This window comes from Rhodobacter capsulatus, assembly GCF_003254295.1.
GTDB lineage: Bacteria > Pseudomonadota > Alphaproteobacteria > Rhodobacterales > Rhodobacteraceae > Rhodobacter > Rhodobacter capsulatus.
This window is the reverse complement of record NZ_QKZO01000009.1, coordinates 103,703-160,712: the sequence shown is the minus strand read 5'-3', so window position 1 is coordinate 160,712 and position 57,010 is coordinate 103,703. Positions and strand designations below refer to the sequence as shown.

The 57,010-nt window shown below is 65.6% G+C and carries 53 protein-coding genes and 1 tRNA gene (2 of these 54 cut by a window edge); 27 read left to right on the top strand and 27 right to left on the bottom strand.

What is annotated here, in order from left to right:
* The 10 genes from LY44_RS13965 to LY44_RS13920 form a co-directional block, all read right to left on the bottom strand.
* Positions 1–31 carry the start of a glycosyltransferase gene (locus LY44_RS13965; protein ID WP_055209136.1) on the bottom strand. Its footprint begins 794 nt before the window's first position, so only the first 31 of its 825 coding nucleotides appear in the window; its start codon is at positions 29–31; the stop codon falls past the left edge of the window.
* A gap of 113 nt (positions 32–144) precedes the next feature.
* A complete protein-coding gene (gene rpoC / locus LY44_RS13960) occupies positions 145–4,383 on the bottom strand; it encodes a DNA-directed RNA polymerase subunit beta' (RefSeq protein ID WP_055209135.1) in 4,239 nt (1,412 codons plus the stop codon).
* A gap of 50 nt (positions 4,384–4,433) precedes the next feature.
* On the bottom strand, positions 4,434–8,573 hold the full coding sequence (gene rpoB / locus LY44_RS13955; protein WP_055209134.1) for a DNA-directed RNA polymerase subunit beta: 4,140 nt from the start codon (positions 8,571–8,573) through the stop codon (positions 4,434–4,436).
* Positions 8,574–8,808: 235 nt separating this feature from the next.
* Positions 8,809–9,183, bottom strand: coding sequence for a 50S ribosomal protein L7/L12 (gene rplL, locus LY44_RS13950; protein WP_055209133.1), 375 nt, complete (start codon positions 9,181–9,183; stop codon positions 8,809–8,811).
* 68 nt (positions 9,184–9,251) lie between these two features.
* A complete protein-coding gene (gene rplJ / locus LY44_RS13945; protein ID WP_013066036.1) occupies positions 9,252–9,767 on the bottom strand; it encodes a 50S ribosomal protein L10 in 516 nt (171 codons plus the stop codon).
* 222 nt (positions 9,768–9,989) lie between these two features.
* On the bottom strand, positions 9,990–10,688 hold the full coding sequence (rplA, locus tag LY44_RS13940) for a 50S ribosomal protein L1 (protein ID WP_055209132.1): 699 nt from the start codon (positions 10,686–10,688) through the stop codon (positions 9,990–9,992).
* A 3-nt stretch (positions 10,689–10,691) separates the two neighbouring features.
* The gene (gene rplK, locus LY44_RS13935) at positions 10,692–11,144 is read right to left on the bottom strand and encodes a 50S ribosomal protein L11 (RefSeq protein ID WP_055209131.1); all 453 of its coding nucleotides are present in this window, start codon (positions 11,142–11,144) and stop codon (positions 10,692–10,694) included.
* 81 nt (positions 11,145–11,225) lie between these two features.
* Complete coding sequence (gene nusG / locus LY44_RS13930; protein WP_055209130.1) at positions 11,226–11,765, bottom strand: transcription termination/antitermination protein NusG; 540 nt, start codon at positions 11,763–11,765, stop codon at positions 11,226–11,228.
* Between the two features lie 173 nt (positions 11,766–11,938).
* Entirely contained in the window at positions 11,939–12,121 is a 183-nt protein-coding gene (secE, locus tag LY44_RS13925; RefSeq protein WP_081024549.1) for a preprotein translocase subunit SecE, read from the bottom strand.
* A 131-nt stretch (positions 12,122–12,252) separates the two neighbouring features.
* A tRNA-Trp gene (locus LY44_RS13920) sits at positions 12,253–12,328 on the bottom strand.
* A 274-nt stretch (positions 12,329–12,602) separates the two neighbouring features.
* Between LY44_RS13920 and pnp the strand changes: the two genes are divergently transcribed.
* The gene (pnp, locus tag LY44_RS13915; protein WP_055209128.1) at positions 12,603–14,756 is read left to right on the top strand and encodes a polyribonucleotide nucleotidyltransferase; all 2,154 of its coding nucleotides are present in this window, start codon (positions 12,603–12,605) and stop codon (positions 14,754–14,756) included.
* Between the two features lie 71 nt (positions 14,757–14,827).
* Here the strand turns inward: pnp and LY44_RS13910 are convergent, their stop codons facing one another.
* On the bottom strand, positions 14,828–15,046 hold the full coding sequence (locus LY44_RS13910) for a hypothetical protein (protein WP_055209127.1): 219 nt from the start codon (positions 15,044–15,046) through the stop codon (positions 14,828–14,830).
* Between the two features lie 227 nt (positions 15,047–15,273).
* On the opposite strand from LY44_RS13910, the gene LY44_RS13905 reads away from it, so the two are divergent.
* Positions 15,274–16,710 carry an aldehyde dehydrogenase family protein gene (locus tag LY44_RS13905; protein ID WP_055209126.1) on the top strand — a complete coding sequence of 479 codons (1,437 nt, stop codon included), beginning with the start codon at positions 15,274–15,276 and terminating at the stop codon, positions 16,708–16,710.
* Between the two features lie 155 nt (positions 16,711–16,865).
* Here the strand turns inward: LY44_RS13905 and rpsO are convergent, their stop codons facing one another.
* From rpsO to rbfA, 6 genes are all read right to left on the bottom strand, one after another.
* Complete coding sequence (gene rpsO / locus LY44_RS13900) at positions 16,866–17,135, bottom strand: 30S ribosomal protein S15 (RefSeq protein WP_013066028.1); 270 nt, start codon at positions 17,133–17,135, stop codon at positions 16,866–16,868.
* A gap of 132 nt (positions 17,136–17,267) precedes the next feature.
* Positions 17,268–18,347, bottom strand: coding sequence for a calcium-binding protein (locus LY44_RS13895; RefSeq protein WP_055209125.1), 1,080 nt, complete (start codon positions 18,345–18,347; stop codon positions 17,268–17,270).
* Positions 18,348–18,475: 128 nt separating this feature from the next.
* Positions 18,476–18,994: a DUF1643 domain-containing protein gene (locus LY44_RS13890; protein ID WP_055209124.1), complete on the bottom strand. Its 519-nt coding sequence runs from the start codon at positions 18,992–18,994 to the stop codon at positions 18,476–18,478.
* Complete coding sequence (truB, locus tag LY44_RS13885; protein ID WP_055209123.1) at positions 18,991–19,902, bottom strand: tRNA pseudouridine(55) synthase TruB; 912 nt, start codon at positions 19,900–19,902, stop codon at positions 18,991–18,993. Before truB ends, LY44_RS13890 begins: the two co-directional genes overlap by 4 nt.
* A 50-nt stretch (positions 19,903–19,952) precedes the next feature.
* Complete coding sequence (locus LY44_RS13880) at positions 19,953–20,696, bottom strand: phosphodiester glycosidase family protein (protein WP_111396039.1); 744 nt, start codon at positions 20,694–20,696, stop codon at positions 19,953–19,955.
* Positions 20,686–21,120, bottom strand: coding sequence for a 30S ribosome-binding factor RbfA (gene rbfA / locus LY44_RS13875; RefSeq protein WP_055209122.1), 435 nt, complete (start codon positions 21,118–21,120; stop codon positions 20,686–20,688). The genes LY44_RS13880 and rbfA overlap by 11 nt, the downstream gene beginning before the upstream one ends.
* 106 nt (positions 21,121–21,226) lie before the next feature.
* Here rbfA and dapB point away from each other — a divergent pair, with 106 nt between their 5' ends.
* Entirely contained in the window at positions 21,227–22,036 is an 810-nt protein-coding gene (gene dapB, locus LY44_RS13870) for a 4-hydroxy-tetrahydrodipicolinate reductase (protein WP_055209121.1), read from the top strand.
* A gap of 92 nt (positions 22,037–22,128) precedes the next feature.
* Here the strand turns inward: dapB and LY44_RS13865 are convergent, their stop codons facing one another.
* Positions 22,129–22,308 carry a DUF1674 domain-containing protein gene (locus LY44_RS13865; RefSeq protein ID WP_055209120.1) on the bottom strand — a complete coding sequence of 60 codons (180 nt, stop codon included), beginning with the start codon at positions 22,306–22,308 and terminating at the stop codon, positions 22,129–22,131.
* A 78-nt stretch (positions 22,309–22,386) separates the two neighbouring features.
* Here LY44_RS13865 and LY44_RS13860 point away from each other — a divergent pair, with 78 nt between their 5' ends.
* The 10 genes from LY44_RS13860 to LY44_RS13815 all read left to right on the top strand — a co-directional run bounded on the left by LY44_RS13860 (position 22,387) and on the right by LY44_RS13815 (position 34,479).
* A complete protein-coding gene (locus LY44_RS13860) occupies positions 22,387–23,652 on the top strand; it encodes an RsmB/NOP family class I SAM-dependent RNA methyltransferase (RefSeq protein WP_055209119.1) in 1,266 nt (421 codons plus the stop codon).
* Positions 23,653–23,746: 94 nt separating this feature from the next.
* Entirely contained in the window at positions 23,747–25,507 is a 1,761-nt protein-coding gene (locus LY44_RS13855; RefSeq protein WP_055209118.1) for a heparinase II/III family protein, read from the top strand.
* Between the two features lie 39 nt (positions 25,508–25,546).
* Positions 25,547–27,133 (top strand): bifunctional phosphoribosylaminoimidazolecarboxamide formyltransferase/IMP cyclohydrolase, encoded by a 1,587-nt coding sequence (gene purH / locus LY44_RS13850; protein ID WP_055209117.1) that lies wholly within the window; start codon positions 25,547–25,549, stop codon positions 27,131–27,133.
* A gap of 6 nt (positions 27,134–27,139) precedes the next feature.
* Positions 27,140–27,616 (top strand): signal peptidase II, encoded by a 477-nt coding sequence (gene lspA, locus LY44_RS13845; protein WP_055209116.1) that lies wholly within the window; start codon positions 27,140–27,142, stop codon positions 27,614–27,616.
* A 66-nt stretch (positions 27,617–27,682) separates the two neighbouring features.
* Positions 27,683–28,237, top strand: coding sequence for a DUF3035 domain-containing protein (locus tag LY44_RS13840; RefSeq protein WP_055209115.1), 555 nt, complete (start codon positions 27,683–27,685; stop codon positions 28,235–28,237).
* Positions 28,238–28,327: 90 nt separating this feature from the next.
* Complete coding sequence (locus LY44_RS13835) at positions 28,328–29,713, top strand: M16 family metallopeptidase (RefSeq protein WP_055209114.1); 1,386 nt, start codon at positions 28,328–28,330, stop codon at positions 29,711–29,713.
* On the top strand, positions 29,710–31,014 hold the full coding sequence (locus tag LY44_RS13830; protein WP_055209113.1) for a M16 family metallopeptidase: 1,305 nt from the start codon (positions 29,710–29,712) through the stop codon (positions 31,012–31,014). The genes LY44_RS13835 and LY44_RS13830 overlap by 4 nt, the downstream gene beginning before the upstream one ends.
* A gap of 60 nt (positions 31,015–31,074) precedes the next feature.
* On the top strand, positions 31,075–32,928 hold the full coding sequence (mutL, locus tag LY44_RS13825; protein ID WP_111396036.1) for a DNA mismatch repair endonuclease MutL: 1,854 nt from the start codon (positions 31,075–31,077) through the stop codon (positions 32,926–32,928).
* Positions 32,925–34,115, top strand: a complete 1,191-nt coding sequence (locus LY44_RS13820) for a DNA recombination protein RmuC (RefSeq protein ID WP_055209112.1) — start codon at positions 32,925–32,927, stop codon at positions 34,113–34,115. Before mutL ends, LY44_RS13820 begins: the two co-directional genes overlap by 4 nt.
* Positions 34,116–34,134: 19 nt before the next feature.
* Positions 34,135–34,479, top strand: coding sequence for a DUF3775 domain-containing protein (locus LY44_RS13815; protein ID WP_055209111.1), 345 nt, complete (start codon positions 34,135–34,137; stop codon positions 34,477–34,479).
* A gap of 141 nt (positions 34,480–34,620) precedes the next feature.
* Here LY44_RS13815 and LY44_RS13810 read toward each other — a convergent pair whose 3' ends face one another.
* Positions 34,621–35,307, bottom strand: a complete 687-nt coding sequence (locus LY44_RS13810) for a response regulator transcription factor (protein ID WP_013066010.1) — start codon at positions 35,305–35,307, stop codon at positions 34,621–34,623.
* A gap of 144 nt (positions 35,308–35,451) precedes the next feature.
* Here LY44_RS13810 and ribA point away from each other — a divergent pair, with 144 nt between their 5' ends.
* Positions 35,452–36,531, top strand: coding sequence for a GTP cyclohydrolase II (gene ribA, locus LY44_RS13805; protein WP_055209110.1), 1,080 nt, complete (start codon positions 35,452–35,454; stop codon positions 36,529–36,531).
* Positions 36,528–37,082: a L,D-transpeptidase family protein gene (locus LY44_RS13800; protein ID WP_065118336.1), complete on the top strand. Its 555-nt coding sequence runs from the start codon at positions 36,528–36,530 to the stop codon at positions 37,080–37,082. The genes ribA and LY44_RS13800 overlap by 4 nt, the downstream gene beginning before the upstream one ends.
* On the opposite strand, the gene LY44_RS13795 is transcribed toward LY44_RS13800, so the two are convergent.
* Positions 37,079–37,741, bottom strand: a complete 663-nt coding sequence (locus LY44_RS13795; RefSeq protein ID WP_055209140.1) for a YggS family pyridoxal phosphate-dependent enzyme — start codon at positions 37,739–37,741, stop codon at positions 37,079–37,081. The genes LY44_RS13800 and LY44_RS13795 overlap by 4 nt on opposite strands.
* 92 nt (positions 37,742–37,833) lie before the next feature.
* Positions 37,834–38,799, bottom strand: coding sequence for a porin (locus tag LY44_RS13790; RefSeq protein ID WP_055209109.1), 966 nt, complete (start codon positions 38,797–38,799; stop codon positions 37,834–37,836).
* A 278-nt stretch (positions 38,800–39,077) separates the two neighbouring features.
* Here LY44_RS13790 and LY44_RS13785 point away from each other — a divergent pair, with 278 nt between their 5' ends.
* The 6 genes from LY44_RS13785 to LY44_RS13760 all read left to right on the top strand — a co-directional run bounded on the left by LY44_RS13785 (position 39,078) and on the right by LY44_RS13760 (position 46,255).
* Positions 39,078–39,587 carry a DUF3576 domain-containing protein gene (locus LY44_RS13785; protein WP_055209108.1) on the top strand — a complete coding sequence of 170 codons (510 nt, stop codon included), beginning with the start codon at positions 39,078–39,080 and terminating at the stop codon, positions 39,585–39,587.
* A 146-nt stretch (positions 39,588–39,733) separates the two neighbouring features.
* Positions 39,734–42,289 (top strand): leucine--tRNA ligase, encoded by a 2,556-nt coding sequence (gene leuS, locus LY44_RS13780; protein ID WP_055209107.1) that lies wholly within the window; start codon positions 39,734–39,736, stop codon positions 42,287–42,289.
* On the top strand, positions 42,276–42,770 hold the full coding sequence (lptE, locus tag LY44_RS13775; RefSeq protein ID WP_055209106.1) for an LPS assembly lipoprotein LptE: 495 nt from the start codon (positions 42,276–42,278) through the stop codon (positions 42,768–42,770). The genes leuS and lptE overlap by 14 nt, the downstream gene beginning before the upstream one ends.
* Positions 42,767–43,792 (top strand): DNA polymerase III subunit delta, encoded by a 1,026-nt coding sequence (gene holA / locus LY44_RS13770; protein WP_055209105.1) that lies wholly within the window; start codon positions 42,767–42,769, stop codon positions 43,790–43,792. The genes lptE and holA overlap by 4 nt, the downstream gene beginning before the upstream one ends.
* Positions 43,789–44,970, top strand: a complete 1,182-nt coding sequence (locus tag LY44_RS13765) for a TIGR03862 family flavoprotein (RefSeq protein WP_055209104.1) — start codon at positions 43,789–43,791, stop codon at positions 44,968–44,970. Before holA ends, LY44_RS13765 begins: the two co-directional genes overlap by 4 nt.
* Positions 44,971–45,019: 49 nt before the next feature.
* Positions 45,020–46,255 (top strand): MFS transporter, encoded by a 1,236-nt coding sequence (locus tag LY44_RS13760; protein WP_055209103.1) that lies wholly within the window; start codon positions 45,020–45,022, stop codon positions 46,253–46,255.
* Between the two features lie 10 nt (positions 46,256–46,265).
* On the opposite strand, the gene LY44_RS13755 is transcribed toward LY44_RS13760, so the two are convergent.
* The gene (locus LY44_RS13755; protein WP_055209102.1) at positions 46,266–47,093 is read right to left on the bottom strand and encodes an SDR family oxidoreductase; all 828 of its coding nucleotides are present in this window, start codon (positions 47,091–47,093) and stop codon (positions 46,266–46,268) included.
* Positions 47,094–47,169: 76 nt separating this feature from the next.
* Between LY44_RS13755 and ade the strand changes: the two genes are divergently transcribed.
* The 5 genes from ade (at position 47,170) to LY44_RS13730 (ending at position 52,604) form a co-directional block, all read left to right on the top strand.
* The gene (gene ade, locus LY44_RS13750; protein WP_055209101.1) at positions 47,170–48,972 is read left to right on the top strand and encodes an adenine deaminase; all 1,803 of its coding nucleotides are present in this window, start codon (positions 47,170–47,172) and stop codon (positions 48,970–48,972) included.
* Entirely contained in the window at positions 48,969–50,444 is a 1,476-nt protein-coding gene (locus tag LY44_RS13745) for an AMP nucleosidase (RefSeq protein ID WP_055209100.1), read from the top strand. The genes ade and LY44_RS13745 overlap by 4 nt, the downstream gene beginning before the upstream one ends.
* 145 nt (positions 50,445–50,589) lie before the next feature.
* Positions 50,590–50,877: an HU family DNA-binding protein gene (locus tag LY44_RS13740; RefSeq protein ID WP_013065996.1), complete on the top strand. Its 288-nt coding sequence runs from the start codon at positions 50,590–50,592 to the stop codon at positions 50,875–50,877.
* A 176-nt stretch (positions 50,878–51,053) separates the two neighbouring features.
* Positions 51,054–51,917 (top strand): DMT family transporter, encoded by an 864-nt coding sequence (locus LY44_RS13735; protein WP_055209099.1) that lies wholly within the window; start codon positions 51,054–51,056, stop codon positions 51,915–51,917.
* Between the two features lie 3 nt (positions 51,918–51,920).
* A complete protein-coding gene (locus LY44_RS13730) occupies positions 51,921–52,604 on the top strand; it encodes an NnrU family protein (RefSeq protein WP_055209098.1) in 684 nt (227 codons plus the stop codon).
* 224 nt (positions 52,605–52,828) lie between these two features.
* On the opposite strand, the gene LY44_RS13725 is transcribed toward LY44_RS13730, so the two are convergent.
* The 4 genes from LY44_RS13725 to dapD all read right to left on the bottom strand — a co-directional run bounded on the left by LY44_RS13725 (position 52,829) and on the right by dapD (position 55,611).
* Entirely contained in the window at positions 52,829–54,088 is a 1,260-nt protein-coding gene (locus LY44_RS13725) for a lytic murein transglycosylase (protein WP_055209097.1), read from the bottom strand.
* Between the two features lie 70 nt (positions 54,089–54,158).
* Complete coding sequence (locus LY44_RS13720; protein ID WP_055209096.1) at positions 54,159–54,512, bottom strand: hypothetical protein; 354 nt, start codon at positions 54,510–54,512, stop codon at positions 54,159–54,161.
* A 14-nt stretch (positions 54,513–54,526) separates the two neighbouring features.
* Entirely contained in the window at positions 54,527–54,781 is a 255-nt protein-coding gene (locus tag LY44_RS13715; protein WP_055209095.1) for a hypothetical protein, read from the bottom strand.
* Positions 54,782–54,783: 2 nt separating this feature from the next.
* A complete protein-coding gene (dapD, locus tag LY44_RS13710; protein ID WP_055209094.1) occupies positions 54,784–55,611 on the bottom strand; it encodes a 2,3,4,5-tetrahydropyridine-2,6-dicarboxylate N-succinyltransferase in 828 nt (275 codons plus the stop codon).
* Between the two features lie 78 nt (positions 55,612–55,689).
* On the opposite strand from dapD, the gene LY44_RS13705 reads away from it, so the two are divergent.
* The gene (locus LY44_RS13705; protein WP_055209093.1) at positions 55,690–56,520 is read left to right on the top strand and encodes an LOG family protein; all 831 of its coding nucleotides are present in this window, start codon (positions 55,690–55,692) and stop codon (positions 56,518–56,520) included.
* A gap of 80 nt (positions 56,521–56,600) precedes the next feature.
* On the opposite strand, the gene rlmN is transcribed toward LY44_RS13705, so the two are convergent.
* Positions 56,601–57,010: the 3' portion of a 23S rRNA (adenine(2503)-C(2))-methyltransferase RlmN gene (gene rlmN / locus LY44_RS13700; protein ID WP_055209092.1), read on the bottom strand. 772 nt of this gene lie beyond the right edge of the window; the window shows 410 of its 1,182 coding nt (coding positions 773–1,182); its start codon lies off the right edge, out of view; it ends in the stop codon at positions 56,601–56,603.

The following is a 57,010-nucleotide window of genomic DNA, read 5'->3' as shown; positions in this document are numbered from 1 at the left end:
CGACGATCTGGTTGCGAAATTCTGGCGACAAGACACTGGCTCCCGTTCTGATCGGGGCAGGATTTCCGCTTCGGTCCCACGGGTCAAGGCAAAAGAAAACCCCCGCGCAGCGGACTGCGCGGGGGCTTTGGTCGGCTCAGCCGATCAATCGCGGCTTTCCGGGGTCTCCACCGGGCCGAAATCGTCCTCGCCATAGGCGGTGTCGATCGGCGCCGCCAGAGCGGCGGCATCGATGGCCTCGGCGCGACGCGCCTCGATCACCTTACTGTCGCGCTCGGCCGCGATCTTGCGCACGCGGGTGGTGGCGCCACCCGTGCCCGCCGGGATCAGACGGCCGACGATGACGTTTTCCTTCAGCCCGACCAGCTTGTCGCGCTTGCCCTGCACCGAGGCTTCCGTCAGCACCCGCGTCGTTTCCTGGAACGAGGCCGCCGAGATGAACGACCGCGTCTGCAAGGACGCCTTGGTGATGCCCAGAAGCACCGGCTCGCCCGTCGCGGCACGGCCGCCGCGGGCTTCGACCTTGGCGTTCTCCTCGTCGAACTCCGACTTGTCGATGTTCTCGCCCTTGAGAAGCGTGGTGTCGCCACTGTCGAGGATCTCGATCTTCTGCAGCATCTGCCGCACGATCACCTCGATGTGCTTGTCGTTGATCTTCACGCCCTGCAGCCGGTAGACGTCCTGCACCTCGTCGATGAGGTAGTCGGCCAGGGCCTCGATCCCCATGATGCGCAGGATGTCATGCGGCGCCGGGTTGCCGTCCATGATGTAGTCCCCCTTCTGCACGAAGTCGCCTTCCTGCACCGGGATGTGCTTGCCTTTCGGCACCATGTATTCGACCGGCTCCAGCCCGTCTTGCGACGGCTCGATGGTGATGCGGCGCTTGTTCTTGTAGTCCTTGCCGAAGCGCACATAGCCATCCAGTTCGGCGATGATCGCGTGATCCTTGGGACGACGGGCTTCGAACAGTTCCGCCACGCGGGGAAGACCCCCGGTGATGTCCTTGGTCTTGGCGCCTTCGCGCGGGATCCGCGCCACCACGTCCCCGGCCTTCACGTCCTGCCCGTCCTCGATCGACAGAATCGCATCGACCGACATCGGATAGGTGACCGGGTTGCCCGCATCGTTGCGCACCGGCTCGCCATCGGCATTGACGATGATGATCTCCGGCTTCAGATCGTTGCCCTTCGGCGCCGAGCGCCAGTCGGTCACGATCTTCTGCGTCATGCCGGTGGCTTCGTCGGTCTCCTCGCGCACCGCAATGCCCGAGATCAGGTCGACGAATTTCGCCACACCGGCCTTTTCGGCGATGATCGGCAGGGTGTAGGGGTCCCATTCGAACAGTTTGGTGCCGCGTTTCACCGCGTCGCCATCCTTGACGAAGATCTTCGAGCCGTAAGACAGCTTGTGGCTCGCCCGTTCCTCGCCTTGCTCCGAGACGATCGCCAGCTGCATGTTGCGGCCCATGACGATCTGCTCGCCCGCGTCGTTGATCAGCAGGTTGGCGTTGCGGAACTCGATCTTGCCCTCTTGGCTGGCCTCAAGGAACGACTGTTGACCGCCCTGCGCGATGCCGCCGATGTGGAAGGTCCGCATCGTCAGCTGCGTGCCGGGTTCGCCGATCGACTGCGCCGCGATGATCCCCACCGCTTCGCCCTGGTTCACCAGCGTGCCGCGCGCCAGATCGCGACCGTAGCAGAGCGCGCAAACGCCCTCTTCGGCCTCGCAGGTCAGCGCCGAGCGGATGCGGATCGACTGGATCGCGTTTTGCTCGATCAGATCGGCCTTGCGCTCGTCGATCAGCTCGTTCTTGCGCACCAGCACCTCGTCGGTGCCCGGAACCAGAACGTCATCGGCGGCGACACGGCCCAGCACACGTTCCGACAGCGGCGCGACGACTTCACCATCGTTCACGGCCGCCGAAGCGGTGATCGCGCGTTCGGTGCCGCAATCATGCGAGCGCACGATGCAGTCCTGCGCCACGTCCACCAGACGACGGGTCAGATAGCCCGAGTTCGCCGTCTTCAGCGCGGTATCGGCCAGACCCTTCCGGGCGCCGTGGGTCGAGTTGAAGTATTCAAGAACGGTCAGACCTTCCTTGAAGTTCGAGATGATCGGCGTCTCGATGATCTCGCCCGAAGGCTTGGCCATCAGACCGCGCATCCCGCCCAGCTGCTTCATCTGTGCGGGCGAGCCCCGCGCCCCGGAGTGGGACATCATGTAGACCGAGTTCGGCTCTTTCTCGGCGCCCGCGTCATCGACGCGCACGGCGGAAATTTCCTTCATCATCTCGGCCGCGACGGCATCCGAGCATTTCGACCAGGCATCGACGACCTTGTTGTACTTCTCACCCTGGGTGATCAGACCGTCCATGTATTGCTGTTCGAATTCCTTGACCTGATCGCGCACGGCATCGACGATCTCCCACTTGCGTTCGGGGATCAGCATGTCGTCCTTGCCGAACGAGATGCCCGCCTTGAACGCTTCGCGGAAGCCCAGACCCATGATCTGGTCACAGAAGATCACCGATTCCTTCTGGCCGCAGTAGCGGTAGACGGTGTCGATGACGTTCTGCACGTCTTTCTTCCGCAGCGGGCGGTTCACCAGATCATAGGGGGCCTTGGCATTGAGCGGCAGCAGCGCGCCCAGACGCACCCGACCCGGCGTGGTGTCGTAGCGCTTCCAGACTTCGTTGCCCTCGTCGTCGATCTGCTTGATCCGGGCCTTCACCTTGGCGTGCAGGTGCACGACGCCCGAGGTCAGCGCATGTTCGACTTCCTCGACCGAGGCGAAGACCATGCCCTCGCCGACCATGCCCTTGCGCTCCATCGTGGTGTAGTAAAGCCCAAGGATCATGTCTTGCGACGGAACGATGATCGGCGCGCCGTTGGCGGGCGACAGAACGTTGTTCGTCGACATCATCAGCACGCGCGCCTCAAGCTGCGCTTCCAGCGACAGCGGCACGTGCACGGCCATCTGGTCGCCGTCGAAGTCGGCGTTGAAGGCCGAGCAGACGAGCGGGTGCAACTGGATCGCCTTGCCTTCGATCAGGATCGGCTCGAAGGCCTGGATGCCCAGACGGTGCAGCGTCGGCGCGCGGTTCAGCAGCACCGGGTGTTCGCGGATCACCTCGTCGAGGATGTCCCAGACCTCGGGACGTTCTTTCTCGACCAGTTTCTTCGCCTGTTTCACCGTGCTCGACAGGCCCTTGGCTTCAAGGCGCGAGTAGATGAAGGGCTTGAACAGCTCGAGCGCCATCTTTTTCGGCAGGCCGCATTGATGCAGCTTCAGTTCCGGCCCGGTCACGATGACCGACCGGCCCGAGAAGTCGACGCGCTTGCCGAGAAGGTTCTGACGGAACCGGCCCTGCTTGCCCTTGAGCATGTCCGAGAGCGACTTCAGCGGCCGCTTGTTGGTGCCGGTGATGACGCGGCCGCGACGGCCGTTGTCAAAGAGCGCATCGACCGCTTCCTGCAGCATCCGCTTTTCGTTGCGCACGATGATGTCGGGCGCGCGAAGTTCGATCAGCCGTTTCAGACGGTTGTTCCGGTTGATGACGCGACGGTAAAGGTCGTTCAGGTCCGAGGTCGCGAACCGGCCGCCATCGAGCGGCACCAGCGGGCGCAGTTCCGGCGGAATGACCGGCAGCACCGTCAGAATCATCCACTCGGGACGGTTCTTCGATTCAAGGAAGCTTTCGACGATCTTCAGCCGCTTGATGATCTTCTTCGGCTTGAGTTCCCCGGTGGCTTCCTTCAGCTCCTCGCGCAGCTGTTCCGCCGTGGCTTCCAGATCGATCGCCGAGAGCATCTCGCGGATCGCTTCCGCACCGATATTCGCGGTGAAGGCATCGGCGCCGAACTGGTCCTGCGCATCCAGATATTCGTCTTCGGTCAGAAGCTGACCATAGGACAGCTCGGTCAGACCGGGTTCGATCACGACGTAGTTTTCGAAGTAAAGGATGCGTTCCAGATCCCGCAGCGTCATGTCGAGCATCAGGCCGATGCGCGAGGGCAGCGATTTCAGGAACCAGATGTGGGCCACCGGCGAGGCCAGCTCGATATGGCCCATGCGCTCGCGGCGGACCTTTTGCAGCGTGACTTCAACGCCGCATTTCTCGCAGACGACGCCGCGATACTTCATCCGCTTGTACTTGCCGCAGAGGCACTCGTAGTCCTTGATCGGCCCGAAGATGCGGGCGCAGAACAGGCCGTCGCGCTCGGGCTTGAAGGTCCGGTAGTTGATCGTCTCGGGCTTCTTGATCTCGCCATAGGACCACGAGAGGATCCGTTCCGGCGAAGCGAGCGAGATCTTGATCTCGTCGAAGGCCTTCGGCTGCGCCAGCGGGTTGAACGGGTTGTTGTTGGTGATTTCCTGGTTCATCAGATCTTTCCTTGATTGAGGTCAGAGGGGGGTGGTGAGCGCTCGGGCGCTCACTCTTCCTCCGAATCCAGGAGTTCCATGTTGAGGCCGAGGCCCCGAACTTCCTTGACGAGCACGTTGAACGATTCCGGCACGCCGGCCTCGAAGTTGTCCTCGCCCTTGACGATGCTCTCGTAGACCTTGGTCCGGCCCGCGACGTCGTCCGACTTCACCGTCAGCATCTCCTGCAGGGTGTAGGCGGCGCCGTAAGCTTCCAGAGCCCAGACCTCCATCTCCCCAAGACGCTGACCACCGAACTGCGCCTTGCCGCCCAGCGGTTGCTGGGTAACAAGCGAATACGGCCCGGTCGAACGCGCGTGCATCTTGTCGTCGACAAGGTGGTGCAGCTTGAGGAAGTATTTCACGCCCACGGTGACCGGACGGGCGAATTGCTCGCCGGTGCGGCCGTCGAAGACGATCGATTGGCCCGACTTGTTGAAGCCCGCGCGCATCAGCGCATCGTTCACGTCGGCTTCCTTGGCGCCGTCAAAGACCGGGGTGGCGATCGGAACGCCGCCGCGCACATGCTCGGCGCATTCGACAAACCGGTCGTTCTCCATCTCGGCAAAGACGTCCTCGTAGGTCTCGTCGCCATAGCCGTGGCGCATTTCCTCGCGCACCGGGGTCAGGTCGCCGTTGCGACGATAGGCTTTCAGCGCCTCGTCGATCCGGATGCCCAGACCACGGCTGGCCCAACCCATGTGGGTTTCCAGGATCTGCCCGACGTTCATCCGCGACGGCACGCCGAGCGGGTTCAGAACGAGGTCGACCGGGGTGCCATCGGCCAGGAACGGCATGTCTTCGATCGGAACGACCTTCGACACCACGCCCTTGTTGCCGTGACGACCGGCCATCTTGTCGCCCGCTTGCAGCTTGCGCTTCACCGCGACGAAGACCTTGACCATCTTCATCACGCCGGGGGGCAGATCGTCGCCCTGACGGACTTTCTCCACCTTGTCATCGAAGCGATGTTCCAGGGCGCGTTTCTGCGCGTCGAACTGGTCGTTCAGCGCTTCCACTTCCTTCGCATCGGCCTCGTTTTCCAGCGCCAGCTGCCACCACTGGCCACGCGACAGCGAGGCGAGCAGCTCTTCGGTGATTTCCGACCCGGCCTTGATCGAGGTGTTCTTCGGCCCCTTGACCGTCACCTTGCCCAGGATCAGCGTTTTCAGACGCGCATAGATGTTGCGTTCCAAAATCGCCATCTCGTCGTCGCGGTCGCGGGCGAGACGTTCGATTTCCTCCCGCTCGATCTGCAGCGCGCGTTCGTCCTTGTCGACCCCGTGACGGTTGAAGACGCGAACTTCGACGATCGTGCCATAGGCGCCCGGCGGCAGACGCAGCGAGGTGTCGCGCACGTCAGACGCCTTTTCGCCGAAGATGGCGCGCAGAAGCTTTTCTTCCGGCGTCATCGGGCTTTCGCCCTTCGGCGTGATCTTGCCCACGAGGATATCGCCCGGGCCGACTTCGGCGCCGATATAAACGATGCCCGCCTCGTCGAGGTTGCGCAGCGCCTCCTCGCCGACGTTCGGGATGTCGCGGGTGATCTCTTCCGGCCCGAGTTTCGTGTCGCGCGCCGCCACTTCGTATTCCTCGATATGGATCGAGGTGAACACGTCATCGCGGTGGATGCGTTCCGAAATCAGGATGGAGTCTTCGTAGTTGTAGCCGTTCCAGGGCATGAAGGCGACGACGACGTTGCGCCCCAGCGCCAGTTCGCCCTGATCGGTCGAGGGACCGTCGGCAACCACCTGCCCCTTCGACACCACGTCGCCCACCTTGACGATCGGACGCTGGTTGATCGTCGAGGACTGGTTCGAGCGTTTGAACTTGCGCAGCCGATAGATATCGACGCCCGCGTCACCCATGCCGATGTCTTCATTGGCGCGGATAACGATCCGCGACGCATCGACCTGATCCACGACACCGCCGCGGCGGGCCATGATCGCGGCGCCCGAATCGCGCGCCACCGTCGCTTCCATGCCGGTACCGACAAACGGCGCCTCGTTGCGCAGCAGCGGAACCGCCTGACGTTGCATGTTCGAGCCCATCAGGGCGCGGTTGGCGTCGTCGTTTTCAAGGAAGGGGATCAGCGCCGCGGCGACCGAAACCAGCTGTTTCGGCGACACGTCGATCAGATCCACCGCCTCGACCGGGTTGAGCATGAATTCGCCCGATTGCCGGGTCGAAACCAGATCGTTGACGAACTTGCCGTTCTCGTCGAGTTCGGCGTTCGCCTGCGCGATGGTGTGGCGCATTTCCTCGGTGGCCGACATGTAGATGACTTCGTCGGTCACCTGCCCATCGTGCACTTTGCGATAGGGGGTCTCGATGAAGCCGTATTTGTTCACCCGGGCGAAGGTCGCCAGCGAGTTGATCAGACCGATGTTCTGACCTTCGGGCGTCTCGATCGGGCACATCCGGCCATAGTGGGTCGGGTGAACGTCGCGCACCTCGAAGCCGGCGCGTTCGCGGGTCAGACCGCCCGGCCCGAGCGCCGAAAGACGACGCTTGTGCGTGACTTCGGAAAGCGGGTTGGTCTGGTCCATGAACTGCGACAGCTGCGAGGAGCCGAAGAATTCGCGCACCGCGGCCGCGGCCGGTTTCGCGTTGATCAGATCTTGCGGCATCACCGTGTCGATCTCGACCGAGGACATGCGTTCCTTGATCGCGCGTTCCATGCGCAGCAGACCGACGCGATACTGGTTTTCCATCAGCTCGCCGACGGACCGCACGCGACGGTTGCCGAGGTGGTCGATGTCGTCGATCTCGCCCTTGCCGTCGCGCAGTTCAACGAGGCCCTTGATGCAGGCGATGATGTCGGCGCGGCGCAGGGTGCGCTGGGTGTCCGGCGCATCCAGATCCAGACGCATGTTCATTTTCACCCGGCCCACGGCCGAGAGGTCATAGCGTTCCGAATCGAAGAACAGCGTGTCGAACATCGAGCTTGCGGCTTCGACGGTCGGCGGTTCCCCCGGACGCATGACGCGGTAGATGTCCATCAGCGCGCCGTCGCGGCCCATGTTCTTGTCCGCCGCCATCGTGTTGCGGATGTAGGGGCCGACGTTGATGTTGTCGATGTCGAGGCAGGGGATCTCGGTGATGCCGTTGTCCAGAAGCGTCTTCACCGAGCCACCGACCAGCTGGCCGTCACGGTCGTATTCCGCCGTCAGCTCGTCGCCCGCTTCGATGTAGATGTAGCCGGTGCGCTCGTTGATGATGTCCTTGGCGCAGTAGCGGCCCAGGATGTGGTCGAACGGCAGAAGCAGCTCGGTCACCTTGGCTTCATCAAGCCATTTCTTCACCATCCGCGGCGTGACCTTTTCGCCCGCCTTCAGGATCACTTCGCCGGTGCCGGCGTCGATCATGTCATAGGTCGGACGGGTGCCGCGCGCGCGCTCGGGGAAGAACTTCGACACCCAGCCGCGTTTGCCCTCGGCGCGGAAGGTGACGGTGTTGTAATAGGCATCCATGATGCCTTCCTGATCGAGGCCGAGCGCATAAAGCAGCGTCGTCACCGGCAGTTTGCGGCGACGGTCGATGCGCGCGAAGACCAGATCCTTGGCGTCGAATTCGAAATCGAGCCAGCTGCCGCGATAGGGAATGATCCGGCAGGCGAACAGCAGCTTGCCCGAGGAGTGGGTCTTGCCGCGGTCATGGTCGAAGAACACACCCGGCGAGCGGTGCATCTGCGAGACGATCACGCGTTCGGTGCCGTTGACGATGAAGGTGCCGTTCGGCGTCATCAGGGGCATGTCGCCCATGTAGACGTCCTGTTCCTTGATGTCCTTGACCGACCGCGCCCCGGTGGTTTCATCGACATCGAACACGATCAGACGCAGCGTCACCTTGAGCGGCGCCGAATAGGTCAGGTCGCGGCTCATGCATTCGTCGACGTCATATTTCGGCTTTTCGAGCTCGTATTTCACGAATTCGAGGATCGCGTTGTCATTGAAGTCCTTGATCGGGAAGACCGACTGGAACACGCCCTTGATGCCCTCGCCGTCGAGCGGCTGATCGGCGTCGCCCGAGCGCAGGAACAGGTCGTAGGAGGCCTTCTGAACCTCGATGAGGTTCGGCATTTCCAGAACTTCGCGGATTTTGCCGTAGTAGCGGCGGATACGCTTCTGACCAACGTAAGCTTGAGCCATGCTCGTCGTGACCTTTCGTCTCTTCGCGGGTGTGCATCGTCGGGGCCCGATGCACGCCGCTTGCGAATGGGGGGCGGTTCCATACCTGCCTTCCGTCCCACCGGAAGGCTCCCGAACCGACCCTGCCTTGGGAAAGGGTTTCGCAAAACCCCTTGCCGAGACAGGTACGGCTGGGCTCGGGGAAACCCCGAACCCAGCCTGAAAATCAGATCGGATGCGAAGGCATCCGCACCGATTACTTGAGCTCGACCTTGGCGCCAGCCGCCTCGAGCTTTTTCTTGATCTCTTCGGCTTCGCCTTTGGCAGCGGCTTCTTTCACCTTGCCACCAGCTTCGACGAGATCTTTCGCTTCTTTGAGGCCCAGGCCGGTGATGGCGCGGACTTCTTTGATCACGTTGATCTTGTTCGCACCGGCATCGACGAGCACGACGTCGAATTCGGTTTTTTCTTCTTCGGCCGGAGCCGCGGCAGCAGCCGGGCCAGCCATCATCACGGCGCCACCGGCGGCCGGTTCGATGCCATACTCGTCCTTGAGGATGGTTTTCAGTTCTTGGGCCTGCAGCAGCGTCAGGTTGACGATTTGCTCGGCAAGGGCTTTAAGATCGGCCATTTTTCCGTTCCATTCTGATATAGGGTTGATCCGACGTCGAGTTGTCCCGACGAAGGCAAGATGTTGCGTCAGGCGGCTTCCCGCTCCTCAAGCGTCTTGAGGATGCCCGCGATGTTGGAAGCAGGCGCGCCAATGGCACCGGCGATGTTCGAAGCAGGCGCCCCGATGCACGACGCGATTTGAGCGATGAGCTCTTCGCGCGACGGCATGGCGGCGACGGCTTTGACACCGGCCTTGTCCAGAGCGTCCTTGCCCATGGCCCCGCCAAGAATGTCGAACTTGTCGTTCGTCTTGGCATAGGCTTCCGCGACCTTGGCCGCAGCCACCGGGTCCTCGGAATAGGCAAGAACGGTCATCCCCGTCAGAAGTTTGGCCATGCTCTCGCAGGGCTTGCCTTCCAGGGCGATCTTGGCGAGCGTGTTCTTGGCAACGCGCACGGACCCACCCACGTCACGCATTTTCGCGCGCAGGTCCTGCATCTGAGCAACCGTCATGCCTTCGTAGCGGGCAACCACCACGACGCCAGAGCTTTCGAAGATCTGGCCGAGTTCCTCGACCACTTTCTCTTTTTGGGCTCTATCCACGGTTACACTCCAAGTGTGGGGGTTTCCCCCCGGCTCTGTTTCCTACGGGCACATGCCCGCAGGTCGGGTCCGATCGGTTCCCGAGAGATCGCCCGAGGCAGCAGCCCCGGAAATTCTCGTTCCCCATCTCGGGAAGGACTTACGGGGGAAACCCCCACCCTCCGTCTCGGACAGGACGGGGCCTTTGCAAGCCCCGTCATTCGCCGGTTTCCCGGCAAATTCTCAGCGGGCCGCGGCCGAGGTCAGATCGACCGTCACGCCCGGGCCCATGGTCGAGGACAGCGACACCTTTTTCAGATAGGTGCCCTTGGCGCCCGCCGGTTTGGCTTTCGACACCGCGTCGACAAAGGCACGGACGTTGTCCGCCAGCTTGTCTTCGCCGAACGAGACCTTGCCGATGCCGCCGTGGATCACGCCGGCCTTTTCGACCTTGAACTGCACTTCGCCGCCCTTGGCCGCTTCGATCGCCGTTTTCACGTCCATCGTCACGGTGCCGACCTTCGGGTTCGGCATCAGGTTGCGCGGCCCGAGGATCTTGCCCAGACGGCCGACGAGCGGCATCATGTCCGGGGTGGCGATGCAGCGATCGAACTCGATCTTGCCCTGCTGGATGGTTTCCATCAGGTCTTCGGCACCGACGATGTCGGCCCCGGCGGCCTTCGCCTCGTCAGCCTTGGCGCCGCGCGCGAAAACGGCGACGCGGACGGTCTTGCCCGTGCCGTGCGGCAGCTGCACCACGCCGCGGACCATTTGGTCGGCGTGACGCGGGTCGACGCCCAGGTTCATCGCGATTTCAAGCGTTTCGTCGAACTTGGCCGAGGCCGCCGACTTGATCAGCTTGACGGCATCTTCAACCGAAAGGTTGGCCTTGCCTTCGAAAGCGGTCCGCGCAGCGGCCGAACGTTTACCGATCTTGGCCATGGCTTACCCCTTAACCTCGATACCGACCGACTTCGCCGAGCCGAGGATGATGTTGATGGCGCCCTGAATGTCGTTGGCGTTCAGGTCTTTCATCTTGGCTTCGGCGATCGCCTTGACTTGCGCGGCGGTCACGGTGCCCGCCACGACATGGCCCGGCTTGACCGAGCCCTTCGGACGGTTGCGCTTGCCCACCGGCTTCAGGCCAGCGGCCTTCTTCAGCATGAACGAGGCCGGAGCGGTCTTCGTTTCAAAGGTGAAGCTCTTGTCGGCATAGTAGGTGATGATGCAGGGAACCGGCGATTCCGGCTCCAGCTCCTGCGTGCGGGCGTTGAACGCCTTGCAGAATTCCATGATGTTGATCCCGCGCTGACCCAGCGCCGGACCGATCGGCGGGGAGGGAGTGGCTTTCCCCGCCTTCACTTGCAGCTTCAGCTGCCCGATGACTTTCTTGGCCATGTGGCCCTCTCCTTTTCACTGCCGCCCCACCATGAGGCGAAGTTTAGTGGTCAGGCGGTCACCCGCCTCCCACGCATTCCCTCAGGCGGTTTTCGACACCTGGGTGAATTCCAGCTCGACCGGCGTCGGCCGGCCAAAGATCGACACCGTGACCTTGAGGCGGCCCGCGGCGTCGTCCACTTCCTCGACCATGCCCGAGAAGCCCTCGAACGGGCCGTCGGTCACGGACACATTCTCGCCGATCTCGAAGCGAATCAGGTTGCGCGGCGCGACGACTTCGCCGGTCGGGCCCTGACGGTTCAGGATCGTGTTGACCTCGCTGTCGCGCATCGGCGTCGGCTTGCCCTGCGGACCCAGGAAGCCGGTGACGCGGTTGATCGAGGTGATCGCGTGATAGCCGCGATCGGTCATGTCCATGCGCACCAGCACATAGCCGGGCATGAAGCGACGCTCCGACGTGACCTTCTTGCCGCGGCGGATTTCGATCACTTCTTCGGTGGGAACCAGAACTTCCTCGATCTCGCCCCCAAGGCCCTTGTCGATCACGGCCTGTTTGATCTGCTCGGCGACCTTCTTCTCGAAGTTCGAGAGAACGGAAACCGAATACCACCGCTTCGCCATCAACCTGCCTCTTTCCCCCCGGCGGCGAGCGCCGAAATTTTCTCTGTGCAACGGTCTTGCCGCTGCCCTGTCAACAAAGAACGGCGCGCATCATTCGAATCGATGCACGCCGGTTCTTGAGTGTCGTGCCCGTTTAGCCTTGCCCGCCCCGTATTTCAAGGGCTTCGATGGCCTCAGATGAACATTGCCTTGATCCCGAGGTTGATCACCCAATCCACGAGGGAAAAGAAGATCGCCGCCACCATCGCCATGGTCAGCACCATGATGGTGGTCAAAACGACCTCGCGCCGGGTCGGCCAGGTGATCTTGCCAACTTCCGAGCGCACCTGGCTCAGGAACTGGATCGGGTTTGCCATGCTGCTTCCTCTCATGCGACGGCGCCGGGATACGCGCAGATGCGGCAGAATTCAAGCGCGATGCGCGGATCTGCCCGACACCGAAACAGGACCGCAGCCTGCGGCGTGATCCGATTTCAGCAAGTGAAGGATGGCAGGAGTTGGGGGACTCGAACCCACGACCCTCGGTTTTGGAGACCGATGCTCTACCAACTGAGCTAAACTCCTGTGCCTGCCGCGTCACTACATATCTTGTGCGGGGCCGTCAAGCGGGTGACGGCGATCTGTGCAGGGTTCCCGCGCACCAATTCGCCGCAGCCCCGCGGGCGCCGCCGCAACTCCCGCTTCCCAAAAGCGCGATTTTCCTGTATGCGCGCACAATCTGCGACGTGAGCCCAACCCCCCGGGCGCATGCGAAGGATTGGGGGGCGGCGGCAATGGGGCCGCCATATGCCGGGAGACATGGGAAGGTCCCATGCGTGCTCCCAGACAGGATACGCTGATGTTCAACATTACGAAAAAATCGATCCAGTGGGGCGGTGAGACGCTGACGCTGGAAACGGGCAAGGTTGCCCGTCAGGCCGATGGTTCGGTGATCGCCACTCTGGGCGAGACCTCGGTCATGGCCAACGTCACCTTCGCCAAGGAAGCGAAGCCGGGGCAGGATTTCTTCCCGCTGACCGTGCATTACCAGGAAAAATACTACGCCGCCGGCAAGATCCCCGGCGGTTTCTTCAAACGTGAAGCCCGTCCTTCGGAAAAGGAAACGCTGGTCTCGCGTCTGATCGACCGTCCCTGCCGTCCGCTCTTCGTCCCGGGCTTCAAGAACGAAGTGCTGGTGATGGCCACCGTGCTCTCCTGCGATCTGGTGAATGATCCCGACATCGTCGCGATGATCGCCGCCTCGGCCGCGCTGACGATCTCGGGCGTGCCTTTCATGGGCCCGATCGGCGCCGCGCGCGTGGGCTTTGCCCATGGCGCCTATGTGCTGAACCCGGCCATGGACGACATGACCAAGCTGCGCGACAATCCCGAGCAGCGTCTGGATCTGGTCATCGCGGGCACGAAAGACGCCGTGATGATGGTCGAATCCGAAGCCTATGAGCTGACCGAGGACGAGATGCTCGGCGCGGTCAAGTTCGGCCATGAACAGATGCAGCCGGTGATCGACCTGATCATTTCGCTGGCCGAAGATGCCGCGAAAGAGCCCTTCCATTTCGACGCGCCGGATTACTCGGCGCTGCTCGACCGGGTGAAAGCCGCGGGCGAGACCGAGATGCGCGCCGCTTTCGCGCTCCGCGACAAGCAGGAACGCTCGAACGCGATTTCGGCGACGGTCGATCTGATCAAGTCGAAGCTGTCGGAAGAAGATCTGGCCGACATCAACCTCGGCTCGGCGATCAAGGCGCTGGAATCGGGCATCCTGCGCGGTGACATCATCAACGGTGGCGCCCGCATCGACGGCCGCGACAACAAGACCGTCCGCCCGATCGTGGCGGAAGTCGGCATCCTGCCGCGCACCCACGGTTCGGCGCTGTTCACCCGCGGCGAGACGCAGGGTCTGGTCGTCACCACGCTTGGCACCGGCGATGACGAACAGATCATCGACGCGCTGAACGGCAACACCCGCTCGAACTTCCTTCTGCACTACAACTTCCCGCCCTATTCGGTCGGCGAAGTGGGCCGCGTCGGCAGCCCGGGCCGTCGCGAGATCGGCCACGGCAAGCTGGCCTGGCGCGCGCTGCAGGCGGTTCTGCCCGCGGCGACCGACTTCCCCTACACGATCCGCGTCGTTTCCGAGATCACCGAATCGAACGGCTCGTCCTCGATGGCGTCGGTCTGCGGCGGTTCGCTGTCGATGATGGACGCCGGTGTGCCGCTGAAAGCCCCGGTGGCCGGTGTGGCCATGGGTCTGATCCTGGAAAGCGACGGCCGCTGGGCGGTTCTGACCGACATCCTGGGGGACGAAGACCACCTGGGCGACATGGACTTCAAGGTGGCGGGGACCGAAAGCGGCATCACCTCGCTGCAGATGGACATCAAGGTCGCGGGCATCACGCCGGCGATCATGGAACAGGCGCTGGCGCAGGCGAAAGACGGCCGGATGCACATCCTGGGCGAAATGTCGAAAGCGCTCTCGGCCGGTCGTCAGGAATTCTCGGCCCATGCGCCGCGGATCGAGACGATGACCATCCCGACCGACAAGATCCGCGAAGTGATCGGCTCGGGCGGCAAGGTGATCCGCGAGATCGTCGAGGTCTCGGGCGCCAAGGTCGACATCAACGACGACGGCGTGATCAAGATCGCCTCGGCCAATGCCGATGCTATCAAGAAGGCCTATGACATGATCTATTCGATCGTGGCCGAGCCGGAAGAGGGCAAGGTGTACCGCGGCAAGGTGGTGAAGCTGGTCGATTTCGGCGCCTTCGTGAACTTCTTCGGCAAGCGCGACGGTCTGGTGCATGTCAGCCAGATCGCGGGCAAGCGTCTGAACCACCCGAACGAGGCGCTGAAGGAAGGTCAGGAAGTCTGGGTCAAGCTGCTCGGCTTCGACGATCGCGGCAAGGTGCGCCTCGGCATGAAGATGGTCGATCAGGACACCGGCGCGGAACTGCCGCCGGAAGCGAAATCGAAAGACGAGCAGCCCGAGGGCTGATCGCAGCGCAAGAAACGGCAAAGCCCCCGCAACCGCGGGGGCTTTTGCTTTGCGGCCCCTTGGCCGGGGGCTTAACGCCCGTAGACGGTATGGCGGGCCAGATCGCGGGCATTGTGACGCGACAGGCCAAGGTCGAACCAGTCGGCATCGGTCATGCGGTCGAATTCCGCCAGCAGCGCGACATAGGCGCGGCGTTGCGCATGGGCCTCGCGCAGCTGCGCGACGGCACGGACAAGGACATCAAGCAGGGCGACGGGGCGGGGCTGGGACAGCGTGGAAGCGAGGGGCATCTTTTCGTCTTTCGGTCTCCGGCAGGACCATCCCGCCGTTGCCGATAACCTGCGCCTGATGCTGCATTTGCACAATCCGGGGATTGGACAAGGCCGCGATGCCGAAACCGCATGACTGGTAAGATTTGGTTACCACTTCCGCGGGGATAATTTGATCAAATTTTCCGGCGGGTGGCTTGCCACAAGGCTTTCCCCCTGTCACGCTGCGCCGGACAAGGGAGACTGCCATGATCGAGAAACGCCACTTCTACATCGACGGGACATGGGTCGGCCCGCATCTGCCGCGCGACCATGCCGTGATCGACCCCTCAACCGAGGAGCCCTGCGCGGTGATCTCGCTTGGCGACCGGGCCGATACCGAGGCCGCCGTCGCCGCCGCCCTGCGTGCGGGGCCGGGCTGGGCCGCCACGCCGCCCGCCGAGCGTCTGGCCGCGGTCGAGCGGATCCTCACGATCTATCAGGCCCGGGCCGAGGAGATGGCGCAGGCGATGAGCCTCGAGATGGGCGCACCGATCGACTTTGCCCGCGAAAATCAGGTCGGCGCCGGGATCTGGCACATCTCGAATTTCATCAGGGCCGCCAAGGACTTCAAATGGGTGCATCCGTTGGGCGACGGCACGCCCGGCGCGATGATCGCCTATGAACCCGTCGGCGTCGTCGGGCTGATCACGCCGTGGAACTGGCCGATGAACCAGGTGACGCTGAAAGTCATCCCGGCGCTGATCGCCGGTTGCACGATGGTGCTGAAACCCTCCGAGGAGGCGCCGCTGTCCTCGCTGCTGTTTGCGGAATTCGTCCATGCCGCGGGCGTGCCCGCGGGCGTCTTCAACCTGGTGAACGGTGACGGGCTCGGCGTCGGCACGCAGCTCTCCACCCATCCCGATGTGGAAATGATCTCCTTCACCGGCTCGACCCGGGCGGGCAAGGCGATCACACAGGCCGCGGCCAGCACGCTGAAACGGGTCTGTCTGGAACTCGGCGGCAAGGGGGCGAACCTGGTTTTCGCCGATGCCGACGAAAACGCCGTCGCCCGCGGCGTGCGGCATTGCATGAACAACTCCGGCCAAAGCTGCAACGCGCCGACGCGGATGCTGGTCGAACGCCCGCTTTACGACCGCGCCGTGGAGATCGCCGCCGAGGTCGCCGCCGCGATCAAGGTCGCCCCGGCGCAGGACCCCGGCCGCCACATCGGCCCGGTGGTGAACGCGGCGCAGTTCGAGAAAATCCAGTCGCTGATCGAAACCGGGATCAAGGAAGGCGCCCGTCTGGTCGCCGGGGGCCTTGGCCGCCCCGAGGGGCTGAACAAGGGCTTCTTCATCCGCCCGACCGTCTTTGCCGATGTCACGCCCGAAATGACGGTGATGCGCGAGGAAATCTTCGGCCCCGTGCTCTCGATCATGCCCTTCGACACCGAGGCCGAGGCCATCGCCATCGCCAATGCCACGCCCTATGGCCTGACCAACTATGTGCAGTCGCAAGACGGCGCCCGGCGCAACCGGCTGGCGCGGCAACTGCGCTCGGGCATGGTCGAGATGAACGGCCAAAGCCGCGGCGCGGGGGCGCCTTTCGGCGGCGTGCGCGCCTCGGGCCGCGCGCGCGAGGGCGGCCGCTGGGGCATCGAGGAATTCTGCGAGGTGAAGTCGATCTCGGGCTGGGCGGGCTGACCCGCCCCCCAAATCAGCCCCTTTCATCTTGCCGCAAATACCTCGGGGGTGCGGGGGCAGCGCCCCCGCGGGCGGCGCAACAGCCCCCGGCGAAACCCAAAGCAAAACGCCTGCCCCGGGGGGCAGGCGTTCCATTTTCCGAAACCCGAAAGGGATCAGCGGCGCAGGCCGAGACGCTCGATCAGCGACTGGTAGCGGGCCACGTCCTTTTTCTTCAGATAGTCGAGCAGCTTGCGGCGCTGGGCCACCATCATCAGCAGGCCACGACGCGAATGGTTGTCTTTCTTGTGGGCCTTGAAGTGCTCGGTCAGCGTCGCGATGCGCGAGCTGAGGATCGCCACCTGGACTTCCGGCGAGCCGGTGTCGCCTTCCTTGGTGGCAAATTCTTTCATCAGACGGGTCTTGGTCTCGACGGTGATCGACATCGGGGTCTCCTGTGCAAAGGGTGATGGCGCAAGCCGGGATGTCGTCCAGCAGGGCCCGTGGAGTCTCCGCCGAATCCGGCGGATGGCGGCGTTTAACGGAAAAGCGCCGAAAAGGAAAGCCAAAAGCCCGGGTCAGACGGCGCCGAATTCCTCGGGGGTGATCAAGAGCACATCCTCGGGGCGCAGATCGCCCGCATCGACCACCTCGGCCAGATGCACCCCGTTCAGCGTGATCCAGACATTGCCCTCGGTCGTCGCGGGCTCCAGCGTCACCTCCGGGGCGACACCGTTGTCCGGGTCATAGACGACCACGATCTGATCGGCGCTTGAATCGTAATCAGTGATCGTCGCGGGGGTTTCGGGGTCGATCCACTCGCCCAGCGCGAACAGATCGCCATCCTCACCGCCCGAGGCCCAATCACCCGCACCTATCATAAGCGTATCGGCCCCCACACCGCCGTTGAGGAAATCCATGCCATCGGCATCACTGTTGCCGCTTTGACCGTCCGAAACAACCCCGATGAGCAGATCGTCGCCATTTCCGCCGCTCAGCTCATCCGTGCCGGTGCCGCCGATCAACGTATCGTCCCCGGCGTTGCCGCACAGGCTGTCATCGCCCGCATCGCCCTCGACGCGGTCGTCGCCCGCGCCGCCCAGAAGCAGATCCGCCCCGGTGCCGCCGCTCAGGCTGTCGTCGCCGAAGCCCGCCGCCAAAGTGTCATCTCCCGCCCCGCCCGTCAGCGTGTCGGTGCCATAATCCCCCTCAAGACTGTCGTCGCCGGTCCCGCCCGCAAGGCTGTCGTCGCCCGCCGCGCCCCAAAGGCTGTCATCGCCATCGCCGCCGCTGACCGTGTCATCGCCCGCATAGCCGTTGATCTGGTCGTCGCCCGCCAGACCGTCAAGCTGATCGTCGAACAGATCACCCCAAAGGATGTCGCGCCCGTCGGTCGCCTCGGGCGAGGTCTCGGGCTCGGGCTCGGTCGGGGTGTCGCCGGGAAGGGTGGTCTCGGTGTCATCGGTCGGCGGATCTTCCGGGACGGTGCCGCCATCGGTGCCCGTGCCATCCTCGGTGCCGTCTTCCGTGCCGGTGTCGGCTTCGGCCTGATCCCGGGTGTCGTCGTCGACCGTCTCGGTCTCATCCTCCCCGGTGGGCGCGACACCCGCGGCAAGCCCCGCCATCAAAAGACCCAGAAACCCTGACAGGAACAGCATGGCGCACCCTCACCTTCACCGGCCCATCATAGCCGAAACGGCGCCGCGGAACAAAAGCAAACTCGGCAAAAACATGGTCGCGGCGTGGTTTTCCCGGGGCATGGTTAAGCTTCGGGGCCCAGGCAGCGTCAGACCCAGCGCTGCAACGGCTGCGCATAGCCGATGTAGAGCGGATGTTTCGGCGCCCCGGCGGCGGTCAGGCCCAGATGGTGCAGCTCGCGCCCCGATTCGCGCAGCAGCCGTTCGACCGCGGCACCGCGGCCCAGATGTGCCCCATGCGTGCCCCAGGCGCAGACGATCCGGTCCGCCGGGCCCCCCGCCCAATCCAGACTGCCACGGATCGCGGCATCGTTTTCCGGCCCGACCGGATCGGCCATGGCCCGCATCGCGCGCGGGTCGGTGGCGCGAAAGGCGAAGATGTTCGTCACCCGGAAGGCGCCAAAGCCCAGGGCCCGCGCCCGGCGCTCGCAGCGTTCGACCGTCGGATCGTTCTGCACCTCGGTCGCGGTCGAGGGGTTGAGCATCACGAAAAGCGCCCGCGGCAGGGCGTCGTCCCAGACCCGCGTCAGCAGATAGCGATAGGCCTCGCAGTCGGAATAGACCGCCACCGAGGGGGCATCGCCCTTGACATGGGTCCGGGTGATCATGCCCCGGTCCGGTTGAAGACGCGGTCGGGGTGGACCTCGCCGCCCATGTAGCGGCCAACGGCAATGGCCAGACCGTGATGGCTGACCCAGACCTCGGTCCCGAAGTCGATGCCCGAGCAGATCACCTGCCCGGGGTTGCCATGGCCCAGCCGCACCGCGCCCTCGACGGTGGCCTTGACCTCGGGCAGATCGTGCAGCCCCAGTTCCAGCGGCAGCAGCTGCGCGTCCAGCTCGGGCGTGCGCGCCATCCGGTCGATCTCGTCAAGGCTCAGGCCCTTGTCGGCCTCGAACGGGCCCGACCAGACCCGGCGCAGCCAGAGCACGTGGCCAAGGCAGCCCAGGGCTTGCCCCAGATCGCGGGCGATCGCGCGGACATAGCCGCCCTTGCCGCAGACCATCTCGAGCTCGACCGTATCGGCATCGGGCCGCGAAATCATCTCGAGGCTTTCGACCCAGAGCGGACGGGCGGCCAGATCCATGTCGACGCCCTCGCGGGCCAGATCATAGGCGCGTTCGCCCTCGACCTTGACCGCGGAATATTGCGGCGGCACCTGCAGGATGTCGCCGCGGAACGCGGCCAGCGCGGCCGCAATCTCGGCATCGCTCGGGCGGCTGTCGGAGCGGGCGACGACTGCGCCCTCGGCATCGTCGGTCGCGGTCGCGGCGCCGAAGCGAACCTGAAAGCGGTAGCATTTCAGCGCATCGGTGATGAAGGGCACGGTCTTCGTCGCCTCGCCCAAAGCCACCGCCAGAACGCCCGTCGCCGCCGGATCGAGCGTGCCCGCATGGCCCGCCTTTTTCGCGTCGAAGGCCCAGCGCACCTTGCCCACAACCGCGGTCGAGGTCACCCCCGCGGGCTTGTCGACGACAACCCAGCCCGAAATCTCGCGACCCTTCTTGCGACCCATGACCGTCTCCCTGATGCAAGCCCGCCTGCTAGCGCCTTGCGGCCTGCGGGTCAATCGCGGGCAACAAGCCCGACCATCGGCCCCAGCGGCAGGCCGAAATCGGCCCGTCCCTGCGCGGGCACGAAGAGTCGCGAAATCGAGCCGTCGAAATAAAGCGCATTCGGCGCCCCAAGGCTGTCGCGGAAGAAGCGGGCGAAGCGGTGGAAGGTCACAGGCCGGTCGGAAATCACGAACCAGGCTGTCTGCCCGTCGGCCGAAACGCCCACGCCGTTGCGGATATAGGTCGAGGTGCTGTCGGGCAGGAACCGCGGATGCAGCGCACCCTCGATCACCAGCATCGGCCCCGATTGCGTGGCAAAGCGGCAGGCGGGCGGGGCCGCGGCAAAGGCGCGGCTTTCGATCACCGCGAAACGGTCAGTCACGCAAAAGACGCCATTCGGCAGCATGCCGAAATTCCCCGGCCCCTCGCGGGTGACGATCGGCTGCCGCTCGGTGCCGTTTTCGATGTAAAGCCCGGCCGGATCGCGGCTTGGCGAATACATCCCGGCGTTCATCGCGAAGACCAGCCGCTCGCCCGGGGCAAGCGTGGCCTTGACCCGCTCGGCATTGCCAAGGATCTGGCCCTGATCGTTCTTCAGCCACAGCCGCACATCCTGCCCGGCCTGCGCCTGACAGACGGTGAAGGGAATGTCCTCGAAGGTGACGGTATGACAGGGATCGGCCGCCAGCGCGAGGCGCGGCACCACCAGCGCCAGCGCCGCGAACAGCCGCGCCCAGAGCGGCTTAATCGTCATCGCCTTCATCGTCATCGCGGGCGGCGATGTCGCGTTGCACGGTTTCATCGGAAAACAGCCGTCGCGTCTCATCGAGCCGGTCAAAGGTCTCGTCCATGCGAAACCGCAGATCGGGCGCGTATTTCAGCGTCATCGCCTTGGCCACATGATGGCGCAGCTCGCCCGAATGGCGGCGCAGCGCAGCGAGCATCGCCTCGGCGCTCTCGCCCCCCAGCGTGCCGCCCAAAGGCGCCACATAGACCGTCGCCACCTTCAGATCCGGCGAGGTCCGCACCTCGCCCACGGTGATCGAGATCTTGTTGAGGTCCGGGTCATGCACATCGCCGCGCAAGAGCACGTCGGACAGGGTGCGCCGGATCAGTTCGCCGACGCGAAGCTGACGTTGCGAGGGGCCATCGCCCGAGGAAAAACGGTTCTTTGCCATGCCCCGCACATAGGGCTTTCGGGCCCATTCCGCAACCGGGGCCGCAACGGGGCTTTGCCAAGCGGGCGGGCGCGGGCTAGGAAGGGCGAAACGCATGGAGAGACAGATGAGTGACCTGCCGGGCATCGTGATCACGGGGATTTCGGGACGCATGGGGCGGATGCTGGCGGCAACCGTCGCCGCCTCGGACAAGGCGCGGCTTGTCGGCGCGGTCGAACGCACGGGCCATGACTGGATCGGCCGCGATCTGGGCGAGGCTCTGGGCGGGGCAAAAAATGGCGTGATCGTCACCGATGATCCGCTGGAAGCCTTTGCAACGGCGCAGGCGGTGATCGATTTCACCGCCCCTGCGGCGACGCTGGAATTTGCGCGGCTGGCCGCGCAGGCCCGCGCCGTGCATGTGATCGGCACCACGGGTTTTGAAAAGGAACAGATCGCGGCGCTGGAACCCGCGTCGCGCCATTCGGTGCAGATCCGGGCGGGCAACATGAGCCTTGGCGTGAACCTGCTAACGAAACTGGCGAAGACCGTGGCGCAGGCGCTGGATGCCGATTGGGACATCGAAGTGGTCGAGGCGCATCACAACCGCAAGGTCGACGCGCCCTCGGGCACGGCGCTGATGCTGGGCAAGGCCGCGGCCGAGGGACGTGGCATCGACCTGGACGGCATGACCGAATCAGGCCGTCACGGCCTCACCGGCGCCCGGAAACACGGCGCCATCGGCTTTTCGGCGATCCGCGGCGGCGACATCGTGGGGGAACATGACGTGATCTTCGCCGCGGCGGGCGAGCGCATCGTGCTGCGCCACATCGCCACCGACCGCGCGATCTTCGCCCGCGGCGCGCTCCGGGCCGCACTCTGGGGGCAGGACAAGACCCCCGGCCAATATGACATGCTGGACGTGCTGGGGATCTGACCCAACTCCGCGCCTGATTTCATCTTGCTCGAAATACCTCACGGGGGTGCGGGGGTGTGAAACCCCCGCTGCCACGGTCGGGCACAGGCGGCTCAGAAGTCGATGGCGATGCCCTTCTTCTCCCAATCGCCAAAGCGCACCGGCTCGGGTCCGTCGCGGCCGCCGAATTCCTTCGGCAATTCCGCGGCCTTGGCGGCCTTGCGCCGTTCCTCGGCCTCGGCCAGCGCGCGGATCGCGGCGGGGGGCAGATCCTTCGGGGCATCTTCGCTCATCAAGGCCTCCGGCTTTGCGTTTCGGGTCGGGCCTGATATAGGCCGCCCCATCCACGGGAACAAGCAAGGGAAAGCGCCATGGCTTCGATCGATCCGGCCCGCCGTGCGGCAGCGGCGCTTCTGTCCGGCGTGCTGCAGGAACGGCTGACCTTGGCCGAACAGGCGGGCGAGCTGGCGGCGCTGGCGCCCTCCGACCGCGCCCGGGCGCAGCGGATCGCGCTGGCCACGCTGCGCAACCTGTCGCGCGCCGATGCGATGCTGAAGCCGCATCTGCGCAAGGCGCCGCCGCCCGATCTGCATGTGCTTTTGCGCCTCGGCACGGTCGAGATCTGCGCATTGGGCGAGGCGCCCCATGGCGTCACCGATGCGCTTGTCACGCTCGCCCGCTCGGGCGGGCAAAAGACCGAGGGCTTCGCCGGGCTGATCAATGCGGTGCTGCGCAAGATCGCCACCGAGACCGAGCGCTGGGCGCGGCTCGATGCTCCCGCCCTGCCCGGCTGGCTGCGCGGACGGCTGATGTCGGCTTACGGCAAGGTCGCGGTGATGCGGATGGAGGCCGCGCATCTGGCGGGCGCGCCCACCGATCTTTCGGTGAAGACCGACGCCGCAGGATGGGCCGGGAAACTGGGCGCGGAGCTGCTGCCCACCGGCACGCTGCGGCTGGCGCAGGCCGGGCAGATCACCGAACTTCCGGGCTATGCGACGGGCGACTGGTGGGTGCAGGATGCCGCCGCCGCCCTGCCCGCGAAAGTACTGAACGCCCAGCCGGGCGAGCATGTGCTCGACCTTTGCGCCGCGCCGGGCGGCAAGACGCTGCAACTGCTGGCCGCGGGCGCCAAGGTCACCGCGCTGGATGTCTCCGCCCCGCGTCTCGACCGGCTGGAAGAAAACCTCGCCCGTTGCGGGATGACGGCCGAGACCGTCGTCGCCGATGCGCTGGACTGGACGCCCGACGCCCCCTTCGACGCGATCCTGCTCGATGCGCCCTGTTCCGCCACCGGCACGATTCGCCGCCACCCGGATCTGCCCTTCGTCAAGGATGCAAGCGGCATCAAGACCCTGATCGCGCTGCAGGCGGCGCTGCTCGACCGGGCGCTGGGCTGGCTCAAACCCGGCGGGCGCCTGGTCTATGCCACCTGCTCGCTTCTGCCCGAGGAGGGCGAGGCGCAGATCGCCGCCGCCCTGACCCGCCATCCGGGGCTGCAGATCCTGCCCGCGACCGTCCCGGGCCTTGATCCGGACTGGCGGACGGAAAATGGTTGCCTGCGCCTGCGCCCCGATCTCTGGCCCGACTGCGGCGGGCTTGACGGCTTCTTCATCGCCGTGCTGCGGCGGGACAGCTGACCGGCGAAACACCCGATGACAGGACCCCGGCAGGACTTTATTCTGCGCCAAAAGCGACACCAGGCATGACGGTTCACATTCAAGGGCGGGCAGGATGACGGCGGGCAAGGGCAAATCGGCGCGGGCCGGGTCGCGGCGGCGGCTGACGGGCCTGCTTGACCGGCTGGCGGCGCTGCGCGCCACCACGGCCAGCCCCGCCACCGGCTTCGTCAGCCAGCCCGAGCCGCGCTCGATCGGCTCCTTTGCCCGCGGACGGCAGATGATCGCCGGGAATTTCCTGTTTGCCGGGTTTCTGGTCGAGGGGCCCGACCGTTCGATCTGGGATCTGCCCGTCCCCGACCCGAGCTTCGAGGAGGCGCTGCAGGGCTGCACCTGGCTGGACGATCTGGCCGCGGTCGGCGACCGGCCCGCGCGGGAACGGGCGCAAGCCTGGGTCTTCGACTGGATCGCCCGCTATGGCCGGGCCCGGGGGCCGGGCTGGACGCCGGATCTGACCGGGCGGCGGCTGATCCGGCTGATCACCCACGCGCTTTTCCTGCTCAACGGCCGCGACAAGACCGAGGCGCAGGCCTTCTTCCGCACCCTTGGCCAGCAGACGCTGTTTCTGGCGCGGCGCTGGCGCTCGGCCAGCCCCGGCCTGCCGCGGGTCGAGGCGCTGACCGGGCTGATCTATGCCAGCCTTGCGCTGACCGGGATGGAGCGTCATGCCGGGGCCGCGGCCGAGGCCTTGGCCGCCGAATGCACCGGGGACATCGACGCGGCGGGCGGCATTCCCACCCGCAACCCCGAGGAATTGCTGGAAGTTCTGACGCTGCTTCTGTGGGCCGCCGATGCGATGACCGCGGCAGGGCGCACGCCTTTGCCCGCGCATCTGGCCGCGATCGCGCGGATCGCGCCGACGCTGCGAACGCTGCGCCATGCCGATGGCGGGCTCGCCCGGTTTCACGGCGGCGGCCGCGGCGCCGAGGGGCGGCTGGATAGCGCACTGAACGCCTCCGGCACCCGCGCCGTGGCGCGCGCCGGGCTGGCGATGGGCTTTGCGCGGCTTCATGCCGGGCGCAGCAGCCTGATCGTCGATGCCGCGCCGCCGCCACGGGGCGCCGCCTCGGCCAATGCCCATGCCTCGACACTGGCCTTTGAACTCACCTCGGGGCGCTGGCCCCTGATCGTCAGCTGCGGCTCGGGGGCGATGTTCGGCCCCGACTGGCACCGCGCCGGCCGCGCCACGCCCAGCCATTCGACGCTGGCGATCGAGGGCTATTCCTCGTCGCGGCTTGGTCCGGCCCGCCGCACCGGCGCGGCGATGCGGACCTGGCTTGAGGAAACGCCCTCGGAAGTCTGGATGCGGCCGGAGACCGACCCGGCCCGGCATGCGCTTTTCGGTCATGACGGCTATCTGCTCACCCACGGGCTGACCCATATCCGCGAGCTGGAGCTTTCCTCCGATGGCAACGCGCTGAGGGGGATGGACACGCTGGGCGCGATGACCAGCGCCGACAAGGCCCGGTTCGAGACCGTGTTTCAGGCCGATGCCCTGCGCGGCATCCCGTTCCAGATTCGCTTCCACATCCATCCCGAGGTCGACGCCACGCTCGACATGGGCGGCTGGGCGGTGTCGATGGCGCTCAAATCCGGCGAGATCTGGGTTTTCCGCTTCGATGGCCCGGTCGATCTGACGCTTGATCCCTCGGTCTATCTGGAAAAGGGCCGCCTGCGCCCGCGGGCCACGCAACAAATCGTGCTTTCGGGCCGTTTGCAGGCGCCGATCCAGCAAATCGGCTGGACCTTGGCCAAGGCTCAGGATACCCCCGGCGCCAATCAGGGCGAGCCCCGGCCGCCCGTTCCCGCTCCCTGACCACGGGCCGCGACGGCCCTTGCACAGAAGGAAAGTCCCGTGACCCATCCCGTTCCGCTCACCCGTGCGCTGCTTTCGGTGTCCGACAAGACCGGTCTAGTCGATTTCGCCCGCGCGCTGGCCGCCCGCGGGGTCGAGCTGCTCTCGACCGGCGGCACCGCCAAGACGCTGCGCGAAGCCGGGCTTTCGGTGCGCGACGTGGCCGAGGTGACCGGCTTCCCCGAGATGATGGATGGCCGCGTGAAGACCCTGCATCCGAAGGTGCATGGCGGGCTTCTGGCGCTGCGCGACAATGCCGAACATCTGACCGCGATGGAAACCCATGGCATCGAGGTGATCGATCTGCTCGTCGTCAACCTTTACCCGTTCGAGGCCACCGTGGCCAAGGGTGCCGCCTATGACGACTGCATCGAGAATATCGACATCGGCGGCCCGGCGATGATCCGCGCCGCCTCGAAAAACCATGCCTTCGTCGCCACCGTGGTCGATGTCGAGGATTACGCCGCCGTTCTGGCGGAACTGGATGCCAACGACGGCAAGACCACCTTCGCCTTCCGCCAGCGGCTGGCGCAGATCGCCTATGCCCGCACCGCTGCCTATGATGCCGCCGTCTCGACCTGGATGGCGCAGGCGATCGGCGAAGCGGCCCCGCGCCGCCGCGCCTTTGCCGGGACGCTGGCGCAGACCCTGCGCTATGGCGAAAACCCGCATCAGTCGGCCGCCTTCTATCTGGACGGCTCGGCCCGGCCGGGCGTCGCCACCGCCCAGCAGCATCAGGGCAAGGAACTGAGCTACAACAACATCAACGACACCGACGCGGCCTTTGAGCTGGTGGCGGAATTCCCGACCGAGGCCCCGGCCTGCGCGATCATCAAACACGCCAACCCCTGCGGTGTGGCGACCGGCAAGACGATGCTCGAAGCCTATACAAGGGCGTTCGACTGCGACCGCACCTCGGCCTTTGGCGGCATCATCGCGCTGAACCAGACCCTTGACGCCGCGACGGCGGAAGAGATCTGCAAGATCTTCACCGAAGTCGTTATCGCCCCCGCGGCCAGCGACGAGGCGAAGGCGATCTTTGCCGCGAAAAAGAACCTGCGCCTTTTGACCACCGGCGCCCTGCCCGACCCGAAAGCGCCGATCACCAGCTTCCGGCAGGTGGCGGGCGGCTTCCTGGTGCAGGGCAAGGACAATGGCGCGATCTCGATGGACGATCTGAAGGTCGTCACCGAACGCGCGCCGAGCGAACAGGAGCTGAAAGACCTGCTCTTTGCCTGGAAGGTCGCGAAACACGTCAAGTCGAACGCGATCATCTATGTGCGTGACGGCGCCACGGTGGGCGTCGGCGCGGGGCAGATGAGCCGGGTCGACAGCACCCGGATCGCCGCGCGCAAGGCGGAAGACATGGCCGAGGTGATGGGCCTGCCCGCGCCGCTGACCAAGGGCTCGGTGGTGGCGTCCGACGCCTTCTTCCCCTTTGCCGACGGTCTGATCACCGCGGCCGAGGCGGGCGCGACGGCGATCATCCAGCCCGGCGGTTCGATGCGCGATCAGGACGTGATCGACGCCGCGAACGAGCGCGGTCTGGCCATGGTCTTCACCGGCATGCGCCACTTCCGGCACTGAGGCATCATGCGACTGATGGCGCGGTTTGCGGCGGCGGTGCTGCTGCTGGATCAGGTGACGAAATTCATCGTCGTGCAATGGATCGGGCTCGACCGGATCGGCCAGATGGCGGTGCTGCCGCCCTGGTTCAACCTGCGCATGGCGTGGAACCGGGGCATCAACTTCGGCCTGTTCGCGGGCGAGGACGAGATCACCCGCTGGGCCCTGGTCGTGATGGCGCTCGCCATCTCGGCCTGGGTCTGGCACTGGGTCAGCCGCCATCCGCAGGGGCTGCGCGGACAGGTCGCCGCGGGGCTGCTGATCGGCGGGGCGCTGGGCAATGTGATCGACCGCATCGCCTATGGCGCGGTGGCCGATTTCCTCAATGTCTCGACGCCGTTCTGGGACAACCCGTTTTCCTTCAACGTCGCCGATATCGCGATCTTCCTTGGCGCGGCGGGTCTGGTGCTGTTCACCGGCGAGGGCAAGTCCGGCCGGGCGTGACGCCTTTGGGACGTGACGTGCGGACGGTGATAGGCTAAGACGGGGCAAACGGCGATGGAGTGCTGCATGCGATCGGTGTCTGGAACGCTCGGGATTGCGCTGGTGACGGCGCTGGCCCTTGGCGGCTGCGGCGGCGCGAAGGACAAACAGCCCGAGCTGATGCACCTGCGGTCCTCGACCTCGGGGCCGGATGAATTCGGCATCCTGCCGACCAAGCCGCTGGCCATGCCCGACAGCCTGACCGAGCTGCCCGCGCCGACGCCGGGCGGCGCGAACATCACCGATCCGACGCCGCAGGCCGATGCCGTCGCGGCGCTGGGCGGCGACCCGGCGCGGGTGACCGGCACCGGCCGCGCCACCGGCGATGGCGGGTTGCTGGGCCATTCGGGGCGCTTCGGCACCGAAGCCGCGATCCGCGACCGGCTTGCCGCCGAGGATCTGCAGTGGCGGCGCGATCACGATGGCCGGTTGCTGGAACGGCTCTTCAACATCAACGTCTATCTCAAGGCCTATGCGCCGATGTCTCTTGACCAGCAGGCTGAGCTGGAACGCTGGCGCCAGCAGGGCCTGCGCACTCCGGCCGCGCCGCCTTCGGGCACGGCGCAGGAGGCGTTGCCGTAACGGCCGATCAAACCTGCGTCAGCCCCGTGCCGTCACGGTTGTCTGTGGCGGCGGCGGGATTACCCTGACGACAGATCGACGGAGGTGCCCATGCGCACGATGCTTGCCGGATTGTTCCTGATGGCGACGGCTTTTGGCGCGTCAGCCGCGCCGGTGACCCATTTTACCCTGAAGAACGGGCTTGAGGCCGTGGTGATCGAGGATCACCGCGCCCCGGTCGTGGTGCAGATGGTCTGGTACCGGGCCGGATCGGCCGACGAGGTCCGGGGCAAGTCGGGCATCGCCCATTACCTGGAACATCTGATGTTCAAGGGCACCGACACGCTGGCACCGGGCGAATTGTCCAAGGTGGTGGCGGCGAATGGCGGCTCGGACAATGCCTTCACCAGCTATGATTACACCGCCTATTACCAGCGCATCGCCGCCGACCGGCTGGAGCTGGTGATGAAGATGGAAGCCGACCGGATGCGCAACCTGCGCATTTCCGAGGGCGACTGGAAGACCGAGCGCGAGGTGATTCTGGAAGAACGCGCCCAGCGCACCGACAGCGACCCTTCGGCGCTTCTGAACGAGCAGATGCGGGCGGCGCAATTCCTCAACAGCCCCTATGGCACGCCGGTGATCGGCTGGCGCCAGGAGATGGAGGAGCTGACCCGCGAGGACGCGCTGGCCTGGTATCGGCGCTACTATGCGCCGAATGATGCCGTGCTGGTGGTGGCGGGCGACGTGACCCCCGATCAGGTGAAGGCGCTTGCCCAGAAATACTACGGCCCGCTGGCGCCGTCGCAGGACATCCCGCCGCGCATCCGCCCGCAGGAGCCGCCGCAGCTGGCCGCCCGGCGCATGGTGTTTCGCGATGCCCGCATCGCCCAGCCCTATGTGATGCGCAGCTATCTGGCCCCCGAACGCAACCCGGGCGATCAGAAACAGGCCGCGGCGCTGACGATTCTGGCGGAACTGCTGGGCGGCAACATGGCGACCTCGGTTCTGGGGCGGAAACTGGTGTTCGAGGCGGGCGATGCGATCCATGTCTCGGCGGGCTATAACGGCATGTCGATCGACAAGACCACCTTCACCCTTGCCGTGATGCCCGCCAAGGATGTCGACCTGCCCCGGGCCGAGGCGGCGCTGGACAAGGCTTTGGCCGATTTCTTCACCGACGGCATCGACCCGGCGCAGTTCGAGCGCATCCGCACGCAGATCCGCGCCAGCCAGATCTATGAACAGGACGATACCGAGGCGCTGGCGCAGCGCTATGGCGAGGCGCTGGCTTCGGGCTTTTCCGTCGCCGATGTCGCGGCCTGGCCCGAGGTGCTGATGTCGGTCACCCCCGACGACGTGATGGCCGCCGCCACGGCGCTGTTCGATCCGGCGCGCTCGGTGACGGTCTTTGCCGAAGCCGCGGGCGGCGGTGCCGCCTCTCCCGTCGCACCCGCCCCCGTCGCACCCGCCCTGACCCCGGAGGCCACGCAATGATCCTTCGCGCTCCGTTCCGACTGCTGGCCGCGCTTGCGCTGACGCTGCTCTCTGCCCTGCCCGCCGCGGCGATCGAGATCACCGAGGTCACCTCGCCCGGCGGCATCAAGGCCTGGCTGGTCGAGGCGCATGACATCCCCTTCACTGCGCTGGAAATCCGCTTTCGCGGCGGGGCGAGCCTTGATGAGCCGGGCAAGCGCGGCGCCACAAATCTGATGACGGCGACGCTGGAAGAAGGCTCGGCAGATCTCGACAGCCAGGGCTTTGCCGCGGCGCAGGAAGCGCTTGCCGCCAGTTTCAAATTCGACATCGACGATGACACGCTGAGCATCTCTGCCCGGTGGCTTACCGAAAACCGCGACAAGGCCGTCGATCTGCTGCGCGGGGCGCTGACCGACCCGCATTTCGATCAGGCCTCGGTCGACCGGGTGCGCGGGCAGGTGCTGTCGATCATCGCCTCGGAGGCCCAGGACCCGCAGGCGATCGCCGGGCAGGCCTTCCGCAAGCTGGCTTACGGCGATCATCCCTATGGCACGTCGCTGAACGGCACGCTCGACAGCGTGCAGGCCCTGACCCGCGAGGACATGTTCACCGCCAAGGCCCGGGTGATGGCCCGCGACCGGCTGGTGGTCTCGGCGGTGGGTGACATCACGGCTGCCGATCTGGGTCCGCTGCTGGACAAGCTTCTGGGCGATCTGCCCGCCACCGGCGCGCCGCTGCCGCCGCGCGCCGATCTGGCCCTGACCGGCGGCGTGACCGTCGTTCCCTTCGACACGCCGCAAGCGACGGTGATCTTTGGCGAACAGGGTCTGGCGATGTCGGACCCGGATTTCTTCCCCGCCTATGTCTTCAACGAGATCCTGGGCGCGGGCGGATTTTCCTCTCGCCTGATGGAGGAGGTGCGGGAAAAGCGCGGCCTGACCTATGGCATCTACACCTATCTGGTGCCGAAGGATCTGGCCGAGACCTGGCAGGGCAGTTTCGCCTCGGCCAATGGCAAGGTGGCCGAAGCGATCGAGATCGTGAAGGCGGAATGGGCCAGGGCCGCGACGGGCAAGGTCACGGACCGCGAACTGGCCGATGCCAAGACCTATCTGACCGGCGCCTATCCGCTGCGCTTTGACGGCAACGGCAATATCGCCGACATTCTGGCGGGGATGCAGCTGAACGGGATGCCGGTCGATTACATCAACAGCCGCAACGACAAGGTCAATGCGGTGACAAAAGACGACATCGCCCGCGTGGCGCAGCGGCTGATCAAGGCCGAGGGGCTGCGCTTTGTCGTTGTGGGCCAGCCCTAGGGGCTGAAGTAAGCCCCGAATCTGTTGGGCTCGGTTTCGGGCTGTGCTATCCCTTGTGGCATGAACGCACAGCCCCCCCAGATCGGCACCTCCCGCCCGGTGATCCGCCAGCTTGACGACGCCGCCGCCAACCGCATCGCGGCGGGCGAGGTGGTGGAACGCCCCGCCTCGGCAGTCAAGGAACTGGTGGAAAACGCGCTTGACGCCGGGGCGAGCCGGGTCGAGATCGCCTATTCGGATGGCGGCAAGACGCTGATCCGGATCAGTGACGACGGCTGCGGCATGACGGCCGAAGACCTGCCGCTGGCGCTCTCCCGTCATGCGACGTCCAAGATCGACGGCTCGGATCTTCTGAACATCCATACCTTCGGCTTTCGCGGCGAGGCCCTGCCCTCGCTGGGGGCCGTCGGGCGGCTGACGATCACCTCGCGGGCCGAGGGGTTTGACGCCGCGCAGATCACCGTGGCAGGCGGCCAGATCGGCGCGGTGAAACCGGCGGCGCTGAACCGCGGCACCGTGGTCGAGCTGCGCGATCTGTTCTTTGCCACCCCGGCGCGGCTGAAATTCCTGCGCACCGACCGGACCGAGGCGCAGGCGATCGCCGACACGGTGAAGCGCCTCGCCATGGCCGAGCCCTATGTCAGCTTCAGTTTGCGCGAGATCGCGGGCAGCGAGACGCGGGAGATCTTTCGCGCCGATGCCGAACAGGGCGAGCTGTTCGGCGCGCTCTCGGGCCGGTTGGGCCGCATTCTGGGCCGGGCCTTTGCCGACAATGCCGTGCCCCTCGATGCCGAACGCGAGGGCATCCGGCTGACCGGCTATGCCGCCCTGCCCACCTATTCCCGCGGCGCCGCGATCGAGCAATTCCTCTTCGTCAACGGCCGCCCGGTGCGCGACAAGATGCTGCTCGGCGCCTTGCGGGCCGCCTATATCGACGTGCTCTCCCGCGACCGCCACCCGGCCGCGGTGCTGTTCCTGACCTGCGACCCCGAGTCGGTCGATGTCAACGTCCACCCCGCCAAGGCCGAGGTCCGCTTTCGCGAAGCGGGCGTGCCGCGGGGCCTGATCGTCACCGGCATCCGCCACGCGCTGGCGCAGTCGGGGCATCGGTCGTCTTCGACCGTCGCCACCGCCACCCTGGGCGCGATGCAGCCCGAACCGGCGCAGCCCCGCATCTATCAGATGGAGCGGCCCAGCTACGGCGCCATTCGCAACGCCTTTGCCGCGCAGATGCCGCTTGCCAGCTTCGACGAGGCCCCCCAGCCCTACACTGCGCCCTTTGCCCCCTCGGCCCGGGTCGAGCCCGCCCCGCCCGAGACGGCGGCGCTGATCCACCGCCCGCTGGGGGCCGCGCGGGCGCAGCTGCATGAAAACTACATCATCGCCCAGACCGAGCGCGGCATGGTAATCGTCGATCAGCACGCCGCGCATGAGCGGCTGGTCTATGAACGGCTGAAGGCGCAAAGCGCCGAAAAGGGCATCGCGGCGCAGACGCTGCTGATCCCCGAGATCGTCGAATTGTCCCCCGCCGAGGCCGCCCGGCTGCTCGATGTGGCCGAGGATCTGCACCGGCTCGGCCTTGCCATCGAGCCCTTCGGCGGCGGCGCCATCGCGGTGCGCGAAACCCCGGCGATCCTTGGCGAAATCAACGCCGCCGCGCTCTTGCGCGACATTCTGGACGAGCTCGCCGATCAGGGCGACAGCCTGCGGCTGCAATCGAAAATCGACGCGGTTCTGTCGCGGATGTCGTGTCACGGCTCGATCCGCTCGGGTCGGCAGATGCGGGTCGAGGAGATGAACGCGCTGTTGCGCGAGATGGAAGCCACGCCGCTTTCGGGCCAATGCAACCACGGCCGCCCGACCTATGTCGAGCTGAAACTTTCCGACATCGAACGGCTGTTCGGCCGGACATGATCGAACTCGGCGCGCATGTGATCGACCTGCAGGACCCTCTGGTGCAGGCGGCGCTTGCTTCGGCGGCGGTTCTGCTGCTGCTGATCCTTTTGATGCTGCGGGCATCCCTGCGCACGGCGAAGGCGCTGGACCCGCTGGCGGGGAACCTGTTGCAACTGGCGCAACGGGTGCAGGCGCTCTCCGATGGCCAGCACCAGCTGGCGGGCGGGCTGCATCATGTCTCCGAAGCCCAGGCCGCCAGCCAAAGCCGGATGCTGCAATTGATGGAGGCGCGGCTGGCCGAGGTGAACCGCGCGATGACCGAGAGCCTGCACGGCTCGGCCACCCGCACGGCGCGCAGCCTTGGCGATCTGCAGCAGCGGCTGGCCGCGATCGACAAGGCGCAGGCGAATATCGAGAAGCTTTCGGGCAATGTGCTGGGGTTGCAGGATATTCTCTCGAACAAGCAGACCCGCGGCGCGTTCGGGGAAATCCAGTTGCATGACATCGTGCAAAAGGCGCTGCCGCGCGATTCCTATACGATGCAGGCGACGCTCTCGAACGGGCGCCGCGCCGATTGCCTGATCCATCTGCCCCATCCGCCGGGGCCGATCGTGATCGACAGCAAATTTCCGCTCGAAGCCTACGAAGCCCTGCGCCGCGCGGAAAATCAAAGCCAGCTGATCGAGGCCCAACGGATGATGCGGATTTCCCTGCGCGCGCATATCCGGGCGATTGCGGATCGCTACATCCTCGAGGGCGAGACCTCGGACGGCGCGCTGTTGTTCCTGCCTTCCGAGGCCGTCTATGCCGAGCTGCACGCGAATTTCCCCGAACTGGTGCGCGAGGGCTTTGCCGCCAAGGTCTGGATCGTCTCTCCAACCACCTGCATGGCGACGCTGCACACGATGCGCGCGGTGCTGAAAGACGCGCGGATGCGCGCGCAGGCGGGGGCGATCCGGCGGGAACTCGCCGCGCTGCATGCCGATGTCGGGCGGCTGGGGGACCGGGTGGCGAACCTTGACCGGCATTTCACCATGGCCGCGCGCGATATCGAAGAGATCAAGACCTCCGCCGAAAAGGCGGGCAAACGGGCGCATCGGCTGGATAATTTCGACTTCGAGGAGCTGGCGGCCGAGCCCCCCCTGCGGCTTGCCGTCAAAAGCCGAGATGGCGCTTGCGTCACGGCCGATCCGGGACGAGAGTGACGGAACAGGAGGACGTGTCATGCTGCCGATCAGCCCGTCGAAAATCGCCCATGTGATCATCCGCGCCCGGAAATTCGACGCCGATGTGCCGGGGTCCGGTCAAGGGCGCGAATTACGCGCCTTCATCGCGGCGCTGAACGAGGATGAACAGGCGGCGCTGACCGCGCTGATGTGGATTGGCCGCGAGACCTTCGAACCCGCGGAATTCGACGAGGCCTTCGAGACCGCCAAGGCCGAGGCGACGGCGCCGACCGAGGATTACCTTCTCGGCATCCCGATGCTGGCCGATTATCTGGAAGACGGGCTGAATGCGATGGGGATCAGCCTGGAAGAGGCCGAGGACGGGATCAATCCGACCGTGTAGGGGGGCGCTGCCCCCCGTCCGCAAGCGGACTCCCCCCGGGATATTTGCAGCAAGGTGAAAGCAGAGCCGGGTTTGCCTTTCACTTTGGCGCAAATATCCCACGGGGGTGCGGGGGTGTGAAACCCCCGCTTCTGCGTTGCGTCAGGCGACCAGCCGGTAACCGCCCGATTCCGTGATCAGAAGCCGCGCATTCGACGGATCGGGTTCGATCTTCTGGCGCAGCCGGTAGATATGGGTTTCCAGCGTATGCGTGGTCACGCCCGCATTGTAGCCCCAGACCTCGTGCAACAGCACATCGCGCGCCACCACCCCGTCCTGCGCCCGGTAGAGGAACTTCAGGATGTTGGTTTCCTTTTCCGTCAGCCGGATCTTGCGGTCCTTGGCGTCGATCAGCATCTTCATCGCCGGCTTGAAGGTGTACGGCCCAAGCTGGAACACCGCGTCTTCGGACTGTTCATGCGTGCGCAGCTGGGCGCGGATCCGCGCCAGCAGCACCGGGAACTTGAACGGCTTGGTGATGTAATCATTCGCGCCGCTGTCCAGGCCAAGGATCGTGTCGGCATCGGTGTCATGGCCGGTCAGCATCATGATCGGGCATTTCACCCCTTGCTTGCGCAGCTTCTTGCACAGCTCGCGGCCATCTGTATCGGGCAGGCCGACATCGAGCATGACAAGGTCATAAAGCGCGCCCTTGGCCTTTTCGACCCCTTCGGCGCCCGAGCCCGCCTCGAACACGTCGAATTCCTCGGTCGCGATCAACTGCTCGGCCAGCGCCTCGCGCAGGTCGCTGTCATCATCCACCAGAAGAATTTTCTTCAACCCGGCCATCATTACCTCCCGGTTTCGTTGCGGTTTGTGTCAAGCTGGACTCTCATCACGACTGCGGCAAGGGAGGTGAAATCTTTCTCACGCAAGGGTGACGCAGAGGCGGGAAGTGTTTCAATCTGTTTCAGTCATCGCTATCTTCCGGCCATGGAAACACCCGTCTTTCTCGGCCCGAGCGCCCTTGAACTTGTGAACCGCGCCCGCGCCGATCTGCGGCTGGGGCTTCCCGTCGTGCTCTCGGGGCAGGGGCTCGCCGTCGCCATCGAGACGCTCTCGCCCGAGCGTCTGGAGGCGCTGCGCAGTCTCGGGCCGCTCACCCTGGCGCTGACCTCCTGGCGGGCCGAGACGCTGAAAGCCCGGGTCTACGATGGCGATCTGGCCCGGATCGCCGTGCCCGAAGACGCCGATCTGGCCTGGCTGCGGGCACTGGCCGATCCGGCCGATGATCTGCGCGTGCCGATGAAGGGGCCGCTCACCAGTCTGCGCGGCGGCGATGCGGATCTGGCCCGCGCCGCGATCGGGCTTTGCAAGACCGCGCAACTGCTGCCCGCGGCACTGCTTGCCCCCCTGCCCGATCCCGCGCCCCAAGGGCTGACGGCACTCGACGCGGCGCAGGTGCTGCATCTGCTCTCCTCGGAAGCCGCCTTTGCCCCCGTCGCCGCGGCGCGGGTGCCGATGCGGGCGGCGGAAAGGGGGCGGCTGCATATCTTCCGCCCCGACGATGGCGGCCCCGAACATTACGCCATCGAGATCGGCGCCCCCGACCGGATGCTGCCGGTTCTGACGCGGCTGCATTCGGCCTGTTTCACCGGTGATGTTATGGGCTCGCTGAAATGCGATTGCGGGCCGCAACTCGATGCAGCGTTGCATCAGATGGGGGCCGAGGGGGCGGGCGTGCTGCTCTACCTCAATCAGGAGGGCCGCGGCATCGGGCTGGCCAACAAGATGCGCGCCTATTCGCTGCAGGATCAGGGCTTTGACACGGTCGAGGCGAACCACCGGCTGGGGTTTGAGGATGACGAGCGCGATTTCCGCATCGGCGCGGCGCTGCTGAAGAAGCTGGGCTTCAACGCGGTGCGGCTTCTGACCAACAACCCGGCCAAGGTGCGGATGCTGGAAACCCACGGCATTGCTGTGGCGGAACGGGTGCCGCTCAAGGTCGGCAAAAGCCGCCACAACGAAGCCTATCTGGCCACCAAGGCGGCGAAATCGGGGCATCTGCTGTGATCCGCCTGACCGCCACCGGACTTCTGTTCCACGGCCGCCGCCACCCGGTGCAGATCGGCCGCGGCGGGCTTTCCGCCACGAAACGCGAAGGCGACGGCGCCACGCCCATCGGTCGGCTGCGCATCGTCGGCATGCTGTACCGCGCCGACCGCCTGCCACGCCCGGCGACATGGGCCCGGCCCATCGGACCGCAGGACCTGTGGTGCGACGATCCCGACCACCCCGCCTACAACCAGCCCGTCCGCGCGCCGTTCAAGGCCAGCCACGAACGCATGGCCCGCCGCGATCCGCTTTACGACATCGTGCTGATCACCGACTGGAACTATCCGAAAGCGACGCCCGGCAAGGGCTCGGCGATCTTCCTGCACCAGCGCCGCCGCCTGTGTTACCCCACGGCGGGCTGCCTTGCGCTTGGCCGCGCCGATCTGCTCAAACTCGCCCGCCGCCTGAAACCCGGCACCGAGCTGTTGATTCCGCCCCTTGCCTGCTTTCATCTTGCGAAAAATACCTCGGGGTCCGGGGCAGCGCCCCGGTCCGCCGACAAGGCCTAGGCCCGCGTCCCGTAAGCGCGCGCGCCAAAAATCGCCGAGCCCACGCGCACATGCGTGGCCCCCGCCGCAATCGCCGCCTCGAAATCCGAACTCATCCCCATCGACAACCCGGAAAGCCCGTTGCGCGCCGCCATCCCGGCGAGCATGGCGAAATGCGGGGCGGGGTCTTCCGCTTCCGGCGGAATGCACATCAGCCCGACCACCGGCAGATCCAGCCGCCGCGCCTCGGCGACGAAAGCATCCAAAGCCTCGGGCAGGACGCCCGCCTTTTGCGGCTCGGCGCCTGTGTTGACCTGCACGAAAAGCTCGGGACTTGCCCCCCGCGCCTGCGCCAGCGCGGCCAGCTTCACCGCCAATGAGGGCCGGTCGAGCGTGTGGATCGCCTCGAACAGCTCCACCGCCTGTTTCGCCTTGTTCGTCTGCAGCGGCCCGATCATGTGCACGGCGACGCCCGGGACCTCTGCCCGCCAGGCGGGCCATTTCGCCGCCGCTTCCTGGACGTAATTCTCGCCAAACAGCCGCTGCCCCTGATCGAGCACCGCCAGCACCCGCTCGGGCGGCTGCACCTTCGACACGGCGATCAGCCGCACCGCCCCCTCGGCCCGGCCCGCGGCGCGGGTCGCCTCTGCGATACGGCGCTCAATCTGCTGCAATCCCATGGCGATCTCCTTTGCGGCGCAATCGAGCACAAGGTGTCGAAAAAGAAAAGAGCGGGCGAATGCCCGCTCTTTCCCAATCAGGTTCCGAGAGATCAGAACTTGAACTTGACGCCGAGGTCGGCAACCATGTCGGAGTTCGGCAGGTCGTTGTCGGCGATGCCGCCAACGATCGAAGCGCCGCCGCCGAGGTCGTACGAAGCGCCGAGGCCATAGTAGGTCACGTCGTCGATGGTGTCGATGTCGAGGACTTGCACGTAGCCGCCGACGGTGGTCGCACCGAAGGTGCTGTCAACGCTCAGGCCGTAGGCTTTGTGGTCAACCGCGGTCGCGGCGGCGAGGACCGGCGTCAGGTCGAACACGGCACGGGCAGCATTGCGGTCCAGTTCACCGTCCGCGTAGTAGGCTTTGACGTTGGTGGCGCCGAATTTGGCGATCGCCGCCAGTTCGAGCTGCTCCATGTCCGCCATCAGAGCGGTGTCAGGCGAGTCGATCTTTTCGTAGCCGAGGCCGACGGTGTAGTTGCCGAAGGTGTAGGCAGCAGCGACGGCCATTTCTTGCGCGTCGTCGGTGCTGGTTTCACCCACTTTGCCGTCCGACATCGACGCGGCGACCGAGAAGGCACCGGCCGAGTAGGTGTACAGCAGGACCGGGTTGTCTTCAGCGGTCAGCGTTTCGTCGCCGGTCAGGTAGGGGATGTCGTTGCCACCCCGGTCGTCGAGGTCGGTGTAGCCGACTTCGTACAGGTCGCCGAACAGGGCTTCCGAAGCGCCGAGGGCGTCGCCCATTTCGATCTTGCCGAAAGCGCCCGACAGGAAGACGGTGCCGTCTTCGCCGGTTTCAGCGCCCACCGACTCATGCGCTTTGAACGACGCACCGAACTCGAGACCCGAGTCAGTCGTGCCCGACATGGTGAACAGAACGCGCGAGCGGCTCGAGAAGTTCCAGTCATCGCCGTTGTACATGACACCCATGCGGGCGTCGCCCGAGAGTTTCACTTCGGCGGCGGCGGCGCCAGCGACCATGACGAGCGCGGTCGACGCGATGAGAAGCTTTTTCATTTTTCCCTCATTTTGCTAAGGTAAGCCCCAACTCAGGGGAATCCGAGGTGGGTATGAAGGCTTTTTCTCTCGCCACGCCTCATATTGCAACGAAAACGGGACCGAAGCGGCCAAAGCGAAACCGCGTGGTGCAGCTTTGCCACAGTCCCCCGCTGGGACCGGCGGGCGTTGCGCCCCGGCGCGGCCGGTGCTGCCGGGGAAAAATCTTGTCGCCCCCCCGGCCATCGGCTAGAGACAGGAAAAGCCAATGGGTTCAGCCTGCGGGGGCAGTCGATCGTATGAAGAAAGCAACCTCTTTGCGCACCGCTCTGCTGGTGACGGTCGCGCTTGGTCTGGCAGGCTGCGGCACCTCCAGCGGCAAACTGTTCAACTGGGGCGGCCCGGCGCAGCCCGCGCCGCAAAAGCAGGAAACCGCCTTTGACAAGTTCAAGGCCGAGCCCAAGCAATCCTCGGTCTGGGACTTGTTTTCGAACAACCAGGACCCGAATGTCGCGATCGGGGTGAACAAGTATCTCTGGATGGCCTCGCTTGAGGTGCTCGACTTCCTGCCGATCCAGTCGGTCGATCCGTTCTCGGGGCTGATCGTCACCGGCTATGGCACGCCGCCGGGCGGCGGCAAGGCCTATCGCGCGACGATCCATGTCACCGATCCGGCGCTGGATGCGCGCTCACTCAAGGTGTCGCTGGAAAGCCGCGGCGGCACGGTGGCGCCCGAGACCGTGCGCGCGGTCGAGGATGCGATCCTGACCCGGGCCCGGCAGCTGCGGATCCGCGACTCGGGTCTTTGAGCCTTTCGACCCTTTCGACAAGGGTCCTCTCCCCGCCCGGGCCGTCCCGCGGCGGGGATATTTTGTCACTTGTCCGTGCTGATCACTGGACCTTCCGGCCCCGCGCGGTGTAGCAAACCCGCGACCGATGACGAACGAGGGGCCAGATGTCGCGTTACGAACCGAGCCAGAGCGAACAGAAATGGCAAGCCGCCTGGGAGGCGGCAGGCGTGTTCACCGCGCGGCGGGATCCCGCAAGGCCGAAATATTACGTGCTCGAGATGTTCCCCTATCCTTCGGGGCGCATCCACATGGGCCATGTGCGCAACTACACCATGGGCGACGTCGTCGCGCGGTATAAAATGTCCTGCGGGTTCAGCGTCTTGCACCCGATGGGCTGGGACGCTTTCGGGATGCCCGCGGAAAATGCCGCGATGGAGCGGGGCGGCCACCCGAAGGACTGGACCTATTCCAACATCGCCGACATGCGCGCGCAGATGAAGCCGCTGGGCCTGTCGATCGACTGGAGCCGCGAATTCGCCACCTGCGACCCGGAATATTACGGCCAGCAGCAGGCGATGTTTCTGGATATGCTGGAAGCGGGCCTTGTCTATCGCAAGAACGCGGTGGTGAACTGGGACCCGGTCGACATGACGGTTCTGGCGAACGAGCAGGTCGAGGACGGGCGCGGCTGGCGCTCGGGCGCTTTGGTCGAGCGCAAGGAACTGACGCAGTGGTTCTTCAAGATCTCGGATTACGCGGGCGAGTTGCTGGCGGCGCTGGATGGTCTGAAGGACTGGCCGGAAAAGGTGCGGCTGATGCAGGCGAACTGGATCGGCCAGTCGCGCGGGCTGCAATTCAGCTTCGACACCGTCGATGCGCCCGAGGGTTTCGGCAAGATCGAGGTCTACACCACGCGGCCGGACACGCTGATGGGGGCGTCTTTCGTCGGCATTTCCCCGGATCATCCGCTGGCCAAGGTGCTGGAAGCGGCGAACCCGGAAATGGCCGAGTTCATCGCGCAATGCCGCAAGGGCGGCACCACCGAGGAAGCCATCGAGACCGCCGAGAAAATCGGTCTGGACACCGGCATCCGTGTGAAGCATCCGCTTGATCCGGCGTGGGAATTGCCGGTCTGGATCGCGAATTTCATCCTCATGGATTACGGCACCGGCGCCATTTTCGGCTGCCCGGCGCATGACCAGCGTGACTTCGAATTCGCCACGAAATACGCCCTGCCGATCAACCCTGTCTTTGTCGCCGAGGGCGCCGAAGAAGCGCGGCTCTCCGAAGCCTTCGTGCCGATGAAATCGGAAACCCTGCGCTACATCCGCGGCTTCGCCGGGACCGAAGTGCAAACCGGCGACGAGGGCGTGGCCAGTGCCATCACCGTCGCGGAAACGCAGGGCTGGGGCACCGGCGTCACGAAATACCGGCTGCGCGACTGGGGTCTGAGCCGTCAGCGCTATTGGGGCTGCCCGATTCCCGTCGTGCATTGCGCCACTTGCGGCGTCGTGCCCGAGAAAAAGGAAAACCTGCCGATCCGGCTGCCCGATGACGTGACCTTCGACAAGCCGGGCAACCCGCTTGACCGGCATCCGACCTGGCGCGATTGCACCTGCCCGGCTTGCGGCGCCCCGGCGCGGCGCGAAACCGACACGATGGACACCTTCGTCGATTCGTCCTGGTATTACGCCCGCTTCACCGCGCCCCATGCGACGACCCCGACCGTGGCCGAGGATGCCGAGTACTGGATGAACGTCGATCAATATATCGGCGGCATCGAACATGCGATTCTGCACCTGCTTTATTCGCGCTTCTTCGCCCGGGCGATGGCGAAGACCGGGCACCTGCCCGCGAAGGCGATCGAGCCTTTCGACGCGCTTTTCACCCAAGGCATGGTGACGCACGAGATCTACAAGACCACCGACGGCAATGGCCGTCCGGTCTGGCACCTGCCCGAGGAGGTGGACCTCGAAACCGGCACGCTGAAGGCGACGGGGGAAAAGGTCGAGATCATCCCCTCGGCCAAGATGTCGAAATCGAAGAAGAACGTCGTCGATCCGATGAACATCATCGCGCAATTCGGCGCCGATACCGCGCGCTGGTTCGTGATGTCGGACAGCCCGCCCGAACGTGACGTGGAATGGACCGCCTCGGGGGCCGAGGCCGCCTGCAAGCACCTGACCCGGGTCTGGAACCTGTGCGACCGCATCGCCTCGCTGCCCGATGACCTGCCGCCGCGCGAGGATGAGGCGCTGTTGCGCGCGATGCATCGGGCGATTGCCGATGTCACCTTCTCGATCGAGAATTTCGCCTTCAACAAGGCGATTGCGAAGCTTTACGAATTCACCAACACGCTGGCGAAATCGGATGCCTCGAAACCGGTGCGGCAACAGGCGATGCGCACGCTTGCCCAGCTGATGGCGCCGATGGTGCCGCATCTGGCCGAGGATGTCTGGGCGCATCAGGGCGGCGAAGGGCTGGTGGTGCGCGCGCCCTGGCCGAAGGCCGATCCGGCGATGCTGGTCGAGGATACGGTGACGCTGCCGATTCAGATCAACGGCAAGCGCCGGTCCGAGGTCACCGTGCCGAAGGACATGCCCGCCTCCGAGGTTGAAAAGCTCGTGCTGGCGGACGAGACTGTGATCAAGGTTCTGGCCGGGGGCCAGCCGAAAAAGCTCATCGTCGTGCCGGGGCGCATCGTCAATGTGGTCATCTGACCGTCGGTCCTTTTTGGCTCTGATCGGCGCCGCGGCCCTTTCGGGTTGCGGCTTCACCCCGGCCTACGGGCCGAAGGGCGGCGCGGCCGGGCTTTTGGGCCGCGTCGAAACCGACATGCCGCAGACGCCCGACGATTTCGCGCTGGTGCGGCGGCTGTCGGAACGGCTGGGCCCGGTCGAGAAGGCCCGGTATCGGCTGTCCTACACCGTGACCACCGATGTTCTGGGCCAGGCGATCACCCCCGAAGGCGCCACCACGCGCTATTCGCTGACCGGGCAGGTCGAGTATCGGCTGCAGGACAGCCGCTCGGAAGCCGTGCTGCTGGCGGGCAAGGTGAGCAGCTTCACCTCCTGGTCGGCCTCGGGCTCGGTCGTCGCGACCTCCTCGGCCGAGGATGACGCGCATCGCCGCCTGATGCGGATGCTGGCCGATCAGATCGTCACCCGTCTGCTGGCGCAGGCCGGCACGCTGCCGAAATGAAACTCGCCGGGGTTGCCGCGACGCGCTATTTCGGCAAACCCGATCCGGCGCGGCTGGGGCTTTTGATCTATGGCGCCGATGCGATGCGGGTCGCGCTGCGGCGGCAAGAGGTGATCGCAGCGCTGATCGGCCCCGAGGGCGAGGCCGAGATGCGGCTGACCCGGATGTCTGGTGCCGATCTGCGCAAGGATGCCTCGCAAGTCATCGACGGCATCAAGGAGATCGGCTTTTTCCCCGGCCCCCGCGTCGTCTTTGTCGAGGAGGCGACCGACACCACCGCCCCGGCCTTTGACGCCGCGGTGAAGGCCTGGACGCAGGGCGATGCGCAGATCATCGTCACGGCGGGCGCGCTGACGGCGAAATCGGCGCTGCGCAAGATCTTCGAGAATCACCCCAACGCCTATGCGATCGGGATTTACGACGATCCGCCCAGCCGCGAGGAGATCGAGGAGATCCTGAAAAAGGCCGGGCTGCGGGCGATCCCGAACGAGACGATGACCGATGTTCTGGCGCTCTCGAAGGCGCTGGACCCCGGCGATTTCCGCCAGACGATCGAGAAAATCGCGCTTTACAAATATGGGGATAGCAGCCCGCTGACCCCGGCCGAGGTGGCGCTTTCGTCGCCCAGCACGGTCGAGGCCGAGATCGACGAGGTGCTGGAACTGGTGGCCGACGGGCGGCCTTTGGACCTCGCCCGGATGATGCGCCGGATCGAGGGGCAGGGCGTGCAGCCGGTGACGCTGGCGATCATGGCGACGCGGCATTTTCGGACCCTGCACATGGCGGCCTCGGACCCGGGCGGGGTGGGCGCGGGGCTTGGCAAGCTGCGCCCGCCGGTCTTTGGCCCGCGCCGCGACGTGTTGCAGCGGCAGGCCGGCCGCTGGGGGATGATGCGGCTCGAAGAAGCGCTGAAAGTGCTGATCGAGGCCGATCTGACGCTGCGCTCGGCCTCCAAGGCGCCGCAGATGGCGGTGATCGAGAGGGCGCTGATGCGGCTGGCCTCCGTGGCGGCGAAGCTGTGACGGCGCTGGTGATCGGCGGCGGTCCGGCGGGGATGATGGCGGCCGAGGAGCTGGCCCGCGCGGGCGCCCGGGTGCTGCTGGCCGAGGCGAAGCCGACGCTTGCGCGGAAATTCCTGATGGCGGGGAAATCCGGGCTGAACCTGACCCGCGACGAGCCTTTGGCGCAGTTTCTGACCGCCTATTCGCCCGACTGGATCCGTCCGCATGTGGCCGGTTTCGGCCCCGAGGCGGTGATGGCGTTTGCCCGCACTCTCGGCGTCGATCTTTTCACCGGCTCGACGGGGCGGGTGTTTCCGGTCGAAATGAAAGCCTCGCCGATGCTGCGGCTCTGGGCGCGCAGGCTGGCGGATCTGGGGGTGGAAACGCGCACCCGCTGGCGCTGGACGGGCTTTGACGGGGACGGATTCGCCTTTGACACGCCCGAGGGGGCGCAGGTGCTGAGCCCCGCCGTCACCGTTCTGGCGCTTGGCGGCGCAAGCTGGCCGCGGCTTGGCTCGGATGCCGCCTGGGTGCCGTGGCTGATGGCCAAGGGCGTGACCCTTGCGCCGTTCCAGCCCGCGAACATGGGGCTGCGGGTCGCCTGGTCGCCCCATATGGCGGCGCATCTGGGCCAGCCGGTCAAGGGGGCGGCGCTGCTGACGCCCGACCAGACCAGCCGGGGCGAGTTTGTCCTGTCCGCCCGCGGTCTTGAAGGCGGCGGCATCTATGCGATTGCGGCTGCGGTGCGCGACGGGGCGCCCTTGTCGCTCGACCTTGCACCCGATCTGAGCGTGGATGACATCGCGCATCGGCTGGGCCGCACGCCCGCGCGCGACAGCCTGCCCAATCGGCTGCGCAAGGCGCTGCGGCTGGATCCGGTGAAGCTCGCCCTGTTGCAGGAATGGGGGCGGCCGCTGCCCACGGACCCGCTGGCGCTGGCGCGCAAGCTGAAAGCGCTGCCGGTGCGCCATCTTGGCCCCCGGCCGCTCTCCGAGGCGATTTCCTCGGCGGGCGGCATTTGCGCCACCGCCCTGACCGATGCCCTTGAACTGAAAGCCCTGCCCGGGGTCTTTGCCGCGGGCGAGATGCTGGATTGGGAGGCGCCGACGGGCGGCTATCTGCTGACCGGTTGTCTGGCCACCGGCCGCGTCGCGGGGCAGGCGGCGGCGCGATTGTTCGGGGCACAATCGACAGATTGACCCAGCCCCACCCCGCATGGCGAATTGATCGCCTTGCGAGGGAGACCAAATGACCCAGACCCGCCTGATCACCCCCGTCCTTGTGGGCGGTGCCATCATCCTCATGCTTGGCTTCGCCATCCGCGCCTCGTTCGGGGTGTTCCAGATCCCGATCGCCACCGAATTCGGTTGGCCGCGGGCGGAATTTTCGCTGGCCATCGCGATCCAGAACCTGGCCTGGGGGATCGGCCAGCCGATCTTCGGCGCCATTGCGGAACGGTTCGGCGACCGCAAGGCGATCGTGCTGGGCGCGCTGATGTATGCTTTCGGGCTGGTGCTGTCGGCCTTTGCCACCCAGCCCTGGCAACATGACCTGCTGGAAATTTTCGTCGGCTTCGGCATCGCGGGCACCGGCTTTGGCGTGATCCTGGCCGTCGTCGGGCGCGCGGCGTCGAATGAAAACCGCTCGCTCACGCTTGGCATCGCCACCGCCGCGGGCTCGGCCGGGCAGGTCTTCGGCGCCCCGGTGGCGGAACTGCTGTTGCGGCACTTCCCCTGGCAGACCGTTTTCGTGATCTTTGCCGTCACCATCCTGCTGGCGCTTCTGGCCCTGCCGCTTCTGCGCAGCCCCGCCCGCAGCGCCCCGCGCGGCCCCGAGGAACCGATGGCCACGGTGCTCAAACGCGCGCTGCGGGACCCGTCCTTCGCGCTGATCTTTCTGGGCTTCTTCTCCTGCGGCTATCAGCTGGCCTTCATCACCGCGCATTTCCCGGCGATGGTGACCGAGATGTGCGGCGCCGTTCCCCCCGGTTCCCTTCTGGCCGCGGTCGGGATCGAGAGCCTCTCGACCCTTGGCGCCGTCGCCATCTCGCTCATTGGTCTGGCCAATATCGCGGGCACGATCTTTGCCGGTTGGGCCGGGCGGCATTATTCGAAGAAATACGCGCTCGCCATCATCTACCTTTTGCGCACCATTGCCGCCGCCGCCTTCATCCTGGCGCCGATGACGCCTGCGACGGTGCTGATCTTCTCGCTTGTCATGGGGGCTTTGTGGCTGGCGACGGTGCCGCTGACCTCGGGGCTGATCGCCGATCTTTACGGGCTGCGCTACATGGGCACGCTTTATGGCGTGGTGTTCTTTTCGCATCAGCTCGGCGCCTTTCTGGGCGTCTGGCTGGGCGGACGGCTTTACGACATCGCGGGCGATTACACGCTGGTCTGGTGGGTCGGCGTCGGCATGGGCGCGTTTTCGGCGCTCGTCCACCTGCCGGTGAAGGAACGCGCGCTTCAGGCGCAACCGGCCTGAAGCCCCCGGATCAAAGCATCGCCTTAAGACCCGCCCGGTAATCGGGGTAGCGCAGGCTGACCCCCAGTTCCGTCTTGATCCGGTCATTCCGCACCCGCTTGTTTTCGGCGTAAAAACTCGCCGCCATCGGGGTCATGCTGGCCGGGTCAAAGGGCACTTCGGGCGGGCGGGGCAGGCCCAGAAGCTCGGCCGCATAGGCCAGCACATCCTCGGGCGGGGACGGCGCGTCATCGCAGACATTGTAGACCCGCCCCGGATTGGGCGCCGCGATCGAGGCCGCCAGAACCTGCGCGATATCCTCGACATGGATGCGCGAAAACACCTGCCCGGGCTTGATCACAAGCCGCGCAGTGCGGTCGCGGACCTTTTCGAACGGGCCGCGACCGGGGCCATAAATCCCCGCCAGCCGGAAAATATGGAGCGGCAGGCCCAGCGCCTGCCAGCCCGCCTCGGCCGCCACCCTTTGCACGCCGCGGGTGGTGGTGGGGGTCAGGGGCGTCTCTTCATCGACCCAACCGCCGCCATGATCGCCATAGACGCCGACGGTGGACAGATAGCCCACCCATTCCAGATGCTGCGCGGCGCAAAGCGCGTTTCGCTGCGCAGCGAGAACCGGGTCGCCAGAGCCATCCGGGGCCACCGAGGTCAGCAGATGCGTGGCCTCTGCAAGGGGTAACTCCCCCCCGGTCCAGACCATCGCCTCCACCCCTTCGGCGCGCAGCATTTCAGCCTTGGCCGCGCTGCGCGTGGTGGCGATGATCCGCCAGCCTTCGGGCAACAGAAGCCGGGCCAGCGCCCGCGCCGAATAGCCGTGACCGATCGAGAGCAGCGTTTTCATGGGTTTCTCCTTCGGCTCGCAAGGTAGTCATCACGTCGTCACTTGCGAAGGGCAAAAAGCTCTGGCACCTTTGGTCATGGAACATATGACATCTCTCAAAACCTGGCCCGAGGCCGCGCCGCGTCTTATTGCCGTCGCCGCGGGCCGTTCGCCTGCCGATTGCGTGATCCGGCAGGGCAGATGGGTCAACGTCCAAAGCCGCGAAGTGCTGGACGGATACGACATCGCGATTGCCGAGGGGCGTTTCGCCGCCATCGCCCCCGATCTGACCTCGGCCATCGGACCGGAAACGACCGTGATCGAGGCCAAGGGCCGCTACATGATCCCCGGTCTCGTCGATGGCCACATGCATGTTGAGAGCGGCATGCTGACCCCCGCGGAATTCGCCGCCGCCGTGATCCCGCATGGCACGACGACCATGTTCACCGACCCGCACGAGATTGCGAACGTGCTCGGCCTCGCGGGTGTGCGGATGATGCATGACGAGGCGATGCTGCAGCCCGTCAACATCTTCACCCAGATGCCGTCTTGCGCCCCCTCGGCGCCCGGTCTGGAAACCACGGGCTATGAGATCACCCCCGAGGATGTGGCGAAGGCGATGTCCTGGCCCGGGATCGTGGGTCTGGGCGAGATGATGAACTTTCCGGGCGTCATCGGCGCCGATGCCAAGATGCTGGCCGAGATTGCCGCGACGCAGCGGGCGGGGAAAACCGTCGGCGGGCATTATGCCAGCCCCGATCTGGGGGCGCCCTTTCGCGCCTATGCGGCGGGCGGTCCGGCCGATGACCACGAAGGCACCTGCGAAGACGACGCCGTGGCCCGGGTCCGGCAGGGGATGCGGGCGATGCTGCGGCTGGGCTCGGCCTGGTATGACGTGGAAAGCCAGATCACCGCGGTGACGAAACGCGGGCTTGATCCGCGCAACTTCATTCTTTGCACCGACGATTGCCATTCCGGCACGCTGGTTCACGAAGGCCATATGAACCGCGCCTATCGCCATGCCGTCGCCTGTGGCTGCGATCCCCTGATCGCGCTGCAGATGTGCACGGTGAACACCGCCAGCCATTTCGGGCTGGAACGGGAACTCGGCTCGATTGCGCCGGGTCGGCGGGCGGATGTGATCCTGAGCTCGGATCTGGTCACCCTGCCGGTCGAGATGGTGATCGCGCGGGGGCAGGTGGTGGCGGAAAACGGCACGCTGAAGGTCGACTGCCCGCATTACGACTGGCCGGAAAGCGCCCGTCAAACCGTGCATCTGGGCAAGAGCCTTGAGCCTGCGGATTTCGCCATTGCCGCGCCCGAGGGGGCGAATACGGTGACGGCCCGGGTGATCGGCGTCGTCGAAAATCAGGCGCCGACCAAGGCCCTGACGGCGGAACTGGCGGTTCTTGACGGGCTGGCGCAGCCGGACGCGGCGAAAGACGTGGCGCAGATCGCGCTGGTCGAGCGGCACCGGGGCACCGGCAAGGTGGTGAACGGCTTCGTCTCGGGCTTTGGCTACAAGGGCTCGATGGCGATCGGCTCGACTGTGGCGCATGACAGCCACCACATGATCGTGGTCGGCACCGACCGCGCCGCGATGGCCGCCGTGGCGAACCGGCTGGGCGAGATGGGCGGCGGCATCAGCGTCTGGAAAGACGGTGTGGAACTCGCCGCCGTGCCCCTGCCCATCGCCGGGCTGATGTCCGACGACCCCGCCGCCGAGGTCGCCGCGCGGGCCGAAGCGATGGTGAAAGCGATGGCCGACTGCGGCTGCACACTCAACAACGCCTATATGCAGCATTCGCTTCTGGCGCTGGTGGTGATCCCGGAAATCCGCATTTCCGACCTTGGCCTTGTCGATGTGACGAAATTCCAACTGACCGAGCTTTTCGCATGAATGATCCCGTGACGATCCTGACCCCGCCGCCCTCGGCGCATGACAGCTTCACCGATCCGGCCGCCGCGGTGGCGCGGCTGGAACAGCTTTACGCCGAGGCGACCGGCTTCCTGTTGCAGAAATTCAACGAGGTTCTGGCCACCGGCCATGCCGACACGCGCTTTCGCGCCTTCTACCCCGAGGTGCGGATCACCGTCACCTCGCATCTCAAGGCCGACAGCCGGTTGAGCTTTGGTCATGTCTCCTCGCCCGGGACCAAGGTGGCGACAATCACCCGCCCCGACCTCTTCCGCAATTACCTGACGCAGCAGATCGGGCTTTTGATGCGCAACCATGGGGTGCCGGTGCAGATCGGCCCCTCGGACACGCCGATCCCGGTGCATTTCGCCGTCGCCGGTCAGCCCGAGGTGACGATCCCGCAGGAAGGCGCGCTGACGATTTCGTTGCGCGATGTCTTTGACGTGCCGTCGCTGGAAAGCATGAACGACGATATCGTGAACGGCACGGCGAAGCCGAACCCGGATGGGTCGGGGCATCTGGCGCCCTTTACCGCGCAGCGGGTGGATTACTCGCTTGCCCGGCTGTCGCATTACACCGCGACCGCGCCTGAGCATTTCCAGAACCATGTTCTGTTCACCAACTATCAGTTCTACGTCGATGAATTCGAGAAAGTCGCGCGGCAGATGCTGGCCGATCCGGCGCAGGGCTACAGCAGTTTCGTCGCGCCGGGGAATATCGAAATCACCACCGCCGATGGCATGATTCCGCCCTTGGCGAAGCTGCCGCAGATGCCGGCCTATCACCTGAAACGGCCCGACGGGAACGGCATCACGCTGGTCAATATCGGTGTCGGGCCCTCGAATGCGAAGACCGCGACCGATCATATCGCGGTGCTGCGCCCGCATGCCTGGCTGATGGTCGGCCATTGTGCAGGGCTGCGCAACTCGCAAAGCCTGGGCGATTTCGTTCTGGCCCATGCCTACCTGCGCGAGGATCACGTGCTGGATGACGATCTGCCGATCTGGGTGCCGATCCCGGCTCTGGCCGAGGTGCAGGTGGCCCTGCAGGAAGCGGTGGCCGAGATCACCCGGCTGGAGGGCTACGAGCTGAAACGGATCATGCGCACGGGCACGGTGGCGACGATCGACAACCGCAACTGGGAGCTGCGCGACCAGTCCGGCCCGGTGCAGCGGCTGAACCAAAGCCGGGCCGTGGCGCTCGACATGGAAAGCGCGACGATCGCCGCGAACGGGTTCCGGTTCCGCGTTCCCTATGGCACGCTGCTCTGTGTCTCCGACAAGCCGCTGCATGGGGAACTCAAACTTCCGGGCATGGCGACCGAGTTTTACCGCACGCAAGTGGCCAGCCATCTGCTGATCGGCGTGCGCGCGATGGAGAAGCTGCGGGCCATGCCGCTGGAGCGAATCCACAGCCGGAAACTGCGGTCATTCGACGAAACAGCCTTCCTTTGATGCGCTGCCTTGACGCCGGGAAAATCGGCAAAACATGCCCGAAAAGGCTTGCCATGCTGAAAAAAACCGTGTGTTAGAGGGCGCATCAAACCGTGCAGACGGATCAAGATGGCCCCTCCACCCGGGGCGTATGAGAGGAAGACCCATGTCGAAACCGATGACCAAGACCCAGCTGGTGGCAGCCCTTGCCGAAGCCATGGGGTCGGACAAGAAAACCGCGACCGCCGCCATCGACGCCATCGCCGATGTCGTGACGAAGGAAGTCGCGGCTGGCGGGTCGGTGACGCTGCCGGGCATCGGCAAGGTCTCGTGCAAGGCCCGTCCGGAGCGTCAGGTGCGCAACCCGGCCACCGGGGAAACGATGATGAAACCGGCTGACAAGCAGGTGAAGGTGACGATCGCCAAAGCCCTCAAGGACAGCGTCAACGTCTGATCCCCGAGGCCCCGCAAGGGTGCCGAATTCGGGCCGCTCTGCATCCGCAGGGCGGCCTTTTGCATGGCCGGGCCCGCCCCGGGGCGAAGAACCTGTATCGCATACAGGTTTTATCTTGTCCGAAGCGGCGGTTTCCGGCTCTGGCTGTTCGAAATCGCACCGACGGAGGGAACGGAATGGATCTTCGCGCCATAGTCATGGGCCTCGCCTTCGCGCTGATGTGGTCATCGGCCTTCACTTCGGCCCGGATGATCGTGGCCGAGGCACCGCCGCTGCTGGCGCTCTCGGCGCGGTTCCTGATCTCTGGGGGCTTGGGTGTCGCCATTGCGCTGGCGCTGGGGCAGAGCTGGCGGCTGACGCGCCCGCAGTGGAAGGCGACGCTGATTTTCGGCCTGTGCCAGAACGCGCTTTATCTCGGGCTCAATTTCGTCGCGATGCAATGGGTGCAGGCCTCGGTCGCCTCGATCGTCGCCTCGACGATGCCGCTGATGGTGGCGCTTCTGGGTCGCGTCGTTTACGGCGACACGGTGCGGCCGCTCGGCCTCGCGGGGCTGGTGGCGGGGGTGATCGGCGTGGCGATCATCATGGGGGCGCGGCTTTCGGGCGGGGTCGATCCGGTCGGGCTGAGCCTGTGTTTCGCGGCCGCCCTGGCGCTGTCGATCGCCACACTCTCGGTGCGGGGCGCGTCTTCGGGCGGCAATGTGCTGATGATCGTCGGCTTGCAGATGCTGGTGGGCGCCGTGGTGCTGGCGGTGGTGTCGGCTTTCACCGAGACCTGGGAGGTGGTGCCCTCGACCCGTCTCGTGCTGGCCTTCCTTTACACGACGTTGATCCCCGGGCTTCTGGCGACCTGGATCTGGTTCAAGCTGGTCGGACGGATCGGCGCGGTGAAGGCCGCGACCTTCCATTTCCTCAACCCGTTCTTCGGCGTCGCCATCGCGGCCGTGGTGCTGGGCGAGCGGCTGGGTCTGCCGGACCTGCTGGGCGTCGTCATCATCACCGGCGGCATTCTGGCCGTGCAGCTGTCGAAACACAGGTAAGCGATGGGCTGGCTTGAGTTTTCGCTTGCGGGCCTTGCTTTCATGGCGACCCATCTGATCCCAGCCACGCCGCGGATCAAGGCGCCGCTGGTCGCCGCTTTCGGCCGGGTGGGCTATGGCATCGCCTTTGGCGCCCTTGCGCTGGGGCTGCTTTACTGGCTGATCCTCGCCGCCGCCCGGGCGCCTTTCATCGAGCTGTGGCCGCAAGAGATCTGGATGCGCTGGGTCGCGAATATCGTGATGCCGCTGGTGATCCTGATTTCAAGCTACGCCATCGCCGCCCCGAACCCCTTTGCCTTCGAGGGCCGGGCGGGCGGTTTCGACCCCGCGCGGCCCGGGATCGTCGGCATCACCCGGCAACCGTTTCTTTGGGCGCTGGTGCTGTGGGCGCTAGCGCATCTCTTGGTGAACGGCGATCTGGCGCATGCGGTCCTGTTCGGGGTGTTCCTCGTGTTCTCGCTGATCGGGATGCGGGCGATGGAGCGGCGCCTGATCCGCCGCATCGGCTTGGCCGAGTTTCAGCGTCTGGCGGCACGGACCAGCCTGATCCCTTTTGCCGCGCTTCTGACCGGCCGCTGGCGCCCGCGGGGGCGGCCGTCAGCGCTCCGGCTGGCCGTGGCGGTCTTCGCCTGGGCGGCAGTCTTTCATCTGCATGAGCTGGTGATCGGGCTCAGCCCGGCGCCGTGATCCGGCCGGTTTGGGCGGAGAAGGAAAGGCACCGCCTTTCCCCGCCCGACCATGCAACACAGCCACCAGGACCGGCTACCCCAAGCGCACCAGAGGCCAGCGCCTGACCCGGCGGGCGAGAAGCGCCCGCCGAGGGCGGGGCGGGCGCTGGCCGGGACGCTTTGGCGCCCCGGCGGTCACGGGGCAGATGTCCTGCAAGGCCTCGGCAATGGCCTCGGCCAAAATCAACCTTTGCGCAGGCTTTCCAGCAGCTTGATCGTCACCCAGCCGTTCGGCGTCATGCCGTGGTCGCGCTGATAGTCCATCACTGCGCCGATCGTGCCCGCGCCGATCAGGCCATCCGTGCCCTTGGTGTCATAGCCCTGCGCGGTCAAAAGCCGCTGCACCTCGACCTTTTCGGCGTCGGTCAGCGCCCGGCCCTCGCGCGGCCAAGGATGCACGAACGGCCCCTGCCCCTTCAGCCGGTCGGACAGATGCCCCACCCCCATCACATAGGCATCGGCATTGTTGTAGCGTGAAATCGCGGTGAAATTGCCAAAGATCATCAGCGCCGGCCCCTGCGGCCCGGCGGGCAAAAGGATCGAGGCCGCACCGTAATTCGGCACCACCCCGCCATTCACGCCGCGCACGCCCAGCGCCGCCCAGTCCGCGGGCGCGCGTTTCGTGCCCTTGCCTGCCAGCCCCGCATCGAAGCCTTCGGGCAGGGACACCTCCACCGCCCAGGGCTGCCCCTTCGACCAGCCCGAGCGCGCCAGATAGGCCGCGGTCGAGGCCAGCGCATCAGCCGGATTGTCCGACCAGATGTCACGCTTGCCATCGCCGGTGAAATCGACCGCAAAGGCCAGATACGACGTCGGGATGAACTGCGTATGCCCCATCGCCCCGGCCCAGGATCCGGTCATGTGCGCCGGGTCGATGTCGCCCGCCTGCAGGATCTTCAGCGCGCCGATCAGCTGGCTTTCGAAGAACTGCGCCCGCCGCCCGTCATGGGCAAGCGTCGCCAGCGCCGGGATGATCAGGGTGTTGCCGCGCTTGGCGCCATAGCGGCTTTCCATGCCCCAGACGGCGACGACCACTTCCTTGTCGACGCCATAACGCGCCTCGATTTCCCGCAGGATCGCCGCATGCTGCGCCAAAGCCGCGCGGCCCTTGGCGATGCGTTCATCCGACGCCGCGCTGTCCATGTAATCCCAAATGGGTTTCACGAATTCGGCCTGGAACTGCTGCCGCTCGATCACCTGGGGGTTATAGGGCACGTTCCGCATCGCGCGATTCCAGGTCGCCTCGGAAATCCCCGCCGCCATCGCGCGGGGCTTGAAGCCCGCCACCCAGGCATCCATCCGCGCCTGCGTCGCGGCATCGACGGGCGGGATCTCTTCGATCGTGTTCATGGAAACGCCCCCCCGATCCAGCGGCCCGCCACAGGCGGTCAGCGCCGAAAAGGCCAGAAGGGTGACGACAAGGGGTTTCAACGCGTGTTTCATGGCCTGCCCGACTGTTCGTTGTTTGCAAACAGTCTAGCAGGCAATGGCCCTCGCGCAAACCGGCTTTGGCTCAGGCCTTCGCGTCGTAAAAGGGCGTCATCTGCGCGACGACGACGGAGTTTTCATCCAGCGCCCGTTGCATCAGCTCTTTCTCGGCGGCGTCGATCTCGTCACCCGCCTTTTCGCGTTCCTCCAGCGTGCCGTAGCCGGTCACGTCCAAAGGCGCCATCTCTGCCTGTTTCAGGATCGCCACGGTTTCGCGCACGGCTTCCGCCTCGTCGACGCCCGAGGCATAGCAAAGCAGCCCCGCCCCGGTCGATCCCTTCGGCAGACCGTCATTCGCAGACCGCCCCACCTCCACCAGCAGCGTATAGACCTGCTGCGGGCGTTTCGCCTTTTCCGGTTTCTCGGTGGTCTCGGTCATTCTTTTTCCCTATCTCAGCCGCGGCGCAAGGACCGCAGCGAGGTCACGGCCAGCCAGGCCATCCCCAGCACATAAAGCCCGATCGCCGCGCCGGGCCACCATTGCCCCGGCTCCGCCGCCTTGGCCATCTCGCCCAGACGCGTCAGAACGACCGGCGTCAGCAGCCCGATCAGCGCCAGATCGGCGACCATCAGCGCAAAGCGCAGGGGTTGCGGCAAGGCCGCCCCCCGCACCGCATCCACCACCTTGGCGCCCAGCGACAACAGCATGATCAGTCCCGCAGCAGATCGTTGATCGCGGTCTTCGAGCGCGTCTGCGCATCGACCCGTTTCACGATCACCGCGCAGTAAAGGTTGATGCCCCCCTTGGTCGGCATCGAGCCCGCAACGACCACAGAATAGGGCGGCACTTCGCCATAGAAGACCTCGCCGGTCTCGCGATCGACGATCTTCGTCGATTTGCCGATGAAGACGCCCATGCCCAGAACCGAGCCCTCGCGGACGATGCAGCCCTCGACCACTTCGGACCGGGCGCCGATGAAGCAGTTGTCCTCGATGATCGTCGGACCGGCCTGCATCGGTTCCAAGACACCGCCGATGCCGACGCCGCCCGACAGGTGCACGTTCTTGCCGATCTGCGCGCAGGAACCGACCGTCACCCAGGTGTCGACCATCGTGCCTTCATCGACATAGGCGCCAAGGTTGACGAAGGACGGCAGCAGCACCGCGCCCTTGGCGATATAGGCGGACCGGCGCACGATGCAGTGCGGCACGGCGCGGAAACCGGCGGCCTTCCACTGCGCCTCGCCCCAATGGGCGAATTTGCTGTCGACCTTGTCCCACCAGGTGCCGTTCTGCGGCCCGCCGGAATGCACTTCCATCTCCTTGACGCGGAAGCCCAGCAGCACGGCCTTTTTCGCCCATTGGTTCACATGCCAATTGCCGTCGTCCTGTTTCTCGGCGACGCGCAACACGCCCTTGTCCAGCGCCTCGAGCGTGGCCTCGATCGCGTCCCGCGCTTCGCCCCTGGAATGGGGCGTGAGGGTGTCGCGAACCTCCCAGGCGGCTTCGATGGCAGCTTCGAGCATGGCGTTCGACATCGGAACGGTCCTCTTTCAAGTGGCATTCATGGTTTTCCCCCTATAGTTGGGGAAAGCCCCTCGCGCAATGAGCAGGATATGAAAGACGAAAGCCGTTCCCACCCGTTCCGCGATAGCATCATGGATGCGAAAACGGCGCAGGACATCCCCGCCACCGCACAGACCCGTGCGCCCGCCTACAAGCTTGCCTTCACCGATGGCGGCTTCATGATGCGCGAGGAATTGCGCCCGGTGCGGCTGCAGCTGGAACTGCTGAAGCCGCAGCTGATCATGGACGAACGCGGCGTGGAAAGCACGGTGGTGATGTTCGGCGGCGCCCGCATCCCGGAACCGGCGCAGAAGGAGACGGCGAAGACGCCGGTTCTGGCCGAACTGAGCCGCTATTACGACGAGGCGCGGACCTTTGCGCGGATGATGACGGAACGCTCGATGGCGGCTTACGGGCGCGAATGGGTGATCTGCACCGGCGGCGGCCCCGGCGTGATGGAGGCGGGCAACCGCGGCGCCCACGAGGCCGGGGGGCAGTCGATCGGGCTCAACATCGTGCTGCCGCATGAACAGGCGCCGAATGCCTATGTGACGCCGGATCTGTGCTTCAACTTCCACTATTTCGCCATCCGCAAGATGCATTTCCTGATGCGGGCGAAGGCGGTCTGCGTCTTTCCGGGCGGCTTCGGCACGCTCGATGAAATGTTCGAGACGCTGACGCTGATCCAGACCCGGCGGATGAGACGCATCCCGCTGATCCTGTTTGGCGCAGAGTTCTGGCGTCGGGTGATCGACTGGGACTATCTGGCCGAGGCGGGCACGATCGCCGCCGAGGACATCAAGCTGATCAGCTTCGTCGAAACGGCGGAAGAAGCGGTGGAAGTGATCGAGACCTGGGCCAGCGCGCACGCCCCGGACTGAGGGCGCAAGGGCGTATTTGGACCAAGAAAAAGCTGGCTGGCTTCTTCTTGGCGCAAATACGCCCTTTGCGACAGTGGGGATCAGAGACCCGTTTCGGCCTCGATCTCGGCCTTGGATTTCCGCGCCCGTTCGGTGGCGGATTTCAGCTGCCCGCAGGCGGCCATGATATCCTCGCCGCGCGGGGTGCGGATCGGCGCGGCATACCCGGCCTTGTAGACGATGTCGGCGAAAGCCTCGATCCGCTCCCAATCGCTGCGCTGATAGGGCGAGCCGGGCCATTCGTTGAAGGGAATGAGGTTGATCTTTGCCGGGATGCCTTGGATCAGCCGCACCAGACGCCGCGCATCCTCGTCGCTGTCGTTCACGCCCTTGAGCATCACATATTCAAAGGTGATCCGCTCGGAATTCGACAGCCGCGGATAGTCGCGCAGCGCATCCAGCAGCGTCTTGATGTTCCATTTCTTGTTCACCGGCACCAGCTTGTCGCGCA

Coding starts and splice junctions, on each gene's coding strand:
- LY44_RS13790 (WP_055209109.1), bottom strand. CDS start 38,799: ATGAAAAAGCTTCTCATCGCGTCGACCGCGCTCGTCATGGTCGCTGGC.
- LY44_RS13880 (WP_111396039.1), bottom strand. CDS start 20,696: ATGACGATTAAGCCGCTCTGGGCGCGGCTGTTCGCGGCGCTGGCGCTG.
- rpoC (WP_055209135.1), bottom strand. CDS start 4,383: ATGAACCAGGAAATCACCAACAACAACCCGTTCAACCCGCTGGCGCAG.
- LY44_RS13725 (WP_055209097.1), bottom strand. CDS start 54,088: ATGAAACACGCGTTGAAACCCCTTGTCGTCACCCTTCTGGCCTTTTCG.
- LY44_RS13795 (WP_055209140.1), bottom strand. CDS start 37,741: ATGGGATTGCAGCAGATTGAGCGCCGTATCGCAGAGGCGACCCGCGCC.
- rplL (WP_055209133.1), bottom strand. CDS start 9,183: ATGGCCGATCTTAAAGCCCTTGCCGAGCAAATCGTCAACCTGACGCTG.
- ribA (WP_055209110.1), top strand. CDS start 35,452: ATGGAAACACCCGTCTTTCTCGGCCCGAGCGCCCTTGAACTTGTGAAC.
- LY44_RS13745 (WP_055209100.1), top strand. CDS start 48,969: ATGAATGATCCCGTGACGATCCTGACCCCGCCGCCCTCGGCGCATGAC.
- LY44_RS13730 (WP_055209098.1), top strand. CDS start 51,921: ATGGGCTGGCTTGAGTTTTCGCTTGCGGGCCTTGCTTTCATGGCGACC.
- rplA (WP_055209132.1), bottom strand. CDS start 10,688: ATGGCCAAGATCGGTAAACGTTCGGCCGCTGCGCGGACCGCTTTCGAA.
- LY44_RS13820 (WP_055209112.1), top strand. CDS start 32,925: ATGATCGAACTCGGCGCGCATGTGATCGACCTGCAGGACCCTCTGGTG.
- LY44_RS13865 (WP_055209120.1), bottom strand. CDS start 22,308: ATGAGCGAAGATGCCCCGAAGGATCTGCCCCCCGCCGCGATCCGCGCG.
- LY44_RS13835 (WP_055209114.1), top strand. CDS start 28,328: ATGCGCACGATGCTTGCCGGATTGTTCCTGATGGCGACGGCTTTTGGC.
- truB (WP_055209123.1), bottom strand. CDS start 19,902: ATGGGTCGCAAGAAGGGTCGCGAGATTTCGGGCTGGGTTGTCGTCGAC.
- LY44_RS13740 (WP_013065996.1), top strand. CDS start 50,590: ATGTCGAAACCGATGACCAAGACCCAGCTGGTGGCAGCCCTTGCCGAA.
- lptE (WP_055209106.1), top strand. CDS start 42,276: ATGTGGTCATCTGACCGTCGGTCCTTTTTGGCTCTGATCGGCGCCGCG.
- mutL (WP_111396036.1), top strand. CDS start 31,075: ATGAACGCACAGCCCCCCCAGATCGGCACCTCCCGCCCGGTGATCCGC.
- LY44_RS13855 (WP_055209118.1), top strand. CDS start 23,747: ATGACGGCGGGCAAGGGCAAATCGGCGCGGGCCGGGTCGCGGCGGCGG.
- lspA (WP_055209116.1), top strand. CDS start 27,140: ATGCGACTGATGGCGCGGTTTGCGGCGGCGGTGCTGCTGCTGGATCAG.
- LY44_RS13905 (WP_055209126.1), top strand. CDS start 15,274: ATGATCGAGAAACGCCACTTCTACATCGACGGGACATGGGTCGGCCCG.
- LY44_RS13830 (WP_055209113.1), top strand. CDS start 29,710: ATGATCCTTCGCGCTCCGTTCCGACTGCTGGCCGCGCTTGCGCTGACG.
- rplK (WP_055209131.1), bottom strand. CDS start 11,144: ATGGCCAAGAAAGTCATCGGGCAGCTGAAGCTGCAAGTGAAGGCGGGG.
- LY44_RS13815 (WP_055209111.1), top strand. CDS start 34,135: ATGCTGCCGATCAGCCCGTCGAAAATCGCCCATGTGATCATCCGCGCC.
- LY44_RS13840 (WP_055209115.1), top strand. CDS start 27,683: ATGCGATCGGTGTCTGGAACGCTCGGGATTGCGCTGGTGACGGCGCTG.
- LY44_RS13860 (WP_055209119.1), top strand. CDS start 22,387: ATGGCTTCGATCGATCCGGCCCGCCGTGCGGCAGCGGCGCTTCTGTCC.
- LY44_RS13715 (WP_055209095.1), bottom strand. CDS start 54,781: ATGCTGTTGTCGCTGGGCGCCAAGGTGGTGGATGCGGTGCGGGGGGCG.
- LY44_RS13890 (WP_055209124.1), bottom strand. CDS start 18,994: ATGATCACCCGGACCCATGTCAAGGGCGATGCCCCCTCGGTGGCGGTC.
- pnp (WP_055209128.1), top strand. CDS start 12,603: ATGTTCAACATTACGAAAAAATCGATCCAGTGGGGCGGTGAGACGCTG.
- rpsO (WP_013066028.1), bottom strand. CDS start 17,135: ATGTCGATCACCGTCGAGACCAAGACCCGTCTGATGAAAGAATTTGCC.
- LY44_RS13810 (WP_013066010.1), bottom strand. CDS start 35,307: ATGGCCGGGTTGAAGAAAATTCTTCTGGTGGATGATGACAGCGACCTG.
- LY44_RS13720 (WP_055209096.1), bottom strand. CDS start 54,512: ATGACCGAGACCACCGAGAAACCGGAAAAGGCGAAACGCCCGCAGCAG.
- LY44_RS13735 (WP_055209099.1), top strand. CDS start 51,054: ATGGATCTTCGCGCCATAGTCATGGGCCTCGCCTTCGCGCTGATGTGG.
- holA (WP_055209105.1), top strand. CDS start 42,767: ATGAAACTCGCCGGGGTTGCCGCGACGCGCTATTTCGGCAAACCCGAT.
- LY44_RS13760 (WP_055209103.1), top strand. CDS start 45,020: ATGACCCAGACCCGCCTGATCACCCCCGTCCTTGTGGGCGGTGCCATC.
- secE (WP_081024549.1), bottom strand. CDS start 12,121: ATGGCAAACCCGATCCAGTTCCTGAGCCAGGTGCGCTCGGAAGTTGGC.
- dapB (WP_055209121.1), top strand. CDS start 21,227: ATGAGTGACCTGCCGGGCATCGTGATCACGGGGATTTCGGGACGCATG.
- rbfA (WP_055209122.1), bottom strand. CDS start 21,120: ATGGCAAAGAACCGTTTTTCCTCGGGCGATGGCCCCTCGCAACGTCAG.
- LY44_RS13910 (WP_055209127.1), bottom strand. CDS start 15,046: ATGCCCCTCGCTTCCACGCTGTCCCAGCCCCGCCCCGTCGCCCTGCTT.
- LY44_RS13705 (WP_055209093.1), top strand. CDS start 55,690: ATGAAAGACGAAAGCCGTTCCCACCCGTTCCGCGATAGCATCATGGAT.
- leuS (WP_055209107.1), top strand. CDS start 39,734: ATGTCGCGTTACGAACCGAGCCAGAGCGAACAGAAATGGCAAGCCGCC.
- nusG (WP_055209130.1), bottom strand. CDS start 11,765: ATGGCGAAGCGGTGGTATTCGGTTTCCGTTCTCTCGAACTTCGAGAAG.
- LY44_RS13895 (WP_055209125.1), bottom strand. CDS start 18,347: ATGCTGTTCCTGTCAGGGTTTCTGGGTCTTTTGATGGCGGGGCTTGCC.
- LY44_RS13755 (WP_055209102.1), bottom strand. CDS start 47,093: ATGAAAACGCTGCTCTCGATCGGTCACGGCTATTCGGCGCGGGCGCTG.
- ade (WP_055209101.1), top strand. CDS start 47,170: ATGGAACATATGACATCTCTCAAAACCTGGCCCGAGGCCGCGCCGCGT.
- dapD (WP_055209094.1), bottom strand. CDS start 55,611: ATGTCGAACGCCATGCTCGAAGCTGCCATCGAAGCCGCCTGGGAGGTT.
- rpoB (WP_055209134.1), bottom strand. CDS start 8,573: ATGGCTCAAGCTTACGTTGGTCAGAAGCGTATCCGCCGCTACTACGGC.
- LY44_RS13785 (WP_055209108.1), top strand. CDS start 39,078: ATGAAGAAAGCAACCTCTTTGCGCACCGCTCTGCTGGTGACGGTCGCG.